Annotated in this window: 52 protein-coding genes and 1 other annotated feature (1 of these 53 running past the window's edge); of the genes, 49 read left to right on the top strand and 3 right to left on the bottom strand. The window is 48.5% G+C overall.

From position 1 onward, the window contains the following. A protein-coding gene (locus AB1L17_RS06920) for a GerMN domain-containing protein (protein ID WP_412843646.1) crosses the window boundary here: on the top strand, window positions 1-768 show its 3' portion. The gene continues 285 nt to the left of window position 1, outside the view; 768 of the gene's 1,053 nt are visible here — the last part of the coding sequence; its start codon lies beyond the left edge, outside the window; it ends in the stop codon at window positions 766-768. A 19-nt stretch (window positions 769-787) separates the two neighbouring features. Here the strand turns inward: AB1L17_RS06920 and AB1L17_RS06915 are convergent, their stop codons facing one another. Further along, window positions 788-1,438 (bottom strand): MFS transporter, encoded by a 651-nt coding sequence (locus AB1L17_RS06915; protein WP_412843647.1) that lies wholly within the window; start codon window positions 1,436-1,438, stop codon window positions 788-790. A gap of 319 nt (window positions 1,439-1,757) precedes the next feature. Here AB1L17_RS06915 and rph point away from each other — a divergent pair, with 319 nt between their 5' ends. From rph to AB1L17_RS06865, 10 genes are all read left to right on the top strand, one after another. Next, the gene (gene rph / locus AB1L17_RS06910) at window positions 1,758-2,519 is read left to right on the top strand and encodes a ribonuclease PH (RefSeq protein WP_412843648.1); all 762 of its coding nucleotides are present in this window, start codon (window positions 1,758-1,760) and stop codon (window positions 2,517-2,519) included. Further along, window positions 2,512-3,105 carry an XTP/dITP diphosphatase gene (locus tag AB1L17_RS06905; RefSeq protein ID WP_412843649.1) on the top strand — a complete coding sequence of 198 codons (594 nt, stop codon included), beginning with the start codon at window positions 2,512-2,514 and terminating at the stop codon, window positions 3,103-3,105. Before rph ends, AB1L17_RS06905 begins: the two co-directional genes overlap by 8 nt. Window positions 3,106-3,135: 30 nt before the next feature. Further along, a complete protein-coding gene (locus AB1L17_RS06900; protein ID WP_412843895.1) occupies window positions 3,136-3,675 on the top strand; it encodes a metallophosphoesterase family protein in 540 nt (179 codons plus the stop codon). 125 nt (window positions 3,676-3,800) lie between these two features. Then, window positions 3,801-5,093 (top strand): trigger factor, encoded by a 1,293-nt coding sequence (gene tig / locus AB1L17_RS06895; protein ID WP_412843650.1) that lies wholly within the window; start codon window positions 3,801-3,803, stop codon window positions 5,091-5,093. A 132-nt stretch (window positions 5,094-5,225) separates the two neighbouring features. After that, window positions 5,226-5,807 carry an ATP-dependent Clp endopeptidase proteolytic subunit ClpP gene (gene clpP / locus AB1L17_RS06890; protein ID WP_412843651.1) on the top strand — a complete coding sequence of 194 codons (582 nt, stop codon included), beginning with the start codon at window positions 5,226-5,228 and terminating at the stop codon, window positions 5,805-5,807. A gap of 20 nt (window positions 5,808-5,827) precedes the next feature. Then, the gene (clpX, locus tag AB1L17_RS06885) at window positions 5,828-7,093 is read left to right on the top strand and encodes an ATP-dependent protease ATP-binding subunit ClpX (protein WP_412843652.1); all 1,266 of its coding nucleotides are present in this window, start codon (window positions 5,828-5,830) and stop codon (window positions 7,091-7,093) included. A gap of 154 nt (window positions 7,094-7,247) precedes the next feature. Further along, on the top strand, window positions 7,248-8,945 hold the full coding sequence (gene lonB, locus AB1L17_RS06880) for an ATP-dependent protease LonB (protein WP_412843653.1): 1,698 nt from the start codon (window positions 7,248-7,250) through the stop codon (window positions 8,943-8,945). A gap of 248 nt (window positions 8,946-9,193) precedes the next feature. Continuing rightward, a complete protein-coding gene (gene lon / locus AB1L17_RS06875) occupies window positions 9,194-11,533 on the top strand; it encodes an endopeptidase La (RefSeq protein WP_412843654.1) in 2,340 nt (779 codons plus the stop codon). Then, on the top strand, window positions 11,530-12,177 hold the full coding sequence (gene yihA, locus AB1L17_RS06870; protein ID WP_412843655.1) for a ribosome biogenesis GTP-binding protein YihA/YsxC: 648 nt from the start codon (window positions 11,530-11,532) through the stop codon (window positions 12,175-12,177). The genes lon and yihA overlap by 4 nt, the downstream gene beginning before the upstream one ends. Before the next feature lie 38 nt (window positions 12,178-12,215). Beyond that, entirely contained in the window at window positions 12,216-13,568 is a 1,353-nt protein-coding gene (locus AB1L17_RS06865) for a protein O-GlcNAcase (protein WP_412843656.1), read from the top strand. A 48-nt stretch (window positions 13,569-13,616) separates the two neighbouring features. Here the strand turns inward: AB1L17_RS06865 and AB1L17_RS06860 are convergent, their stop codons facing one another. Continuing rightward, window positions 13,617-14,558: a DMT family transporter gene (locus AB1L17_RS06860; protein ID WP_412843657.1), complete on the bottom strand. Its 942-nt coding sequence runs from the start codon at window positions 14,556-14,558 to the stop codon at window positions 13,617-13,619. Window positions 14,559-14,791: 233 nt separating this feature from the next. Between AB1L17_RS06860 and hemA the strand changes: the two genes are divergently transcribed. The 19 genes from hemA (at window position 14,792) to AB1L17_RS06765 (ending at window position 34,905) form a co-directional block, all read left to right on the top strand. Then, window positions 14,792-16,153: a glutamyl-tRNA reductase gene (gene hemA, locus AB1L17_RS06855; protein WP_412843658.1), complete on the top strand. Its 1,362-nt coding sequence runs from the start codon at window positions 14,792-14,794 to the stop codon at window positions 16,151-16,153. A 61-nt stretch (window positions 16,154-16,214) separates the two neighbouring features. Continuing rightward, on the top strand, window positions 16,215-17,033 hold the full coding sequence (locus AB1L17_RS06850; RefSeq protein WP_048032076.1) for a cytochrome C assembly family protein: 819 nt from the start codon (window positions 16,215-16,217) through the stop codon (window positions 17,031-17,033). A gap of 24 nt (window positions 17,034-17,057) precedes the next feature. Continuing rightward, complete coding sequence (gene hemC, locus AB1L17_RS06845; RefSeq protein ID WP_412843659.1) at window positions 17,058-17,987, top strand: hydroxymethylbilane synthase; 930 nt, start codon at window positions 17,058-17,060, stop codon at window positions 17,985-17,987. Then, a complete protein-coding gene (locus AB1L17_RS06840; protein ID WP_412843660.1) occupies window positions 17,984-18,796 on the top strand; it encodes a uroporphyrinogen-III synthase in 813 nt (270 codons plus the stop codon). Before hemC ends, AB1L17_RS06840 begins: the two co-directional genes overlap by 4 nt. After that, window positions 18,780-19,754 (top strand): porphobilinogen synthase, encoded by a 975-nt coding sequence (gene hemB / locus AB1L17_RS06835; protein ID WP_412843661.1) that lies wholly within the window; start codon window positions 18,780-18,782, stop codon window positions 19,752-19,754. The genes AB1L17_RS06840 and hemB overlap by 17 nt, the downstream gene beginning before the upstream one ends. A gap of 7 nt (window positions 19,755-19,761) precedes the next feature. Further along, a complete protein-coding gene (gene hemL / locus AB1L17_RS06830) occupies window positions 19,762-21,051 on the top strand; it encodes a glutamate-1-semialdehyde 2,1-aminomutase (RefSeq protein WP_412843662.1) in 1,290 nt (429 codons plus the stop codon). Between the two features lie 122 nt (window positions 21,052-21,173). Further along, window positions 21,174-21,650 carry a GyrI-like domain-containing protein gene (locus tag AB1L17_RS06825; RefSeq protein WP_412843663.1) on the top strand — a complete coding sequence of 159 codons (477 nt, stop codon included), beginning with the start codon at window positions 21,174-21,176 and terminating at the stop codon, window positions 21,648-21,650. 134 nt (window positions 21,651-21,784) lie between these two features. Continuing rightward, window positions 21,785-22,594, top strand: a complete 810-nt coding sequence (locus AB1L17_RS06820; protein ID WP_412848862.1) for a hypothetical protein — start codon at window positions 21,785-21,787, stop codon at window positions 22,592-22,594. 530 nt (window positions 22,595-23,124) lie between these two features. Beyond that, window positions 23,125-23,916 (top strand): alpha/beta fold hydrolase, encoded by a 792-nt coding sequence (locus AB1L17_RS06815; RefSeq protein ID WP_412843665.1) that lies wholly within the window; start codon window positions 23,125-23,127, stop codon window positions 23,914-23,916. An 88-nt stretch (window positions 23,917-24,004) separates the two neighbouring features. Next, a complete protein-coding gene (locus AB1L17_RS06810; protein ID WP_412843666.1) occupies window positions 24,005-25,879 on the top strand; it encodes a bifunctional metallophosphatase/5'-nucleotidase in 1,875 nt (624 codons plus the stop codon). Between the two features lie 184 nt (window positions 25,880-26,063). Further along, window positions 26,064-26,393 carry a PadR family transcriptional regulator gene (locus tag AB1L17_RS06805; RefSeq protein WP_412843667.1) on the top strand — a complete coding sequence of 110 codons (330 nt, stop codon included), beginning with the start codon at window positions 26,064-26,066 and terminating at the stop codon, window positions 26,391-26,393. After that, a complete protein-coding gene (locus tag AB1L17_RS06800) occupies window positions 26,380-26,931 on the top strand; it encodes an HAAS signaling domain-containing protein (RefSeq protein ID WP_412843668.1) in 552 nt (183 codons plus the stop codon). The genes AB1L17_RS06805 and AB1L17_RS06800 overlap by 14 nt, the downstream gene beginning before the upstream one ends. 1 nt (window position 26,932) lies before the next feature. Then, window positions 26,933-27,781, top strand: a complete 849-nt coding sequence (locus tag AB1L17_RS06795; protein ID WP_412843669.1) for a DUF4097 family beta strand repeat-containing protein — start codon at window positions 26,933-26,935, stop codon at window positions 27,779-27,781. A gap of 138 nt (window positions 27,782-27,919) precedes the next feature. Beyond that, window positions 27,920-28,957 (top strand): uroporphyrinogen decarboxylase, encoded by a 1,038-nt coding sequence (gene hemE, locus AB1L17_RS06790; RefSeq protein WP_412843670.1) that lies wholly within the window; start codon window positions 27,920-27,922, stop codon window positions 28,955-28,957. Window positions 28,958-28,973: 16 nt separating this feature from the next. Beyond that, the gene (hemH, locus tag AB1L17_RS06785; protein ID WP_412843671.1) at window positions 28,974-29,906 is read left to right on the top strand and encodes a ferrochelatase; all 933 of its coding nucleotides are present in this window, start codon (window positions 28,974-28,976) and stop codon (window positions 29,904-29,906) included. A 12-nt stretch (window positions 29,907-29,918) separates the two neighbouring features. Beyond that, complete coding sequence (gene hemY / locus AB1L17_RS06780; RefSeq protein WP_412843672.1) at window positions 29,919-31,328, top strand: protoporphyrinogen oxidase; 1,410 nt, start codon at window positions 29,919-29,921, stop codon at window positions 31,326-31,328. A gap of 94 nt (window positions 31,329-31,422) precedes the next feature. Then, complete coding sequence (locus AB1L17_RS06775) at window positions 31,423-32,910, top strand: LysM peptidoglycan-binding domain-containing protein (RefSeq protein WP_412843673.1); 1,488 nt, start codon at window positions 31,423-31,425, stop codon at window positions 32,908-32,910. A gap of 14 nt (window positions 32,911-32,924) precedes the next feature. After that, on the top strand, window positions 32,925-33,923 hold the full coding sequence (locus AB1L17_RS06770) for a YutH/CotS family kinase-like spore coat protein (RefSeq protein ID WP_412843674.1): 999 nt from the start codon (window positions 32,925-32,927) through the stop codon (window positions 33,921-33,923). Continuing rightward, complete coding sequence (locus AB1L17_RS06765) at window positions 33,910-34,905, top strand: YutH/CotS family kinase-like spore coat protein (RefSeq protein ID WP_412843675.1); 996 nt, start codon at window positions 33,910-33,912, stop codon at window positions 34,903-34,905. The genes AB1L17_RS06770 and AB1L17_RS06765 overlap by 14 nt, the downstream gene beginning before the upstream one ends. 42 nt (window positions 34,906-34,947) lie before the next feature. Here AB1L17_RS06765 and AB1L17_RS06760 read toward each other — a convergent pair whose 3' ends face one another. After that, entirely contained in the window at window positions 34,948-35,130 is a 183-nt protein-coding gene (locus AB1L17_RS06760) for a YszA family small membrane protein (protein WP_412843676.1), read from the bottom strand. 249 nt (window positions 35,131-35,379) lie between these two features. Here AB1L17_RS06760 and AB1L17_RS06755 point away from each other — a divergent pair, with 249 nt between their 5' ends. The 19 genes from AB1L17_RS06755 to AB1L17_RS06665 all read left to right on the top strand — a co-directional run bounded on the left by AB1L17_RS06755 (window position 35,380) and on the right by AB1L17_RS06665 (window position 57,380). After that, on the top strand, window positions 35,380-36,582 hold the full coding sequence (locus AB1L17_RS06755; protein WP_412843677.1) for a PP2C family protein-serine/threonine phosphatase: 1,203 nt from the start codon (window positions 35,380-35,382) through the stop codon (window positions 36,580-36,582). A gap of 27 nt (window positions 36,583-36,609) precedes the next feature. Then, a complete protein-coding gene (locus AB1L17_RS06750) occupies window positions 36,610-37,848 on the top strand; it encodes an ATP-binding protein (RefSeq protein ID WP_412843678.1) in 1,239 nt (412 codons plus the stop codon). Window positions 37,849-37,955: 107 nt separating this feature from the next. Then, the gene (locus AB1L17_RS06745; protein WP_007726674.1) at window positions 37,956-38,282 is read left to right on the top strand and encodes an STAS domain-containing protein; all 327 of its coding nucleotides are present in this window, start codon (window positions 37,956-37,958) and stop codon (window positions 38,280-38,282) included. A gap of 58 nt (window positions 38,283-38,340) precedes the next feature. Further along, window positions 38,341-38,583: a binding site (T-box leader), on the top strand. 56 nt (window positions 38,584-38,639) lie between these two features. Next, on the top strand, window positions 38,640-41,312 hold the full coding sequence (locus AB1L17_RS06740; protein ID WP_412843679.1) for a valine--tRNA ligase: 2,673 nt from the start codon (window positions 38,640-38,642) through the stop codon (window positions 41,310-41,312). Between the two features lie 43 nt (window positions 41,313-41,355). Next, on the top strand, window positions 41,356-42,729 hold the full coding sequence (locus AB1L17_RS06735) for a bifunctional folylpolyglutamate synthase/dihydrofolate synthase (protein ID WP_412843680.1): 1,374 nt from the start codon (window positions 41,356-41,358) through the stop codon (window positions 42,727-42,729). Window position 42,730: 1 nt separating this feature from the next. Further along, entirely contained in the window at window positions 42,731-44,113 is a 1,383-nt protein-coding gene (gene murC / locus AB1L17_RS06730; RefSeq protein WP_412843681.1) for a UDP-N-acetylmuramate--L-alanine ligase, read from the top strand. Window positions 44,114-44,565: 452 nt separating this feature from the next. Then, window positions 44,566-45,561, top strand: a complete 996-nt coding sequence (locus tag AB1L17_RS06725; RefSeq protein ID WP_412843682.1) for a ketoacyl-ACP synthase III — start codon at window positions 44,566-44,568, stop codon at window positions 45,559-45,561. 115 nt (window positions 45,562-45,676) lie between these two features. Then, complete coding sequence (locus AB1L17_RS06720; RefSeq protein WP_412843683.1) at window positions 45,677-46,111, top strand: prepilin peptidase; 435 nt, start codon at window positions 45,677-45,679, stop codon at window positions 46,109-46,111. 118 nt (window positions 46,112-46,229) lie between these two features. Beyond that, window positions 46,230-47,522, top strand: coding sequence for a hypothetical protein (locus tag AB1L17_RS06715; protein ID WP_412843684.1), 1,293 nt, complete (start codon window positions 46,230-46,232; stop codon window positions 47,520-47,522). 160 nt (window positions 47,523-47,682) lie between these two features. Beyond that, on the top strand, window positions 47,683-47,922 hold the full coding sequence (locus AB1L17_RS06710) for a DUF4321 domain-containing protein (protein WP_026042971.1): 240 nt from the start codon (window positions 47,683-47,685) through the stop codon (window positions 47,920-47,922). Between the two features lie 8 nt (window positions 47,923-47,930). Further along, window positions 47,931-48,518, top strand: a complete 588-nt coding sequence (locus AB1L17_RS06705; protein ID WP_412843685.1) for a Maf family protein — start codon at window positions 47,931-47,933, stop codon at window positions 48,516-48,518. 102 nt (window positions 48,519-48,620) lie between these two features. Beyond that, window positions 48,621-49,319 (top strand): RadC family protein, encoded by a 699-nt coding sequence (gene radC, locus AB1L17_RS06700; protein WP_412843686.1) that lies wholly within the window; start codon window positions 48,621-48,623, stop codon window positions 49,317-49,319. A 232-nt stretch (window positions 49,320-49,551) separates the two neighbouring features. Beyond that, window positions 49,552-50,595 (top strand): rod shape-determining protein, encoded by a 1,044-nt coding sequence (locus AB1L17_RS06695; protein WP_412843687.1) that lies wholly within the window; start codon window positions 49,552-49,554, stop codon window positions 50,593-50,595. 14 nt (window positions 50,596-50,609) lie between these two features. Further along, complete coding sequence (mreC, locus tag AB1L17_RS06690) at window positions 50,610-51,563, top strand: rod shape-determining protein MreC (protein ID WP_412843688.1); 954 nt, start codon at window positions 50,610-50,612, stop codon at window positions 51,561-51,563. Further along, window positions 51,563-52,087, top strand: coding sequence for a rod shape-determining protein MreD (gene mreD / locus AB1L17_RS06685; RefSeq protein WP_412843689.1), 525 nt, complete (start codon window positions 51,563-51,565; stop codon window positions 52,085-52,087). Before mreC ends, mreD begins: the two co-directional genes overlap by 1 nt. 21 nt (window positions 52,088-52,108) lie before the next feature. After that, entirely contained in the window at window positions 52,109-54,544 is a 2,436-nt protein-coding gene (locus AB1L17_RS06680; RefSeq protein WP_412843690.1) for a peptidoglycan D,D-transpeptidase FtsI family protein, read from the top strand. Between the two features lie 150 nt (window positions 54,545-54,694). Beyond that, window positions 54,695-55,372 carry a septum site-determining protein MinC gene (gene minC / locus AB1L17_RS06675; protein ID WP_412843691.1) on the top strand — a complete coding sequence of 226 codons (678 nt, stop codon included), beginning with the start codon at window positions 54,695-54,697 and terminating at the stop codon, window positions 55,370-55,372. Between the two features lie 20 nt (window positions 55,373-55,392). Then, window positions 55,393-56,187 (top strand): septum site-determining protein MinD, encoded by a 795-nt coding sequence (minD, locus tag AB1L17_RS06670; protein WP_412843692.1) that lies wholly within the window; start codon window positions 55,393-55,395, stop codon window positions 56,185-56,187. Window positions 56,188-56,249: 62 nt separating this feature from the next. Then, window positions 56,250-57,380 (top strand): FtsW/RodA/SpoVE family cell cycle protein, encoded by a 1,131-nt coding sequence (locus AB1L17_RS06665; protein ID WP_412843693.1) that lies wholly within the window; start codon window positions 56,250-56,252, stop codon window positions 57,378-57,380. The last annotated feature ends 291 nt before the right edge of the window (window positions 57,381-57,671 follow it).

Here is a 57,671-nt window from a genome sequence, read left to right as displayed (position 1 = left end):
GCCAAACAAGTTTTGAACTACATGGTAAAAGGCGGTCCGGTGGAGAGCATGCTTCAGGGAGGCTTCACCGCTGTTCTGCCAAAAGGAACAGAAGTAAAAGGGCTTGTCATCAAAAATGGCGTAGCCACCGTCGATTTTTCCAAAGACTTCAAAACGTATGAAGAGAAAGACGAGAAGAAAATTGTCGATGCAGTCACGCGGGCGTTAACCGAATTTAGCAACGTCAAGACTGTGCAAATTTGGGTGAATGGAACGCCGTTGACAGAAATGCCAGCAGCCAAAACACCGATCACGCTATTAGACCGGAATCAAGGAGTCAATCTGGAACTGGGCGATGGCGCAGTACCAGGAGATACCTCCACTGTGACGGTCTATTTCCAGGGGCAGCTGGATGATACACGTACGTACTACGTCCCTGTCACTCGATTAGTTCCTGAAACAGCTGACGTAGCCAAGGCAACCGTCGAAGAGCTGATCAAAGGACCGAAACAAGGTTCACAGCTGTTCAGTTCTTTGCTCCGTACGACCCGTGTCCTGGATGTGAAGCAGGAAAAAGATTTGGTGACGGTCGATTTGAGCAGCGACATCCTCAAATATGACGATGGCAAGGAAGCGAGCCCAGAGGCACTGCAATCGCTCGTCTTGTCTTTGACTGAAAGCACAGGAGCCAAGCAAGTGCAATTGCTGGTGGAAGGAAAACCACTAGCCAGTGGCGAGTTCACCAAGCCAGTGAGCCGTCCGGTTCAACTCAATTCCATACAGATGTAAGGAACGAGCCACGCCCGTATTAACGAGCGTGGTTTTTGTTCGCCAATTGTTCGTTGTCACTAGCGCGTACGGTCCTCCAAATAACAAGACCGAGCACAAGTGATGGGATCGTGACAAAAAGACCTGCCACAAAGCCAACTATGCGTGGGTCTGCCATCGTCAAAATCCATCCGCCGAGGAGCATGGACAGACCGATCAGAATGTTTGAGATCGTCGCATCCAAGGCAAATACTCTGCCATGGTAGCTGGGGGTGACATGCCGCATGATCAACGTATTCAGGCTGGCGTTCCCCATTCCTCCCGCCACGGTGCATAGCGCAAAGAACAGTGCCGTTACATAAATCGTAGGTGAAAAGCTGGTCAAAAGCAGTGCAAAGCCCTCAAAAGCGAAGCTGCTGGCAGCCACTTCGTTAAAGTGACGTTGAAAGCGCTGAGCGAGCATTCCCCCGATGATGAAGCCGATTCCGATCGCACCGTACAACAGACCAATTCCCCATTCACCAGCAGTAAACACTTGATAGGCATAGACACTGATCAGGACATTGATAATTCCCCCGCCGATTGGCCACACGGCTTTCAGCAACAGGATGGCGTACACAATCGGTGTGGCTGTGATGGTGCGGATCACCTCTCCGTAGGAAGAGACTTTTGCAGCCTGCTGCAGCTGCACGTTATGAACGCAGTCGTCTGGGGAGGCGGGTACCCTTCCCACTTAGAAAATTGGCGGTCAAAAGACGCCGCAAATTCGGTTTTTTCAAAAGAAACAGGAAGCTCATAATCAGATTCACCTACCATCAAATTAATCAAACATTTAATTAGATAATATTTAAATTAGTTGGTGTCCGCAAGTAATTTTTTGTAAGGACGTAAGTGACAAGAATATTTGCAATTAATGCAAATAGGGAAGAGGCGTTTGTGCAGTGGCAGATCGTTTCCTGCCTCTGGTATAATGAGCGGAGTGTAACAAAGCGACTTAGGAGGAACTTGGAATGAGAGTGGATGGCCGTGCCCATGATCAATTGCGCCCAGTAACGATTACGCGCAATTACATTAAACACGCAGAAGGATCGTGCCTGATTGAAGTCGGAGACACAAAGGTAATTTGTACGGCGACTTTGGAGGACCGGGTACCGCCTTTTATGCGTGGTGGCGGGAAGGGCTGGATCACAGCCGAGTATTCCATGCTTCCCCGAGCAACAGCGACCCGCAACGCGCGGGAGTCGTCCAAAGGAAAAGTCGGTGGACGGACAATGGAGATTCAGCGTCTGATCGGACGTGCTCTGCGCTCCGTTGTAAACCTTGAAGCAATGGGTGAACGAACCATTTGGCTGGATTGCGATGTCATCCAGGCTGACGGGGGTACACGGACAGCTTCGATTACCGGAGCCTTCGTTGCAATGGTAGACGCGATGCAAAAGCTGGTGGACAGTGGCACCTGGAAACAGCTGCCGCTCAACGACTTCCTGGCAGCAACCTCAGTAGGGGTGGTTGGCGAGGAAGCAGTGCTCGATCTTAACTACAAAGAGGATTCTACAGCAATTGTCGACATGAATGTCGTCATGACGGGAAAAGGAAAGTTTGTCGAGCTGCAAGGAACAGGGGAGGATGCTCCGTTTTCTCCTGAACAACTGCAAGAAATGATTGCCCTTGCAAAAGTCGGCATTGACAACTTGATTAACAGTCAAAAAGAGGCGCTCGCTGATGTTACACTCTCTTTTGCACAATCGGTAGTGGAGGAAAGTCATGCCTAATCGAAAAAAAGTCGTTCTCGCAACACGTAACCAGGGAAAAGTGAAAGAATTCAACAGGCTGTTCGCAGATGCAGGCTGGGAAGGAATTAGCCTCGCTGAATTTGACGGTGTGCCTGAGGTAGTAGAAGACAAAGACACCTTCGAAGGAAATGCACTGAAAAAAGCAATCGAAATCTCTACATACTTGAAAATGCCAGCACTCGGTGACGATTCTGGCCTGGAAGTGGATGCGCTGGATGGTCGGCCTGGTGTCTACTCTGCACGGTTCGCCGGGGAGGATGCAACAGACGAGCAGAATTGGCGTAAATTGTTGAAAGAGCTGGAAGAGGTGTCGACAGAAGAGCGCACAGCTCGCTTCCGTTGCACACTGGCGCTGGTGATCCCAGGAGAAGAGCCGATCATTGCGACAGGTGCTTGTGAGGGTGTGATCGCCCGCGAGCCAAAAGGGACAAACGGCTTCGGGTACGATCCGGTTTTCTACATTCCAGCCATGGATAAAATGATGGCGGAACTCATGCCGGAAGAAAAGAACCAGATCAGCCACCGTGCTCGTGCCATGCGGCAGCTGCTTGAGGTCATCAAGTAGACTAGATAGAAAACAGGAGAGTGAGGCGTGATGGGAATTCTCATCATGAGCGATAGCCACGGCTTGGTCTGGGAAGTAAGCCAGGTCGTCAACCGACATCATGTCGATAAAATTTTGCATTGCGGCGATTTTTGTGTAGACCATCTGCGCGAGCCGTTCTCCAAAATGACGCTTGTCCGAGGCAATTGCGATTCGACAAAAGAGGTGCCGACCGAGCAAGAGACCGATTGGCGCGACCTTCACATCCTGCAAACGCACGGGCATCTTTTCGGGGTAAAAGGTTCTCTTTTGCGCCTTCATTACCGTGCAGAAGAAGTCGGGGCGAATGTGGTCGTATTCGGTCACTCTCATGTACCTGCCTGTGGTGTAGAGAGAGGCATATTGTTTCTGAATCCGGGCAGCTTGCAAATGCCACGCGGGTTTCACGTACCGACATATGCTGTTTTGGAAGAGACTGGCACGTCTCCGACAGAGGTTTACATAACCGTAACGTTTTATGACCACCAAGGCAACCCGGTTCCGCAATTGGGAGGAAACTATTCTATCCGTGGCCCGGCGAGGTCTTCTTGAAAACTGAAAGATTTGTGCTATACTAGAATGGTTATAATGGCTAGAATATTATCATCCGAGCCTGCGAAGATATCATGGCGCGGCTGGCGATGTTCTGTTGATTCGATTTAGGAGGGGAAGTTTACGTGGCAGCAAATTGGGAAAAGGTAGAGAATAACCAGGGAGTCCTGACGGTTGAAGTAGATGCTACGCAAGTAGACGCAGCATTGGATCAAGCGTTTAAAAAAGTGGTTCAAAAAGTTCAAGTTCCAGGATTCCGTAAAGGAAAAGTACCACGCAAAATGTTCGAATCCCGTTTTGGTGTAGAATCTCTGTACCAAGACGCTCTTGACATTCTGCTTCCAACTGCATATGGACAAGCTGTTCGTGAAGCTGGTATCGAGCCAGTAGATCGTCCAGAAGTTGACGTAACGCAAATGGAACAAGGGAAAAACCTGATCTTCAAAGCGACTGTAACTGTGAAGCCTGAAGTGAAGCTGGGCGACTACAAAGGTCTGTCCATCGAAGAGAAAGACTTCTCTGTAACAGAAGAGAGCGTTGACGCTGAACTGAAGCGTATGCAAGAGCGTCATGCTGAGCTCGTAGCAGTAGAAGAGGGTGCCGCACAAACAGGCGACATCGCTGTAATCGATTTCGAAGGCTTCCAGGACGGAGTAGCTTTTGAAGGCGGTAAAGCGGAAGATTACTCTCTGGAACTGGGTTCCGGTACTTTCATCGCAGGGTTCGAAGAGCAATTGGCTGGCATGAACATCGGCGAAGAAAAAGAAATTACCGTAACTTTCCCTGAAGAATACCACTCTCCTAACCTCGCTGGTAAAGAAGCGGTATTCCAAGTGAAGCTGAACAGCCTGAAGCGCAAAAACCTGCCTGCTTTGGATGATGAGTTTGCCAAAGATGTGAGCGAGTTCGACACGCTGGAAGAGCTGAAAGCAGACACCAAGAAAAAACTCGAAGAAAAAACAGCGCAAGAAAAAGATCAATATGTTCGTGAGCAGCTCGTTCTGAAAGCAGCTGAAAACGCTGAGATCGAATTGCCAGCAGTAATGGTTGAGCATGAATTGGATCAAATGGTAAATGAATTTGGTCAACGTCTGCAATACCAAGGCATGACTCTGGAACTGTACTACCAGTTCTCCGGCATGGATGAGAGCCAACTGCGTGATCAATTGCGTGCAGACGCAACATCCCGCGTACGCACTTCCTTGACTTTGGAAGCAATCGGCAAAGCAGAAAACATCGAAGCTACTGAAGAAGATGTAAATGCAGAGCTGGACAAACTGGCTGGCGTATATGGCCGCCCAGCAGATGAGCTGCGCAAAATCTTCTCCGCACAAGATGGCATGGTTGCTTTGTACCGCGACGTGCAAACTCGCAAAACAGTAGATTTGCTGGTTGCAGAAAGCAAAGTAACTGCATAAGCTTAGAAGAACGCATGATTGGGCAGTGGTCAGGCTTACCCTGGACACTGGCTGTCAAGACCACAAGGCACGAGTGTATCGTGCCTTGTTTTTCCACCATTGACTTTTTTCGGCAAAGGAGGAAAATACATAATGCTGATCCCTATGGTCATCGAGCAAACAAGCAGGGGCGAGCGCTCCTATGATATTTACTCGCGCCTCTTGAAAGACCGGATTATTTTGTTGGGCACCGAGATTGATGATGAGATCGCCAATCTGGTTGTTGCTCAGCTGCTATTCTTGCAGGCAGAAGATCCGGACAAAGACATATCGCTATACATAAACTCTCCAGGTGGTTCTGTTACAGCAGGAATGGCCATCTACGACACCATGCAGTACATCAAACCAGATGTGTCCACGATTTGTGTGGGCATGGCTGCCAGCATGGGTGCATTCCTATTGGCTGCTGGTGCCAAAGGCAAGCGTTTTGCCCTGCCGAATGCTGAAGTGATGATTCATCAGCCACTCGGCGGTGTTCGCGGGCAAGCAGAAGACATCCGTATTCATGCGGAATGGATTCTGAAAACGAAGCGTCAACTGAATCAGATTTTGTCTGAGCGGACAGGTCAGCCTTACGAACGTGTAGAGCAGGATACAGACCGCGACAATTTCATGAGCGCAGAAGAAGCAAAGGCCTACGGATTGATTGACTCTATTATTGAACGCAAAAACTGACCCGTTGTGAGGTGAAGCGCATGTTTAAGTTTAACGACGACAAAGGCCAATTGAAGTGTTCCTTCTGCGGCAAGTCCCAGGAACAGGTGCGCAAGCTGGTAGCTGGTCCTGGTGTTTACATTTGTGACGAATGTATCGAACTGTGCAATGAAATTGTACAGGAAGAACTGGGTACTGAAGAAGAAATTGATATGAAAGAAATTCCAAAGCCAGTGGAAATCCGCAAAATCTTGGACGACTATGTTATCGGTCAAGATATGGCGAAGAAGTCCTTGTCTGTAGCGGTGTACAACCACTACAAACGGATTAATTCCGGGGCGAAGATCGAGGATGTGGAGCTGCAAAAATCCAACATCATGCTGATCGGTCCAACTGGTAGCGGTAAAACGTTGCTCGCGCAAACATTGGCGCGCATTCTGAATGTACCTTTCGCGATTGCTGACGCAACTTCTTTGACAGAAGCAGGCTATGTGGGCGAAGACGTAGAAAATATTTTGCTCAAGCTCATTCAAGCTGCTGACTATGATGTCGAGAAGGCGGAAAAAGGAATCATTTACATTGACGAGATTGATAAGGTAGCCCGCAAGTCGGAAAACCCATCCATCACTCGCGATGTATCTGGTGAAGGCGTACAGCAAGCGCTTTTGAAAATTTTGGAGGGGACAGTGGCGAGTGTTCCACCACAAGGCGGACGCAAGCATCCTCATCAAGAGTTTATCCAAATCGACACCTCGAACATTTTGTTCATCTGCGGCGGTGCATTTGATGGCGTCGAGCAGATTATCAAGCGTCGTTTGGGTAAAAAAGTAATTGGTTTCGGTGCAGACTTCGGCGATGGCGTAAAAGGCGATCTGAAAGCCGGAGAATACCTGAAATACATCTTGCCGGAAGACCTGCTCAAGTTTGGTCTGATTCCGGAGTTCGTAGGTCGTCTGCCGGTTCTGGCTACATTGGAGCCGTTGGATGAGGAGACGCTCGTGCGCATCCTGACAGAGCCGAAAAACTCTCTGGTGAAGCAGTACCAAAAATTGCTGAGTCTCGACGGTGTTGAGCTGGAGTTTGATGCCGGAGCACTGTTGCAAATCGCCAAAGAAGCGATTAAACGTAACACTGGTGCACGTGGTCTGCGTGCGATCATCGAACAAATCATGCTCGATATGATGTATGAGCTGCCTTCTAGAGAAGACGTCAACAAGTGCGTGATTACCGAGGAAACGGTACGCGACAAAGTGAAGCCTCAGCTCTTGACCAAAGAAGGCCAAGAATTGCACGAAGAAACAGCATAAGCATCACCTACACAAAACCATCTCGTTTTAGGCGAGGTGGTTTTTTTCTTTTGGTTTACGTCTACGCTTGCGGGGCAATACTACTTGATATCGTTCAAGAGAAGCTGGTACATATGCTCAAAAAAGCTGCGAAGACGCATGGGAGGGACCGTATATGGACTATACCACATTGGTCATTGCTGTCATTGAAGTGGTTGTTGGTATCGTGATCGGCACCTACTTTTGGAACTTACTGCGAGCGCAAAGAAACACGAAAACCTCAACCGAAAAGGAATCGCGCAAGGATCTTGATTCCATTCGCAAAATGAGAATGGTCGCGTTGACTGAGCCTTTGTCTGAAAAAACAAGGCCAGCCACTTTGGAAGAAATCGTAGGGCAAGAAGATGGACTGAGAGCGTTGCGTGCGGCTTTATGTGGTCCCAACCCGCAGCATGTCATCATTTATGGACCGCCGGGTGTAGGGAAGACGGCAGCAGCCAGGGTCGTGCTGGAAGAAGCTAAGAAGAATCAGCTATCACCGTTTTCCGCCGATGCCAAATTTATTGAAATCGATGCGACGATTGCTCGTTTTGATGAGCGCGGGATTGCGGACCCGTTAATCGGCTCTGTTCATGACCCCATTTATCAGGGAGCGGGATCACTTGGGCAGGCAGGTGTTCCACAGCCAAAACCGGGAGCTGTGACGAAAGCTCACGGGGGTATGCTTTTTCTAGATGAAATAGGGGAACTTCATCCTGTTCAGATGAATAAGTTACTAAAAGTTCTCGAAGACCGCAAAGTTATGTTGGAGAGTGCTTATTACAGCGAGGAAAATAACCAGATTCCTTCGCATATTCATGACGTGTTTAAATACGGTTTGCCAGCCGACTTCCGTCTGGTTGGAGCAACGACGAGGCTGCCAGATGAATTGCCTGCAGCGCTTCGTTCACGCTGCCTGGAAATCTTTTTCCGTCCATTGAAGGCAGCTGAAATTGGGAGTATTGTACGTACGGCTGTGCCTAAAATGAACATGAATATAGAAGATGGCGCAGTTACAGTGATCGAGCGCTACGCGACGAATGGACGCGAAGCGATCAATACACTCCAGATCGCTGCGGGAATTGCCCTGACAGAAGAACGCAACGACATTCAGGCAGCCGATGTGGAATGGGTAATGCACAGTAGCCAAAAATCGCCCCGCCCGGAAAAGCAGGTGCATGATACACCGCAAGTTGGATTAGTCAACGGTCTTGCAGTGTACGGTCCGAACATGGGAAGTGTGATGGAGCTTGAGGTAACTGCTTCACCCGCGGCAGTTCCTGGCCAAGGGCGAATGGCGATGACAGGAATGGCTGAGGAAGAGGAAATGGGAACCCGCAGCAGAACGATTCGCAGAAAGTCGATGGCAAAAGGCTCGATCGAAAACGTTTTGACTGTACTGAACAGAATGGGTGTCCGCCCGTATGATTACGATTTGCATATTAATTTTCCGGGAGGCATACCGGTTGATGGGCCTTCTGCGGGAATTTCCATAGCAACGGCTATTTACTCGGCGATTATGAATCAGCCTGTCGATAATTTGCTGGCGATGACTGGAGAAGTGAGCATTCATGGAAAGGTAAAACCGGTTGGTGGGGTCGTGGCGAAGGTGGAGGCAGCCAAACAAGCGGGAGCCACCAGAGTACTCATTCCACAAGAAAACTGGCAAAGCATTTTCACCGACATGAAAGGGATCGAGATCATCCCGGTGTCCACTGTCTCCGAAGTCATTGAGCTTGCTGTACCGCAAGCTGCCATGCAAGAAGAAGAGGCAACAGGCTTTACTTTGCAAATCCCTGCGGAAGATCTCGCTTCGTCTCCGCTATCGCTGTAACAGTCGGGTATGCTCGTGGATTAGACATCGGATTGTGTTTGCGCTACAATGGTAAAAAGCTTCTGCTTGCAAAGAGCCTGAGGCCTTGCCCGGCCTGAAAACGGGCCCCAAAAAAGTGATTGTGTAGGATCTTTTTTGTCTCGTTATTTGGGGCCGGGCAGGCGTTTGAGAAACGGCTTTGAGGGCCGTTTTTGTCTGTTAAGAGGCTCTTGGTAAGAGGGTAGATCAACAAGGAGAGGTGCATCCGCTTGGGCGAACGTTCCGGTAAACGAGAATTACCGCTTCTCCCGTTGCGAGGATTGCTTGTTTATCCGACAATGGTACTCCATTTGGACGTTGGACGAGAAAAGTCCATCCGCGCATTGGAGCAAGCCATGGTAGACGATAACAAGATTTTGCTTGCGACACAGGAAGAGGTCCATATAGAAGAGCCAGATGCTGAGCAAATCTACAGTATTGGTACTGTTGCGCGTGTGAAACAAATGCTGAAGCTGCCAAATGGTACAATCCGTGTTTTGGTAGAAGGCTTGCAACGCGCGAAGATCGAGGAATATCTTCAACAGGAAGAGTATTTCGTCGTGTCGATTACATATTTGCAAGATGAAAAAGCAGAACAAAACGAAGTGGAAGCATTGATGCGTTCCTTGCTGGGCCACTTTGAGCAGTACATCAAGCTGTCCAAAAAGGTTTCCCCAGAGACGTTAACGTCCGTGACGGATATTGAGGAACCGGGACGATTGGCGGATGTGATTGCGTCGCATTTGCCGCTCAAGATGAAGGACAAACAAGAGATTTTGGAGACGACCAACATCAAGGAACGTCTCGAGATTCTTTTGACCATTTTGAACAACGAGCGCGAGGTACTGGAGCTAGAGCGCAAGATCGGCAATCGCGTGAAGAAACAGATGGAGCGCACGCAAAAGGAATACTACCTGCGTGAGCAAATGAAAGCCATCCAAAAAGAGCTGGGCGACAAAGATGGACGCCAAGGCGAAGTGGATGAGCTGCGTGCCGAGCTCGAAAAATCGGATGCTCCTGAGCGTATCAAAGCAAAGATCGAGAAGGAGCTCGAACGTCTGGAAAAGATGCCGTCGACTTCTGCGGAAGGCTCGGTCATCCGCACGTACATTGATACCTTGTTCGCGCTGCCGTGGACGAAAACGACAGAAGACAATCTGGATATTCATCATGCACAGAAGGTTCTCGATGAAGATCATTACGGATTGGATAAGCCAAAAGAACGCGTATTGGAGTATTTGGCAGTACAAAAGCTGGTAAACTCCATGCGTGGACCGATCCTTTGTCTGGTAGGGCCTCCAGGTGTCGGTAAAACATCCCTCGCTCGTTCGGTAGCGCGTGCAATCGGGCGCAATTTCGTACGGATTTCATTGGGTGGGGTGCGCGACGAAGCAGAAATTCGCGGACATCGACGCACGTATGTAGGTGCTCTCCCAGGACGAATCATTCAAGGAATGAAGCAAGCAGGCACGATTAATCCTGTCTTTTTGCTGGATGAGATCGACAAGCTCGCATCCGATTTCCGTGGTGACCCTGCGTCTGCCTTACTCGAAGTGCTCGATCCGAACCAAAATGATAAATTCAGTGACCACTATATCGAAGAGACCTATGATTTGACGAACGTCATGTTTATCACGACGGCAAACAGTCTCGATACGATTCCGCGGCCGCTCTTAGACCGGATGGAGGTCATCTCTATCTCGAGCTATACAGAGCTGGAAAAGCTGAACATTTTGCGTGACTACCTCTTGCCAAAGCAAATGCAGGATCACGGTTTGGGCAAAGATAAGCTGAAAATGAACGATGATGCGATGCTGAAGCTCGTTCGTCTGTATACCCGTGAAGCAGGTGTGCGCAACCTTAATCGCGAAGCAGCCAATGTATGTCGCAAAGCTGCCAAGCTGATCGTGAGCGGTGAGAAGAAGCGAGTGGTGGTAACTGTCAAGACGTTGGAGACGCTGCTCGGCAAACCGCGCTTCCGATATGGCTTGGCTGAGAAAAAAGATCAAGTGGGCTCCGTAACGGGTCTGGCTTGGACACAAGCAGGCGGAGACACATTGAACGTAGAAGTCAGCATTTTGCCTGGAAAAGGCAAGCTCACGCTGACAGGGAAATTGGGCGATGTCATGAAAGAATCTGCGCAGGCTGCGTTTAGCTATATTCGCTCCCGTGCAGAACAGTGGGGAATTGATCCGTCCTTCCACGAGATGAACGACATTCACATCCACGTTCCAGAAGGGGCAATTCCAAAAGACGGTCCGTCTGCCGGGATTACCATGGCAACTGCACTCGTATCAGCCCTCACGAAAATCCCTGTGAAAAAAGAAGTCGGGATGACCGGAGAGATTACGTTACGCGGTCTGGTATTGCCAATTGGCGGGCTGAAAGAAAAATGCATGTCTGCTCACCGTGCAGGTTTAACCACGATCATTTTGCCAAAAGACAACGAGAAGGATATCGAGGATATCCCTGAGAGCGTACGCGGTGAACTCACTTTCTATCCAGTTGATCATTTAGATGAAGTGCTGCGTCACGCGCTAACTAAACAGCCAGTAGGTGACAAAGCATGAAAGTAACATCATCAGAGTTTATTATCAGCGCAGTTGGACCGAAGCAGTATCCAACCGATGGTCTCCATGAGATTGCGCTGGTAGGACGCTCTAACGTAGGAAAATCATCACTGCTTAACAAAATGATGAACCGCAAAGGGCTTGCCCGGATCAGTTCTCGTCCGGGGAAAACCCAGACGCTAAACTACTTTCGTGTCAATCAAATGCTCTACTTCGTTGATTTTCCGGGTTATGGGTATGCGAAGGTAGCGAAGACGATCAAGGAACAATGGGGAAAAATGATCGAGGGCTATTTGAAAAACAGGGAAGAGCTTCGCTTCATTATTCAACTGGTGGATATCCGCCATGCTCCGAGTAAAGACGATGTTGCGATGTACGATTGGTGCAAGCAAATTGGTATTCCTACGGTAGTCGTAGCGACGAAGGGGGATAAAATCGCTCGTGGGCGCTGGCTGCAGCATACCAAGGTCATCCGCCAAAGCTTGAATCTGCGCGGGGACGATACGATCATTGTATTTTCCTCAGAGACTGGTCAAGGCAAGGATGAGCTGTGGGCCGAAATCATGCGTCGTATCCGTGCTGGGGAAGAAGTGGCCAAGGAGACAGCTGCCAAGGTTGAGGAAGCTGCTCCGGCCAACGAGTAGTCTTAGACCCAATCTGTCGTGGGGAAGGGAGCATCTGAGTGAGTGAGATTGCTTGCTTTGCTGTGCGTGGTGTGATCGAAGGCTTCTATGGAACACCTTGGACGCATGAAGAGCGGCTGGATATGATCGACTTTTTGCACCGCCATGATTACAATGCCTATTTTTACGCTCCCAAAGATGACGAGTATTTGCGGGAACGATGGATGGAGCCGCTTCCTGCGAAAGCCAATCAACAACTAAACGAGTTGATTCAGCGGACAAAAGACCGTAGCATGCAGTTTATTTATTGCATGGGTCCTGGACTCAGCATGGAATATACGAATCGTCAGCATGTGGAACTGTTGGGCAGGAAGTATCGGGATTTGTATGATCGCGGTGTGCGTTACTTTGCGCTATTGTTCGATGATATCCCTATGCACCTTTTGCATGACAAGGATGTAGCCGAGTTTGATCATTTGGCTTGCGCGCATGTTCAAACGACGCTTTACGTGTGGGATTTGATACGCAGCTGGGGCGAGCCAGTCAAGCTGGTTGTCTGTCCTACCCAGTACAACGGTATTGGAAAAGAAGCGTACATCATGTACCTCGGCCAGCATTTGCCGCCAGAAATCGAATTGTTTTGGACGGGTAGATTCGTCTGCTCGCCTTATCTGACAGATGGGGATGCGATTCGATTTCAGGAGTATACGGGCCATCAGCCATTTTATTGGGACAACTACCCGGTGAATGATTTGGCCATGGCGAATGAACTACATATCGGTCCATTGCGTCACCGTGATCCTGACCTGTGGCAGCACTCAGCAGGCTATGTGGCCAATGCAATGTCTAGGCCAGAATGCTCGAAGATTCCTTTGATTACGACTGCAGCCTATTTGCGAGATCCGATCGGTTACGATCCTGATACTGCGTGGAAGCAAGCCGTAGAGGAAGTAGCGGGCCAGGAGGATGCAGATGCTTTCTTCACGTTTGCGGACAACGTGCAGAGCTCGTTTTTATGCGAAATAGAATCACCGCGCTTGCTAGAAGCGATTTTGACCTTTCGCTTTCATTTCTTGCAAGGAGATCGGCAAAAAGCTGTTGCTGACTTGACGACTCTTTTTCAGAGGATGGAGAAGGCGGCTGACAAGCTGTTGGCAGGGATGAGGAATCAGAAGCTTGCAGAAGAAACGAGACCGTGGGTGGAGAAGTTCCACCTGTGGACCAAGGTCGGTCTGTCGGCAGTCGCACTCATTGATCATGGGACAAGAGGGCGACTGCCACAAGCGGCGTATCATCTGCTCCGGCTCAAGCGGTGGCTTAAACGAACGGAGCGTTACCCGCAAGAAGTGTGCGGACCGGTCATGCAGCTTTTTGTGGATGCCGTAATGCTAGAGGTCAAGAAGAGCTCATAAAAAAAGTTCCTTTTCCGCAGGGGAGAAGGAACTTTTTTGCTTTTCGCATCAGGCAGATTCACGACCGTCATTTGGTTTTCTTTGACGGAGATTCCGTACCCATTCTTGAATCGGCAGCTCAGCAAGAATCATGCCGGTGAAAATCAGGAGACATCCGGTTAGCTGTCTTCCACTCAATATTTCATGAATAAAGACGTAAGAGGTGACTGCAGCGAATACGGGCTCCAAAGCGAAAATGAGAGCGACCCGCGTCGAACTGGTTTGCTTTTGCAAGGCCGTCTGTGCGAGAAAGGCCAGTGCCGTGGCAAAAATAGAAGTGACGATCAAACCAAAGGCCACCTCGGGTATAAACAAAATCGCCGGATCAAAAGCACGACTCCAATCCTCAAAGAAAAAGGCGTACAGCCAACTCATCACACCTACTGTACCTAATTGCGTGATGGCAAGGGGCAATGCTGCAAAACGAGGTGCGTATTTACCGGTAAAGACGATTTGCATAGCGAAGCAGATGGCAGCGACGAAGATTAGGGCATCACCGAGATTAAAGGAGAATGACTGGTTCTGCGTCAGTAAATACAAGCCGAATGCTGCCAGAATCACACCGAAGATAGCGAAAGGCTTGACGCGCTCACGCAAGAGCAAAAACGAGAAGAGCGGCACCAATACGACTGCTAATCCAGTGATAAAGCCAGCTTTGGACGGCGAAGTATACAGTAGTCCCACGGTCTGTAAGGCGTATCCCAGACAGAGCCAAAAGCCGAGGATGACGCCTGCACGAAGCAGTGGCCCTCTCCATTCAGAGGTTTGCCCACGATGACGATTGCGGATGAAATAGATGATCAATAAAAATAACGCAGCAATGGTAAAACGAACAGCGTTAAACGTATTGGGAGGCAGCGATGCGATTGCCTGCTGTACGATCAAAAACGTAGTTCCCCAGATAACTGCGACGAGGAGTAGCGTTATGTCTGCCATCCAAGGTTTTCTCAAAGCTTCTTTCCTCTCCTTTCTGGCATTTTCACAATTTTTCTTCGGTTTTCATGTATAGGCGACATCATAAGGGATTCCCGGGAGGAACGCAAGCGGATTATATAGGATATACGCAAAGTACACTCCGTTAATAAATTTTTCACAATTACTCCTATCCGATTCGGGACATAATGATATAATAATAGTGCATTTTACATATGCCGCTAACAGGTTTGTTATTCTGGGAGGACATTATGGATATTCTTTTGCTGGGTTTAAACTACAAAACAGCCCCTGTCGAAATTCGCGAAAAGTTTACATTCAGCGACGATGGGACAGCACGCGCTCTTCATCTTCTCTCCCAGACGAAGAGTATCGCAGAATGTATCATCCTGGGAACGTGCAATCGGACGGAAATTTACGTTGTTTGCGACCAGGCGAATATTGGCCGAGATTATACTCGCCGCTTTTTGGCAGAATGGTTCGGCGTGGAGAAAGAACAATTTAAGGATCATCTCTATATAAAAGAGAACGAACAGGCAATCGAGCACTTGTTCCGAGTCTCTTCCGGTCTTGATTCGATGGTAATGGGAGAAACACAAATCCTCGGACAAGTCCGGGATGCGTTCCTGTTGGCGCAGGAGCGTCAAACGACAGGGACTGTCTTTAACACCTTGTTCAAGCAAGCGATTACGTTCGCCAAGCGTGCCCATACAGAGACAGCGATTGGACAAAACGCGGTTTCTGTCAGTTACGCTGCTGTCGAACTGGGGAAAAAGATCTTCGGTTCCTTCGCAGGGAAGTCTGTCCTGATCGTCGGAGCGGGAAAAATGAGCGAGCTGACAGCCAAGCACCTGCACGCAAATGGTTCGGAACACGTTATGGTAGCGAATCGTACAATGGAGCGAGCACAGCTTTTGGCAGAAAAGTTCAAGGGTGACTCCTGTACGATGGAGCAGCTGCCTGAGGCACTGCTCACAGCAGACATCGTCATCAGCTCGACCGGAGCGACAGGTTATGTTCTCGGCAAAAAAGAACTGGCTCCCATCATGAAGCAACGGAAGCATCGTCCATTGTTCATGGTGGATATCGCGGTTCCTCGTGATCTGAACCCTGACTTGCATGATCTTGATAACGTATTTTTATATGACATTGACGATCTGGAAGGAATCGTTGCGAGTAACGTTGCGGAGCGTTCTCGTGAAGCGGAGCGTTTGGATGTTATGATTCAAGAAGAGATCGTGGCATTCACTACCTGGTACCAGACTCTTGGTGTAGCGCCACTCATCGCTGCACTGCGTGATAAGGCACACACGATCCAAAGTGAAGCCATGCGAAAAATCGAAAACAAGCTGCCGAACTTGTCTGAGCGGGAGATGCACATCATCCGCAAGACGACGAAGGGCATTGTCAATCAACTGCTGCACGATCCGGTCGTGCGTTTAAAAGAAATGGCAGCTACCAAAGATGGAGAAGAAGTACTGGATATTTTCGAGAAAATGTTTGCGTTAGAAGAAATCCTGGAGCGAAAAGAGCAGGAAGCAATCTGGGCGGACGATAAAAATAAACAGACATCTTCTCGGGAGCAGGTCTTGGCTTCCCGGTTCCCTGAGTAAGCTGACCTGACAATCTATCTGCTACTGTTAGAAACCGATTGGGAAAGAGGGGAGAGAGTGCATGGCCGAGGTGAGATGGATCTACGACTTGACGATCTTTCTCTACGCTGCAAGTGTTCTCTTCTATTTTAACGACTTCTTGCAAAGCAACCGGAAAGTCAATCGTCTGGCTTTCGGGTTGCTTGTTGTCGTTTGGGCCTTGCAAACCGCATTTTTTGTCTCGCAAGCAGTCATGAAGGGGTATTTTCCAGTCATTACGCTGTTTGAGACGCTCTTTTTTTATTCATGGGTGCTGGTAGGCTTGTCGCTTATCATTCACTATTTTTTTCGGATTGATTTGCTGGTTTTTTTTACTAATATTATCGGATTCGTCGTGCTCGTCATGTCGATGTTTTTGCCGGAAACGCCGATTGAGGCTGTATCGAGTATCTTGACCTCTGAGCTATTGCTGACACATGTGACACTGGCCATGTTCAGCTACGGGGCGTTCTCGCTCTCCATGATCTTCTCGGCCATGTACTTGCTTCAGCACAAAATGCTCAAGGAAAGACGCTGGTCGCCGTTGCTCAGGCGTTTGCCCAGCCTTGATCAACTGGAAGGCTACGCGTACCGAATGAACATGCTGGGTGTACCGATGCTCTTGCTCTCGATTGTATTAGGGATCATTTGGGGTAAAATGGTTTTGCCGGAGAAATTTCTGCTAGATTCAAAAGTAGTGCTCTCCATGTTGGTTCTTGCGATTTATTCGCTATGGCTGTACCAACGCTATCGGGATACGGTGCAGATGCGCAGACTCGCGCAGTGGAACGTCCTGGCGTTTTTGTTACTACTTATCAATTTTTTAGGCTTCACTACTTCTACATTTCACGACTGGTGGTAGGGGCTGCTCATCAAGGAGGCTGTCATGGGAAAATGGAAAGTGGGAACGCGTCGCAGCAAATTGGCGCTCACTCAAACGAATTGGGTCGTAGATCAACTGAAGGGGTTCGTACCTGAAGCTGATTTTGAATTGCATGAAATCGTGACAAAAGGCGATCGAATCCTCGATGTGACCTTATCCAAAGTAGGCGGAAAAGGGCTGTTTGTCAAAGAAATCGAGCAATCCTTGTTCGATAAGGAAACCGATTTTGCGGTACACAGCTTGAAGGATATGCCGGCTGAATTGCCAGAGGGCTTGGTAATCGGTGCGATCCCGAAGCGTGTTGATCCTCGGGATGTTCTGCTTTCCAAGGATGGCAAGACGTTGGATGAACTGCCACAAGGAGCTTTGGTAGGGACTAGCAGCTTGCGCCGTTCTGCACAAATTCTCGCACATCGCCCTGACATTCAGATTGAATCTCTGCGTGGAAATATTGATACGCGCATGCGCAAACTGGAGGAGGGCAATTTTGATGCGATCATCCTCGCTGCGGCTGGACTTGAGCGCGTGAATTTTGAAGGGGAAATCTCGCAGTTCCTGCCTGTTGAAATCAGCTTGCCAGCAGTCGGTCAAGGTGCACTTGCCATCGAATGCCGTGCAGACGATGAGGAGACACTCGCTCTCTTGAAGCAGTTTGATGACGCACCGACGCGTTTGGCGGTAACAGCAGAGCGCAGCTTCCTGCACAAACTCCAAGGCGGCTGTCAGGTGCCGATTGGCGCATATGCGACAGTTGGTGAGAACAATGAAATTACTTTGACAGGAATGGTTGGCTCCCCAGATGGGAAGCAAATGTTCAAAAACACGGCGACTGGCCAAGATCCGTTAGCGCTGGGCATTCAAGTGGCGGAAGCCCTCTTGGCACAGGGAGCGGGAGAGGTGCTTGCGCAAGTCTTGCGGGAGAATGAGCAATGATTGTCCACGGATCGCACAAGCCGCTGACTGGCAAGTGCATCATGGTCACGCGGGCGAGAAGTCAAGTTCGCGAGCTCGTTGAACATATCGAGCGGTTAGGTGGAGAAGCATACGCATTTCCTCTGTTAAAAATGATGCCGCCGACGGACACTGCCAAGCTCGACGAAGCCATCACCCAGTTGCCAACATACGACTGGGTAGTCTTCACGAGTGTGAATGGCGTACGCTTCTTCTTGGAGCGCATGCGCGAGGTCGGGGTAGGACTCGATGCGTTCACTGGCAAAATTGCTGCGGTCGGCCCGAAGACGGCTCAGGCGCTTGAGCATCACGGGCTCGAAGTAGCTGTCATCCCGTCTGATTACGTGGCGGAAGGCTTGCTGTCGAGCTTGTATGATCAACTGCTTCCTGGTCAGCGCGTTCTGCTGCCTCGTGCAGATATTGCCCGCAAGGCACTGCCAAAGGAGTTGGCTCGCTTGGGACTTGCTGTGACTGAAGTAGACGTGTATCACACTGTCATTGATGCAGAGCAGGCACCAGACGCAGCGGAAAAGCTCCAGCAAGGTCTCATCGATATCATCTTGTTTACCAGCTCTTCAACGGTGACTCATTTTATGGCAGCGATGGAGCCCTATACATCGCTTGACTGGCTCAAGCATGTTCAGATAGCCTGTATCGGACCAATAACGGCAGATACAGCAAAACAAAACGGGCTTTCTGTTCATGTGGTAGCGAGTGAGTACACCGTGGAAGGTTTACTAGCAGCTATCATAGAGAATCTGGGAGGGAATCGACATGGCACAAACATTTGACCGTCATCGCCGTCTTCGCAAAAGCGCGGCTATGCGCAATCTGGTGCGGGAGAACCACGTACGGGTGGAAGATTTGATTTATCCGTTGTTCGTAGTGGAAGGAACCGGTATTAAGAATGAGATTCCGTCCATGCCAGGCGTGTATCAGCTCTCGTTGGACACACTAGCCGAAGAGATGAAGGAAATCGTAGCTCTGGGAATTCAAGCTGTTTTGATGTTTGGGGTTCCAACGCATAAAGACGCCTGCGGAACAGAGGCGTACAATGATGATGCGATTACCCAACAGGCAATGCGTCTGATCAAGGAAGCCCATCCAGAAATGATCGTGATTGCAGATACGTGCCTGTGTGAATACACCGATCATGGTCACTGTGGTGTGATTCACGAAGGCGAAGTCGTGAATGACGAAACATTGAAGCTTTTGGGTCAGACCGCGGTTTCTCAAGCAAAAGCTGGAGCAGATATTATTGCACCTTCCAACATGATGGATGGTTTCGTGGTTGCAATCCGTGAAGCTTTGGACGAGGCTGGCTTTGAGCACATTCCGATCATGTCCTATGCGGTGAAATACGCTTCTGCCTTCTACGGGCCGTTCCGCGATGCGGCAGGCTCGACTCCACAATTCGGCGATCGCAAAAGCTATCAAATGGACGCGGCCAATGCACGTGAAGGTCTGCGCGAGGCAGCTTCCGATGTAAAAGAAGGCGCGGACTTCTTGATCGTGAAGCCAGGTCTTGCTTTCATGGACATGGTTCTTCGTCTCCGTGAGAACTTCAACCTGCCGATCGTGGCTTACAATGTGAGTGCAGAGTATTCTATGGTAAAAGCGGCGGCTCTGAATGGCTGGATCGATGAAGAGCGTATCGTTATGGAAACGTTGGTTGGTTTCAAGCGCGCAGGTGCAGATTTGATCATTACGTACCATGCAAAAGATGTTGCAAAATGGCTGGCGAGGTGAGCACGAGATGAATAGAGAAAAATCTACTCAGTTATTTGCAGAAGCACAGCATTACATACCAGGCGGAGTAAACAGTCCAGTTCGTGCCTTTAAGAGCGTAGGAGGCAATCCTGTTTACATCGCAAAAGGAGAAGGCTCCCGTATTTTTGATGTGGATGGGAACAGCTATATTGACTACATCGGCTCGTGGGGGCCATTGATCTTGGGTCATGCGCATCCGCGTGTCCTTGCAGCGATTACGGAAGTAGCTGCGCTTGGAACCAGCTTTGGCGCACCGACTGAGCGGGAAACAGAAATGGCAAAGCTCGTTTGTGAGATCGTGCCATCTGTAGAAGTCGTGCGTATGGTGAACTCCGGTACAGAGGCGACGATGAGCGCTTTGCGCCTCGCGCGTGGCTATACCAAACGCAACAAAATCATGAAGTTCGAAGGCTGCTACCATGGTCATGCCGATAGCTTGTTGATCAAGGCTGGTTCCGGTGTGGCTACACTAGGACTTCCAGACAGCCCAGGCGTACCTGAAGGAACAGCACACAACACGATTACGGTCCCTTACAATGATCTGGAAAGCGTCAAACTGGCATTTGAAACGTTTGGCGATGATCTGGCAGCAGTTATTGTGGAGCCAATCGGCGGCAACATGGGGGTCGTTCCTCCACAGCCAGGCTTCCTTGAAGGACTGCGTGAAATAACAGAGAAACATGGGACACTGCTCATTTTCGATGAAGTCATGACTGGCTTCCGTGTAGCATTGGGTGGTGCACAAGAGCTGTACGGCATTACCCCTGATTTGACGACGATGGGGAAAGTCATCGGCGGTGGCTTGCCAGTAGGTGCATACGGCGGCAAACGGGAGATCATGCAGCAAGTGGCTCCAGCAGGACCAATCTATCAGGCAGGGACGCTGTCGGGTAATCCTTTGGCGATGGCAGCAGGCTTGACTACCTTGCAGGAGCTCAGCAAACCAGGCGCTTACGAGCGTTTGGAGAAGATGTCCGCTCGTTTGGCTGAAGGCTTGGCTGACAATGCCAAGAAGCTGGGCATTCCGCATACGCTCAATCGCGTAGGCTCCATGGTTTGCCTGTTCTTCACAGAGACACCAGTTATCAACTACGAAACAGCGAAAACATCCGATCTGGAGCGTTTCTCGGCATACTTTAGCTATCTGCTGGAGGAAGGCATCATGATCCCGCCGTCCCAGTTTGAGGGTATGTTCGTTTCCTTGGCACATACTGATGAAGATATCGAACGGACGATTGAAGCAAGCTACAAAGCGATGAAAAAAGCGTTTGAATAAAGAAGGAAAAGAAGGGAGCACTTCCTAGCTGATGCAGGAGGTGCTTTTTTTGATTTTTTTTTGCAGGATTTTTCCACCCCCTGTCAAAATACGAAGGAAAATGCAGATGATGAGGTGGAGACATGGAAGGGACGATTGTTCACGTACCGCAAAAGCATCTGGTTGGACTTAGCTTCTCTGGTTCGTTTCCGATGCTTGTGGAATACATGCCAAAGCTGTGGGAGACTTTTTTGAAGCGCCAGGATGAGATTCCTCTCGTGATTTCTCCGGATGTTCGTTACGACATCAGCGACGAGAATCGGACGTACCAAATATATACCGAGTACATTGTAGTGGAAGTAGAGCGTTTCGAACATATCCCTGAGGGCATGATCGGGTTTACGATTCCAGCGAAGACATACGCCCGCTTTACCCACACAGGACCGATGGAACAGGTCCAAAACACGTACCACAGTTTGTTTGGCTGGCTCAAAGCAAGTGACCATCTCGTAGATGAGTATGCTCTTCGAATGGAGCGCTACGATCAACGGTACGTTCCTTCTGTGCATGAGTCTGCTCGGGTCGAGAACACGTACGAAATTTTTATCCCGCTTCGGTAAAAGAACAGCGAAGCAGCACCTTTAAACAGCCAACACCTCTTATACCCAAAAACGGGAGGTGTTGGCTGTTTGGTTTCACCAATTGGAATCCAGACTCGTATACTGTAAGAAACAGGACAGGGGTGACAAGTGTGGTGAAATTAAAATGGCATTTTCGAAAGCACTTGCGCAAGCGTTACGGTCGGTTGATTTGGAGTGTTCGCAAACGGAAAAATCGGAAAGGATACTTTAAATCAAATGTCTGGGCACATCATCGTAAGAGTTATCGTATTCTTGTCGCAAACGAATACATTGCTGCATACTTGGCCAAAAAACTCGGGTTACCCGTTGCAAAAGTTTTACAGGCTCGTGTAAGAGGACCACGAGGGTATGTGAGACGCGGGCTTGTCTCTATCGAAGCCAATGCCAGGAAGGTTATTCCTTGGAAAAAGGCGAAGTCTTACGTAAGGAAAAAACCGCACAAGTATATCAAAAATGCCAAAAAATTAGCGCGTTTGGTGGCTTTCGATACATGGATTCTTAACCCGGACCGTTCGAATCGCAACTTGATTCTCTACCGAAGAAAATCATGGAAGAAATACAAATGGTATGGCATCGATCATGGCATGTCGTTGTTTGGTAATCCTAATAAATGGAATTTTCGCAGAGCAAAGAATAAGTTCTCCTGTAAAAAAGCATACAAATTCTGCTTGCATACCGGAGACAAAAAGAAGCAACGAATTCCCTACGGATTGAAACGTTTCACACAGGAAAATCGAAAGCAGCTTGCCAAGATGGTGAAAAAAATCCAATCTTTGCCTACCTCAGAAATCAAAAAAGCGATCAAAAGGGTACCGAAAGGATTATTGAAAAGGTCCGAAAAAAAATTCATCCTAAAAGTGTTGCAATGCAGACGCAAGCAAATGAAAAAAGCACTGAAGCGGGTATCGAAGCGTTTTGCTTAAACATTTTCCCGTTTGTTCGTGTCAATTACGAGAGCAAATGTTCAGCGACTTGTCCAAAAAACAACCAAGTTCATCCATAATAGACTGCATGCTGATAGTAGTGGGGATCGGCAGTACCTGAGACGAGAAAGACGAGAAAGACATTTTGCTCCAGCGCAAGCAAGTTTGCCACGACCAAATCCTCCCTCAGCAACGGAGTCAACAGGATCGCTGACGAACGGGAAAAACGAGGTTCCTTGTGCGTGTACATGGACGAGATCGAACTGTTTGCTCAAAAAAAGCATGGTAGAATAATACAGATAAGGTCTGTCGAACGAGTAACTGGCTCCGGGAAAGAAAAAACAGACGGAGCGAGATGGCGTCTGATTTGCCTGAATGTGCGTGTACGTCATTTCTCTCCCATGCCTGACGATCACAGAACCTGTTTTTGGGTATACCATCTACTAGCTGCACCTCTTTCATGTTCTTCGGATAAGGGTCAGTAGCACTTTTTGACAAAAAGTAAACAAACAGTAAAGGAGTAGGATTCGATGAAAAAGGAAGTCCAACTGAGTAACGGCATCAAAATAGCCTATGTAGAAGAAGGAACGGGGGAATCGCTTGTTTTGATCCACGGTTTTTGCGGGAGCGCATCTTACTGGCATAAGCTAGTTCCGCTCTTGTCTAAAACGCATCGTGTCATTGCGATCGATTTGCGTGGTCATGGAAACAGCTCGGCCCCTGATGAACCGTATTCAATGGAGCACTTTGCAGACGATCTGGCTTTGTTTGTAGATGAGCTGGGTTTAGCGAAGATTCATCTGTTTGGACATTCGCTCGGTGGCTATGTGACCTTGGCATTTGCAAATCAATACGCGGACAAGCTGGCGAGCTTTGGCTTGATCCATTCGACGCCATATCCGGATGACGATGCAGCCAAAGCCAATCGGGATAAAGGAGCAGACAACATCCGCCAAAATGGAATGGAGCCGTTTATCAAAGCCCTTGTACCGAAGCTGTTCGCACCTTCCCATATCGACACAATGAGGGAAGAAGTCCAGCTAGCAAAAGAAATTGGCTTTGCGACGAGCCCGGTTGGAGCCATCCAAACCTTAATCGCCATGCGTGATCGAGTAGAACGCAATCATGTGCTGCAAGAAACGACTTTACCTGTGCTATTAGTCGCAGGATCAGAGGATCAGATCATTCCCGCTGAAAAAACTTTTACAGTTGATAAAAATAACGTCGAGCAAGTGTTGCTGCCTGATGCAGGGCATATGGGTATGGTAGAGGCACCAGAGAAAATGGCAGAAGCCTTCAAGAGCTTTCTAAACAGAAAGTAAACAAATATCACACCATAGTCCTAGCAAATTTTGCTATAATGAAAACGTTATCCTATTTATTTATACATAGACGAGAGGGGAAATTATCATGAAAAAGGCACGTCGGATTACGATGACGGCGTTTGCATCAATCGTATTTGCATCGCTGATGTCTTCCTCAGCATTTGCAGCACCATTGCATCCCGTACAACACACTGACTGGATGGTGAAAAAGGCAATTGTATCAGCGGGTCAAAATGGCGATCTTGCTTTGGATCGTGCCGTGACTCTCGCGGAAGCTACTGTTGTTTTCTCCAAATTGAAAGAGGCAAAAGTGGGAGCTGCGGCTAAAGGTGCTCATTGGTCTACTCCTTATTTCGACTGGGCAAAGAGCCAAGGTGCTCTCACACAAGACGACTATAAAAACCCTGCGCAAACCGTAACGTCTGCCAAGCTGACACAAATGGCTGACAAACTGGGCTATAAAATGAAGCTCGACAACAAAGCGACTGTAACGCGCGGTGAATTTTTCCAGGCGTTGGGTGATGCGGCTACCACGCATGTAACGATTGCCCACACCAACGATACACATGGTCATATTCAAGAAGACAAGAACCAAAAAGAATTCGGCTTTGCCAAAATCGCAACCTTGCTCAAGGAATGGCGTGCAGAGAACGAAAACTTCTTGCTCTTGGACGCTGGTGATACCTTCCAAGGTACCGTTTTCGTGAACCAATTCAAAGGCGAATCTGTTGTTCCCATCCTCAACAGCCTCGACTACAACGTAATGGCTGCGGGTAACCACGAGTTTGACTTCGGTTATGAGCAACTGCTCAAGCTGCGTGACATGCTCGAGCATCCAGTCATCTCTGCTAACGTGTTTAAGGCAGATGGAAAAGAATTGCTGCCACCTGTTTTCAAAGCGGAGATTGGCGGGAAAAAATTCGCCTTTGTTGGTTTCGTAGCGGAAGACACACCTGTATTGACTCACCCTGACAACGTAAAAGGGCTGACATTCAAAAACCCGGTAGAAGTGGCGAAAGTACTTGTACCTGAGCTGAAAAAAGAAGTAGATCACGTCATTGTTGTTTCCCACATCGGAGTGAACGTAGACCGTGAAATCGCGAAAAACGTTCCTGGCATTGACCTGATTGTTGGTGGTCACTCCCATACTCCACTGAAAGCACCTGAACTCGTAAACGGCACGTACATCGTACAAGACTGGGAGTACGGCAAGTCTCTCGGCCGTGCTGACCTCTACTACCTCGGCAAAGAACTGGTAGCATTCAGCGGCGGTTTGAAAGAGTACGATGAAGCAGTTGTAGCTGATCCAGACGTAGATAAGATGGTAAAAGAAATCGTAGGCAAGATCGATACCGTGATGAACGTAGTAATCGCGAAATCCGAAGTGCCACTCGATGGAGACCGTGCACTGGTTCGTACGAAAGAAACGAACGTAGGTAACCTGATCACAGATATCATGCTGGAGCGTACACAGTCTATCAAAGGCTATGAGGCAGATGTCGCACTTGCTAACGGCGGTGGAATCCGTACGCAGCTGCCAGCAGGCGACATCACGAAAAAAGGTCTGTACACGCTGTTGCCATTCGAGAACAATACGCTGGCAATCGTAGAGGTAACCGGTGAAGAGCTGAAGAAAGCCCTCGAAAACGGCGTGAGTAAAGTAGAAGAGGGAGCAGGACGCTTCCCGCAAGTGAGCGGCATGAGCTTCACCTACAATCCAACGAAGCCAGCAGGTGAGCGTGTGGTGGAAGTGAAAGTAGGCGACAAGCCACTTGATCTGACCAAAACGTATAAATTGGCGACCATCGACTTCCTCGCAGCGGGTGGAGACGGTTATGAATCTTTGAAAAAGCCATTCTTCAACACAGGTCTGTCCATGTACAGCATCGTGGAAGAAGGCTTGATCAAGCGCAAAACGGTTAATCCAAAAGTAGAAGGCCGCATTGTCGAAGTAAAATAAGGTTTGCGCGGACAGGGACGGAGAAATACCTCCCTGTCCATTTTTTTACTGAATCGGGAAGAATCCAATGCCTCTCAAACGCAGTCGCACCTCTTTGACAAGCTGCGAAAAAGAGGTTTTGTTATTATAAAGTACCTTGCAATATATAATAGTTATTTGGTAAGCTTTGACATGGGTGATATTGATGAACGTTCAGTTTAAAAAAGGGGTACTGGAGCTGTGTGTTCTTGTTTTGACAGCCAAACAGGACAGATACGGCTACGAACTGGTTGCGAGCATCTCAGAAAAATTCCATATCTCTGAAGGAACAGTGTACCCCTTGTTGCGCCGTTTGACGCAGGAAGGCTTTTTCACGACCTATCTGGCGGAATCACAAGAGGGCCCCCCGCGCAAATATTATCAGCTGACGGATCGAGGACGACAATACATGAACGACCTTGTCTTGGAGTGGCGAATATTTAATCGTGGAGTAAATGAGATCATAGAGGAGGGACTCGGTTATGACAAGGCGTGAGTTTATGGATGAGTTAAATGCTTTGCTTAGCGCTTTGCCTGATAAGGAACGCTTAGACATCCTTGCCGATTACACGGAGCATTTTCTCATGGGAATGAAGCAAGGGAAGAACGAGAATGAAATCGCCGAAGGGTTGGGGAACCCGAAAGCAGTGGCACGAGAACTGTTGGCTGGCTACCGGATTGATCAGGCTCAGTCCAATGCGTCAGTCGGGAATATGACAAGAGCGATCATCGCGACGATCAGCTTGGGATTTTTTAATCTCGTGTTTGTTTTGGGACCATTTCTTGGTTTAATTGGCGTGCTGCTTGGTTTATATGGAGCCTCAGCTGCCCTGTTGGTCGCACCAGTCGGAATATTCTTGGATTACGGAATTCCCGCACCATCGCAAGAGAGACTCTTCCTGCTGTTCTCGAGCATGGTGTCAGTAGGCTTGGGCGGCATGCTCGCGATTGGCTTGCTTCGTTTGACCAAATGGCTGTACAAGCAATTTTTGCGTTATCTCCAGTTCAACGTAAAGATGATCAGGGGGAAATGAAATGAGAAACCTGAGTAAAAAATTGTTTGGGTTCAGTTTGATTTTGTTTATTGTGGGTGTGTGTGGGATGGTTTGGCTATTCTTGAGGCAAGAAAATTTTGCCTATTCGTTAAAGCCGATAAAAGAAGAACGCGTCATGGAGCAAGAAATCAAAGCAATTGATCTCAAATCCGATACGGCAGATATTGCGATTATCCCGTCTAAACTGCCAAAGGCAACTGTACGCATGGTCGGTGAAGTATCCGAACAGCAGTACGAGATTCTGGAATTTAAGAGCGAGATCGCACCGGATGGCACATTAGTCGTGGTATTGCGAGAGCGTCTGCATGTCAATATGTTTTATCAGCGGAATGGTGAGATAAAGCTGGAGGTCGAGTTGCCAGAAAAGGTGTATGAGAATCTCCAGATCGAAACGATGTCGGGTGATATTAGAAGTGGCAAGCTTAGCGCGAAGTATGCAAAAGTAATTAGCAGCACAGGCGATGTAGAAGTTGCCGGATATGAGGGACAGGAGCTCGATGTCCGTACAGATACAGGCGATATCAATTTGACGGACATTCGTTCAGCCGTCTTGATTGATAGCTCCACTGGTGCAATTGATAAACTGACCATGCCTGAGTTGACTGATCATGTGTCGATTCGCACGGATACGGGTGATATTCGGGTGGACATAGGCAAACAGCCTACAGCTGCGACGCTTGAGGTACAGACAGATACGGGAGGCATCGAAACTACCTGGCAGAACCTATCTTATGAAAGAAAAGAGGATACTCTGGTGAATGCCTCGATTGGTACTGGCGGACCAACGATGTCAGTGCGAAGTTCTACCGGAGATGTTCGCATTCAATAGGAGAAGTTTGGAAACACTGTTGGATAGGATTGGAAACGGAAGAAACGAAAAGATTTTGACACAAAAGAGACATTACTTGTCGAATGACGAATGGTATCATATTGAAGGAAACATAATTGTGCAAAGCGAGGTTTATTCATGACCGCAAAAACTTTTAACGATACGTTTTTGAAAGCATGTCGCGGCGAAGCGACAGAGCATGTCCCGGTCTGGTACATGCGTCAGGCGGGGCGTTATCAGCCAGAATACCGCGCCATCCGCGCGAAGCATAGCTTTTTTGAAATGAACTACATACCGGAAGTTTGCGCGGAAGTGACACGTCTGCCCGTTGAGCAGCTGGGCGTGGACGCTGCCATCTTGTTTGCAGACATCATGACGCCACTGAAGCCGATTGGTGTGGATGTGAATATCGAATCTGGCATTGGGCCTGTGATCGCGAACCCGATCGAATCCTTGAAAGATGTTGAGCGTCTGCTTGAACTCGATCCGGATACGCATGTGCCTTACATTCTTGAGTCCATCAAGATTTTGCGTCAGCAATTATCTGTACCATTGATCGGTTTTGCAGGTGCACCATTTACACTGGCCAGCTATATGATCGAAGGCGGCCCTTCCAAGCACTATCATAAGACAAAAGCATTCATGTATACCGAGCCGGCTGCTTGGCAGGCCCTGATGGAAAAGCTGGGCGATCTGACAATCACCTACCTTAAAGCACAAATCAAAGCAGGAGCACAAGCTGTCCAAGTTTTTGATTCGTGGGTCGGTGCATTGAATGACGAGGATTATCGCGAGTACATTACACCAGTCATGACGCGTATCTTCAATGCGCTAAAAGATACTGGTGTACCAACGATCTATTTCGGGATCGGTGCTGGTCATCTATTGATGGATTGGAACCGCTTGCCTGTTGATGTGGTTGGTTTGGACTGGCGTACTTCGATTACGACAGCTCGTCAAATGGGAGTTACGAAGACACTGCAAGGTAATCTAGACCCAACGCTCTTGCTGGCTCCATGGGAGAAGCTCGAAGCTAAGGCAAAGGAAATTCTTGATGAAGGAACCAAGCAGCCAGGCTTCATTTTCAATCTGGGACACGGCGTATTCCCTGACGCCAAAGTAGAAACCCTGCAAAAACTGACAGGGTTCATCCATAGTTACAAAAGGGACGTGTAACCAGGAGGTGCGTGAAATGTCAAAGCAGAAGACCGGACTCTTGTTAATGGCGTATGGAACGCCTCGCAGTCCTGAAGAGATTGAACCATACTATACTCACATTCGCCGCGGTCGTAAGCCACCTCAAGAACTGCTTGATGATTTGAAGGCGCGCTACGAGGCAGTAGATGGATTGAATCGATTTGCAGACATTACAGATGAACAGGTTCGCGCTTTGGAGCAGGAAATGAACAAGCGTTTTCCAGACCGTGAATTTGTCGGTTATCTTGGTTTGAAGCATATCGCTCCTTTTATCGAGGATGCGGTCGAGCAGATGAAGCGCGATGGGATTAAGGAAGCGATCAGTCTCGTTCTTGCGCCTCATTATTCTAGCTACAGCGTCAAAGAATACAACGGACGAGCACAAGAGCATTCCGCTGCTATCGAAGGACCTGCGATCCACAGCATTGAGAGCTGGTATCTGGAACCAGGCTTCATCGGATACTGGGTAAATGCCATTCAAGAGACGTTTGCCAAGATGACGGTTGAAGAGCGCGGACAAGCAGTCGTGATTTTCTCGGCTCACAGCCTCCCGGAAAAAATCTTGAAGTCAGGCGATCCGTACCCGATCCAGCTGGAAGAGACAGCGAAGCTTATTGCTGAGCAAGCAGGAATCACTTCCTATGAAATCGGTTGGCAAAGTGCAGGAAATACACCTGATCCGTGGTTGGGACCAGATGTACAGGACTTGACTAGAGAGCTGTACGAATCAAAAGGCTACCAAGCATTTGTTTACTGTCCAGTCGGATTTGTCGCGGAGCATTTGGAAGTTCTGTATGATAATGATTTTGAATGCAAAGCTGTTACGGATGAACTGGGCGTACATTACTATCGTCCACCGATGCCTAACGCCAGACCTGCATTCATTTCCTGTCTGGCTGACGCTGTCGAGGGTAAGCTGGCGAATTAGGGGATCGATCACATGAGCGATAATACCTATCATATTACAATTGTAGGAAGCGGCATCACAGGGTTGACCGCTGCTTTTTACTTACAGAAGGAAATCGAAGCAAAAGGCTTGCCAATCCGTTTTCAACTGATTGAGGAGCAAGGACGACTCGGTGGAAAAATCAAGACGTGGCGTCACGAAGGCTTTGTCATTGAGCAGGGTCCCGATTCGTTTCTCGAGCGCAAAACAAGTGCGGCAGAGCTAGCAGTGGACTTGGGACTGCAAGATGATCTCGTTCGTAACAGTACAGGACAAGCTTACATCTGGCACCAGGACCGTTTGAAGGCAATACCAGAAGGCGCGGTTATGGGTGTACCGACGAAGGTCATGCCTTTTGTCACAACAGATCTCATTTCATGGCCTGGAAAGCTTCGGGCTGCTATGGATCTCGTTCTTCCAGCATCAAAAGGTGACGGCGATATCTCTGTTGGTGATTTCTTTCGGCGTAGGCTCGGTAATGAAGTTATTGATAATCTTATAGCGCCCTTATTGTCCGGCGTCTACTCCGGGGATCTCGACAATCTCAGTTTGCTTGCGAGTTTTCCTCATTTCGCCAAAATGGAGAGCCAGCATCGCAGCTTGATTTTAGCGATGAAGCATTCTCGCCCACCAGTGAAAACGCAGGGTAAGCCAAAAGGCATTTTCTTGACGCTGAAGAACGGCTTGCAGTCCTTCGTAGAGGCGATCGAGAAGAGCCTGCCTGACGAAGTCGTCTCGAAGAATACCGGTGTAAAAGAACTGGTGAAGCGACCTGACGGAAAGTACACCTTAGTATTAAAAAATGGTGGGACGATCGAGACTGATACCGTGCTGTTTACCGTCCCACATGCTGTCGCAGAGCCGCTTTTCCGTCCGTATGTACAGGTTCCTACTCTGCCACAGGCGAAGCCACATATGGTTGCAACGATTGCCATGGCTTTCCCCGAGTCAGCCATTGACTTAGGCATGGAAGGTACAGGATTTATTGTACCGCGGCATTCGGGGGCAAAAATCACAGCGTGTACGTGGGCGCATCGCAAATGGCCGCATACGACGCCAAAAGAGAAGGCGTTGCTGCGCAGTTTTGTGGGGAGAGCAGGGGAGCAATCCTTCATGGAGCAAACGGACGAGGAAATTTTGGAGGTTGTTCTCCGTGACTTGCGCAAGATCATGACGATTCGCGCAGAGCCGGATTTTTATAATGTATCACGCTTGCAAAATGCAATTCCGTATGTAGTCGGACACCAGGCTTGGGTGCAGGATGTACAGAAGAAATTAAAAGAAGAACTCCCTGGAGTAATCGTGGCAGGTGCATCATACAGTGGTGTCGGTGTACCTGATTGTATCGATCAGGGAAAAAAAGCAATAGCGGAATGGATCGCGTCTGTAGAACCGGGGAGATAGATAACCCCGGTTTTTCCTTTTTTTATGGTGCTAAACGACTTGTCCTGTCCATATAGTATAGGGAAATGTCCTGCACTTGAAAGGAGGAGCACGAATGGCATTACAGGATGGGCAACTCTCATTTGCCATCAAGGAGACCATTTTCCTCTCATCCGATAGAGCTGGAATAGGTGAATTGCAAGAGCTGGAATTGGTTCCGGATGTGGAAGTGTTGGAGAACGATTCCTACATCTCGATTACGGGCTGCTTGCAATTAGTAGGGAAGTACGAGCCAATCAGGGAAGCCGCAGAAGCGACAGGCGGCGAAGGTGAATCGCTGGTTGAAGCCATGACTTTTACTCCCTTTCGCCAGGAAGCATCGGATCAGGCCTTTTATGGCTGGGAGGAACAAATTGGTCATCGCATTCCACTAAACATCACCATCCCGCTGGATCGGATTACCGAGATCGGAGACATCTACGCAATCGTGGACAGTTTTGACTACAAGCTGGAATCCCCCCATCAAATGTTGATTGATGCGGATCTGAAGATTTTAGGAATTGTCCTGGGGGAAAAAGCTGAACAAGTGGAGCAGATCGAAACGCAGGCTGCCGCCCCGACAGAAGGGACATGGGAATATGCCTTCGCTGCTGGAGATGACGCTGAAGCGTACACCGAACAGACATCCCTCGATGAAATTGATCAGAAGCTGAGTGTGCTGGAAGAGGAGCTGGAGCGTCAGGCAATGCCTGCATCCTTTGAGTCTGCAGAGTCACCTTCCATGTTCGATACCCCGGCAATCGCTCATTCAGATGAGGATGGGTACCACGGGCAATTTGGCGAAGTGATGGAAGTGATAGAACCGGATTCCCATGATACTTGGGAGACAAATACCATTTCGTATGACTTTGATTCGCAACAATCTGGATCATACGACTCCTCTGGCTCCTATGAATCCGCTGGCTCGTCTGACTCCTCTGGCGATCAAGCAGTACTTGCAGATGAGCAAGAGCAGCTGAGAGAAGTAGCAGAAAATGATCAAGAACAAGAGGAGCTCATTCTTGCCATACATGATCAGCAGACAATTGATTACACGCAAGTCTCCAATGAACCCTCTGAAGTGTCTATTGAAGAGGAGTCGCCGGAAGAAGTGGAAGTTAGCATTGAATCCGAGCCAGAGGCCGAGCCTGTCATGGCACAACCGGAAACTGAAGCGGACGAGGTGGAAGTACGAGTAGCGATTTCTGGTAAACCCTCACAGGAAGACAAAAGTCGTGTGAACATCACATCCATATTCTCTCAAGCGAGTCGTGCGAAACAGGAAGCGATGGCGTTGGAGGCGGAATCTTCATCTAGCACTTCTCGTTATGGCTCATCAGGGCAAGTCAACACATCCACAGTAGAGGCCATGCAAAATCTCACATCTTTTGTCCGGAAAAAAGAAGAGCGCTCCAGTCAGCTGAAAATGTGCATTATTCAGAAAGACGAGACATTAGAGCATATTTCGCAGCGGTATTCCTTACCGGTCTCCAAAATCGTGGAAGTGAACAGATTGGCATCGGAGCAGCTTGTAGCAGGGCAGATTCTGTACATCCCACAATAAAGGAGTGGGGGACCGTGGATAAGATTGATCTCTCCGAGGTTTGCCAGCAATATCGTGCGCGCGTAATCCGTATTACGCCCCTCGATGATTGCTATTTACTGGAGACAAACCGGGGCCCCAAAGAACTCCACGTTTGGCCGCGTGTAGATGTGATGCGCTGGTCGTTTGCTTGGCGCGAACGACTGGCTCGTCAGGGGTTTCGAGAGGTGGAACGGTTTATTCGGACGCGAGACACCAAACCTTTTTTGATAATGGGCAAACGCGGCGTCACCATGACCGACCACCACCGACAATTCGAACAATATCAGCCTGACAATGACATTGCGAGGCAATGTGGGCGCGTTATAGCGATGATGCATCAGTCTCAGCAGGAAAGTCCGTTACTGTCTGGGAGCGATCTGCTCAAGCAAGAGAAACAGAACGCAGTGGAAAAAGGAAGTCGCGCCAAATCGATGGTCGAATCGTTTCGAGCGAAACATGGGCGGGGTTCGAAGGAGAATCGTTGGGTGTCGGAGCTCATGACGCCCATGCTGCAAAGGATGGACCGTTCGGCTGCAATGCTTACCAATGAGCGGATTACGAATGAGGCGGTCAGTGTCTCGCATCGTGACCTTTTGCATGATAACTGGGGGATGGTCAATGGGAAGCTGTATTTGAGAGGTTTCTTCCGGCCGGTGATTTCCGTTCAGCAACGCGACGTCGCGACCTTTTTGCGCGATCACTACTTAACGCATAAGGATCTCAATCAGATTGATGCTTTTTTGGACGGCTATGAAGAAATCAAGCCACTCACGTATGGAAACTATTCGTTGATACTCGCTTTTATGGCTCGTCCACGCGAAGTGTACAGGAGTATCGAATCCTACGTGAAGCGAGTATCGTTAGATCAAGAAGCATCCATTACTGGTATCGAACACGCCTTGCAGAGCCAGCAATCCGTTGATTCATTGCTTCGACATATTGCTGAGCGAGCCGAGCGTTCGAGGAGGGAGGGAGTCTATGAGTCGTTATGATGACATTGCTCCGCTGTTTAAAGAGTACGACATGTATGCGCAAAGCATTGATGTTTTAAAGGAGCCAAATGTATTTAAGGCGACGACTCCCTACGGCTCCTTCGTATGCAAACGGGCGCAAATACCCGGTCAACGTCTTGTCTTTGTCAGCGATATGCTGCGTCAATTGCAGCACCGCGGGTGGGATGGAGCAGTTCCTTTCACCTACACGAAGTACGATGATCCTTTTGTCCAACAGGGCAATACCGCTTTTTACGTTACCCCCTGGCAGCCAGGAAGCGAAGAGTGGGCCGAACAGCCCTTGGCTTGGGCGCCTCCTACTTTGGAGCGTTTGGCGGAGCTTCATCATTTAACGCAAAACTATCGCTACGATGATCCGAGGCAGGTAGAACCACTGATCGACTCCTTACTAAATCGTTGGCAATATTGGCAAGATCAGATTAATAAAGCGGCAGCCATCGCACAGCAACGTCAATATCCTTCCCCATTTGATCTGGTGTTTTTGGCAAACAAGGATTTTATAGAAGAAATGGCTCAACAAGCGACAGATTTGTTGACGGATTGGCGAGAGCGACATGAGACGCACGCACATTTTCGCTTATCTCTGATCCATGGCAACCCAACTCCTGAGCATGTTGTACCCGATCGATTGGGTAAGGGAAGACTGCTGAATTTCGATCGCGCCAGCTTCGATACACCGATACGCGACTTAACGCTGTTTTATCGCACCTATTTTCAAATGGCGGGGGATGAGGTGGGGGCTTCTCAATTATTCCATCGCTATGCCGCGATATTTCCTCTACGTCCAGAAGAAATTGAGCTGATGGCTTCGTTTCTGTCATACCCGGAGAGGATCATGAGGGACATCGATATTTATTACCATCATCCCCGCGATTGGAGCGAGCTCTACGCGGTACAACGCCTTGAAAAAGATATGGACCGCCTGATGCGCCTGCATCGCTGGGTCCAGCAAGCCTTTTAATGAGCGACGTCTCACCGCGTGGGGCGTTGTTTTTCTTTTTTTTTACAGCCATTCAAGTGAAATGGCTACATAGAGCATGGCTAGCAAACCGAGCAGGATGACATCAAAAGAGGTGGGAAACAAGACCGTCCGGATAAACTGAAATACGAGCAATGGAAAGAGGATCTGCTTGAAACCGTATTTGATACGCAAATACGTGGGGTTATACTTCCAACGAGTATTCATCAAAATCACCTCATTCCAGCATATGCGCAGCAACATTGGACAGTGTCTACAACCTTCATCAGATGCCCAAACAATTCAAATCAGGACAGATAGTGGTTTGAACGTTGTCTGAAAAGGGAAGGTGAAGGGCAGGAAGGCTAGGACGAAACGAATAAAGGTGATCACAATGTTTTTGAAAATTGCCATAACCCTTTTCGCAATTCCCGAAAGAAAGAATTATGCTAAAGTGAGTATGGGAGTGGCTCGGGGATGAATCATCAATTGGCCAGACTTATGGAATTGAAACAGAAATACGAGTATCTGGTAATGACCAGTAATGAACAAAGCAAGCGCCAAGTCAATTACGAGCGTCTCATGCCATTTATAGAAGAGTTGGTCGATACATGGTTTGTGAAAATGGACAAGCCTTGTTTCTTGTCGATCACGTTTGAATCCGCTCAAGGTGATGTCTACTTTCGGATCGAGCGTGGCAACAGGGAGAGTGCAATAGTGAAGCCTGAAGTAGAAGAGCGTATCGTTGTTTCGGAACAATGTGATACAGCTCAAACGCCTCGCTATGTCCGTTTGTTCGCCCAGAGTAACGTCAATGACCGTGATCTAAAGGAACTGGAGAAATTTTTTTATGGGTTGTTGCTCGTGAACATTCGGGCGTTGATCCTGAGGTGTCAACAGGACCAGTCATCAGGGCAGCTAGAAATTGAGATGGAGATGAAGCTGGCTAGACGCATGCAGTCGATGCTGATCCCTACAGAAGAATTACATTTAACCAGCTTGCGAACGAGAACGGTCTACGTCCCTGTCGACTATGTGGGCGGGGATTACATCGATTATATACAAATCAACGATCGTTACACCTGTTTCATGATTGCAGATGTGTCCGGGCATGGTTTTTTGGCCAGTATTTGGGCGACAGGGATCAGAATTGCCGTTCGAGAAGTATTGCAGACCAGCTATTCTCCAGACGAGATTTTGGAGAGACTGAATCAGTTGCTCTATGCAGATTTGGTCAAAACCCGTTCTTACATTACGATGCTAGTCGTTGTCTATGATGAGGTGGAGCATAAAGTTCGATTAGGCAGAGCTGGGCATCCTCAACCCATTTATTTGTCCAAAACGAGTCAAACTGTTTTAAACTGCAAGGGTGGTGTCGGCCTAGGGCTTTTGCCCGATAGCACGTATCAGTTGGAGGAGGTACCCTTAGAAGAAGAGGGTATGCTATTACTCTATACAGATGGATTGCTGGATACAGGTAGAAAAGAAGTGTCTCGAGGCATCAGGTTTTGGCTAGAAGAACTATCCTCCTTATTAAAGATGCCTGGTGATAGTAAGCAGGAGTCGATGAATCGAGTAGAGGCCTACTTAATGGAGATGACACAGCAGGGCCAACAAACCGATGATATTTCTGTGTTGATTCTTCAATTTGAGCCTGAAGGGAGTTTATCTCTCGTGTAGTTGCGTCAGTGAATAGGAGGATGAACTGTGATTTTGTGTGAGCGTTGTCCGGACAATCCCACTTGTGATAATTGCCTTGTCGCGCTACGTTCTGGCGGTGCAGCTAACAAAGTGGTTCCGCCCCGCATTGTAAAGGTGACGAATCTAGCAACGATGGAAACGTTCCAAGCGAAGCTGGTAGCAGTTAGCCGGACGACCATTGGCTTAAGCAGTTCTGATCACGATTTGCACGGACGCATAGAAATAGAGCTCGCTTACGATTTCCGAATAATCGGTAGCGGGTTGCGTGGAATAACAGGTGATCCTTACTACATTATCGATATAGAAAAAGTTTTGCGTCGGAATGATGTTCTGGAGCGATTGCTTCTGGAAGAATTTCACACCTGGCACATGAGTGGCGAATTGGACCCGGCAGACGTCTTGTTACAATGTAAGGATCGAGACGACGAGCGGGGGCGATTAATTAAACAAGAGATTCAAAAGCTATCCATTCTGCGCCAGATAGAGACGATTTTCCTCTATCTTTTCGATGACGGGAAGGTGCGGCCGCTTGGTGACGCACGTGCTGATTTGGAAGTAGAGCACGAAATGCAACGACTGGTAGAGGATGCAGCAGGATCGGGCAGACCAGTGAGGGAGCAGCTTGTCACGACTGATGGCAAAAAGGTGTTTGAATTATACACGTCTGTCCTGCCAGATCGGACCTGCGGGATTGCATTGATAGATGTCACAGCCGTCATTGCAGAAGAACGAAAGCGCAAAAGACGGGAATGGGAGATTTACAGGGATATACTGGGTGTTGTCACAGAAGGAAAGCTGTTGTTGCTGAGTGATGAAGAATTGTTTTTCTTGCTGCGGGAAGGAAATAAGCTGTTGGCAATCGATATTCGTTTACCGGAGCAGCTTGCCGAGCTGCGCAAATTGTTCAAGCGATCCTTGGAACCACTCGGCATTTCTGATAAACGATTGCTGCAGTTTCTCGTTGCAGTCAACGAGGCTGCTTCGAACACGTTGAAGCATGGAAATGGCGGAATGGTTACTTTATACCTATCGAATGACAAGCAGATGTGCCGGGCAGTGATCCATGATGAGGGAGAAGGAATTATGCTCGAGGATATACCGCGAGCTACACTGCAACAAGGCTTTTCTACACGCCACTCGCTTGGGGCCGGTTTTCACGTAATCCTGCAATACTGTGATCGTGTCTATTTAAGTAGCTCGGTGGCAGGTACCAAGCTTATTTTAGAATGCACCATTTCTCGTTAAACAACGATTTCCAATACATCAAATGTTTGCAAGTGAGTGAAAATGGGTAATATAGTTAAAGGACGAGCAGATTGGGTGTACCGATATCTATTGAGAGGAGTTTGAGCATGGACTACCGCGCAACAGAAGCGAACGGACAGGCTACTTTGTTCTTCGTCGGAGAGTTGGACATGGCTGTGGGAGATCGAGTAGGTGAATTGCTCCAGCAGTATGGAGGGCGAAATCAATCCGTTACCGTCGATTTTCAAGGTGTCTCCTTTGTAGATTCTTCCGGTATTGGAAGTCTGTTTTTTACTACGAAAGAACTGCTGGCCATGGGCAAGCAGGTGGAAATCGTCAATGTCCGGGAAGAAATTCTCGATATTTTAGGCGTGCTCGGTTTTACCGAGGCATTGGGCATTGCGGTTGGAAAAGTGGGCGAAACCCGGGTTTGACGCCAAACAGCGTGATTGTATATAATAGTGAAAGCTAACGATACTACAACTACATACGATATGAACGATGAGTGGGAAGAGTAAGTCAGGATACCTTAGCAGAGAGGAGAATCAATTGCTGCGAGATTCTCTAGGGTAACGAATGGCTGAAGGTCGCCCAGGAGTTTTTTCGGTGAAAGCATCCGCCCTAGCCGAGACCGGTTCGCAACCGTTATCTTGTCAGAGTGAACACACCTTAAGCATGGAGTTTATCGTGTGTTAACAAAGGTGGTACCGCGAAAATAATCCTTTCGTCCTTTGCGATGAAGGGTTTTTTTATTTTTTGCAAAGCAAAATTTCTAATAGGAGGAGTCGCACATGTCTACACAGCCAACAACTGACATCGACCAATTGCTGCCGAAGAACTACGATCCGAAGGCAGCAGAGAACAAATGGTATCCGTATTGGATCGAAAAACAATTTTTCAAGGCAGAACGTGACCCGAATAAGCGTCCGTTTACCATTGTGATTCCACCGCCGAACGTAACAGGTAAATTGCACTTGGGTCATGCGCTGGATACGACCCTGCAAGATATCATTACGCGTACGAAGCGTATGCAAGGCTACAGCGCCTTGTTCTTGCCAGGTATGGACCACGCTGGTATCGCAACCCAGGCTCGCGTAGAATCCACTTTGCGTGAAGAAGGCATTTCCCGTCATGACCTCGGTCGCGAAAAATTCGTGGAAAAGGTATGGGAGTGGAAGCACATTTACGCTTCTCATATTCGTGAGCAGTGGGAAAAGCTGGGTCTTGCCCTCGATTATTCCCGTGAGCGTTTTACGATGGATGAAGGCTTGTCCCAAGCTGTACGCGAAGTATTCGTTCGCCTGTATGAAAAAGGCTTGATCTATCGCGGGAACCGCATCATTAACTGGGACCCTGCTGCTCGTACAGCTCTGTCCGATATTGAAGTAATCTACAAGGAAGTAAAAGGTGCACTGCATCACATGCGTTACCCATTGGCGGATGGCACGGGATATATCGAGGTAGCTACTACCCGTCCTGAAACCATGCTCGGTGATACAGCTGTAGCGGTTCATCCGGAGGATGAGCGCTACAAGCATATGATCGGCAAAACCGTTATTTTGCCAATCGTAGGACGCGAAATTCCAATCGTAGCAGATGACTACGTTGATCCGGAGTTTGGTTCTGGTGCGGTAAAAATTACACCAGCACACGACCCGAATGACTTTGAATTGGGACTTCGTCATCAGCTCCCACAAATCGTTGTCATGGATGAGACTGGCACGATGAACGAGCAGGCTGGTATATACAAGGGCTTGGATCGCTTTGTATGCCGCAAGCAAATTATTAAAGACTTGTCCGAGCAAGGCGTTATGTTCAAGGTTGAAGAGCATATTCACCAGGTTGGACATAGTGAGCGCAGTGATGCGGTAGTAGAACCATATCTTTCTACCCAATGGTTCGTAAAAATGCAGCCTTTGGCTGACGAGGCACTCGCTAATGCAAACAGCGAAGAGAGTGTGAAATTTGTCCCAGAGCGTTTCAAGACGAACTACCTGCGCTGGATCGAAAATATCCGTGACTGGTGCATTTCCCGTCAGCTTTGGTGGGGTCATAGAATTCCTGCATGGTATTGCGGCGATTGTAACGAAACGATCGTATCCCGTCATGATGTGACCGAATGCCCAAGCTGCCATAGCCACAAGCTGGAGCAGGACAACGACGTTCTTGATACATGGTTCTCCTCTGGACTGTGGCCGTTCTCGACGCTGGGCTGGCCGGAAGAATCCGAGGACATGAAGTACTTCTACCCGACGAATGTCCTGGTAACAGGCTACGATATCATCTTCTTCTGGGTTGCTCGCATGATGTTCGCAGGTCTGGAATTTACCGGGAAAAGTCCGTTTGAATCCGTATTGATTCACGGAATTATTCGGGACTCCGAGGGACGCAAAATGTCCAAGTCGCTCGGCAACGGCGTTGATCCGATGGAAGTAATCGAGAAATATGGAGCAGATGCGCTGCGATACACATTGGCGACAGGGAACTCCCCAGGGAACGACCAGCGCTTCTATTGGGAAAAGGTAGAGGCAAACCGCAACTTCGCGAACAAGATTTGGAATGCGTCCCGTTTTGCCTTGATGAACCTTACTGACTTCAAATACGAAGAAATCGATTTGAGTGGTGAGCTGTCTACGCCAGACAAATGGATTCTCTCCCGTCTCCAAGCGACGATCACGGATGTAACTCGTCTATCTGATTCCTTCGAATTCGGAGAAGTAGGCCGTGTGCTCTACAACTTCATCTGGGATGACCTGTGTGACTGGTATATCGAGATGGCGAAGCTGCCGCTTTACGGTACAGATGAAACAGCGAAGAAAACAACCCAATCCGTCCTGGTGACCGTTCTGGATCAAACGCTCAAGCTGCTGCATCCGTTCATGCCGTTCATCACGGAAGAAATCTGGCAGGCATTGCCGCACCAAGGCGAGAGCATTACAGTAGCACCTTGGCCAACCGTCAACGAGCAATGGATTTTTGCTGACGCAGAGGGCGAAATGAACCAGCTGATGGATATCATCCGCAGCGTACGCAATATCCGTGCTGAAGTAAATGTGCCAATGTCCAAGAAAATTGAGCTCTTGATCAAGCCAAGTGATGCATTGTCCGCTGAGCGTCTGACACGCGGTGAACAATACATCTCCCGTTTCTGCAACCCAGAGCGTCTCGAGATCAGTCAAGGACTGACGACACCTGATAAAGCTATGTCTGCTGTGATCACGGGTGCAGAATTGTTCCTCCCACTTGCAGGCTTGATTGATATTGATCAAGAGCTGAAGCGCCTGGAAAAAGAAGTAGCGACACTGGGCGGCGAAGTAGAGCGCATTGAGAAAAAGCTCAACAATGCCGGATTCATGGCCAAGGCACCTGAAAAAGTAGTCGCTGAGGAAAAAGCGAAGATGGCTGACTACATGGAAAAGCGGGATAAAGTGATTGCACGACTTGCCGAATTGAAGGGCGAATGATCCGCCATACCATCGCATATTTTTGAGAATGGAGCATTGTGGTATGCATGCAGAAGAAGGGTTTGTAGAATACACGCAAGCGCTCGACTGGCTGCATGGGCTGCTTAGGTTCGGTCAACGGCCGGGGCTAGAGAGAATGCAGTGGGTTTTGGAGCAAGTAGGGCATCCTGAGCGGAGAATCCCTTTTATTCATGTAGCTGGTACGAATGGGAAAGGTTCAACCTGCGCTTTCCTGACGCACATGCTGATGGAAGCCGGATATAGTGTAGGTACATTTACCTCCCCATATTTAGTTGATTTCCGTGAGCGCATTCGATTCAACGGCAGTATGATCGAGGAAGAAGATCTTCTGCAGTTGGTGAATGAAGTCAAGGTATTGGTACATCGCTGCGAACAAGAAACAGAGTTCGGTTCTCCAACAGAATTTGAAGTGATTACGCTGATCGCCATTCTCTATTTTTCGAGAGTGGCGAGACCAGCGGTAGTTGTATGGGAAACAGGGCTAGGCGGGCGATTGGATTCGACAAACGTCGTTCTACCGCTTGTTTCAGTCATCACGAATATTGGAATGGACCATACGCAAGTGTTGGGAGAGAGCTTGGAGGACATTGCCCGAGAAAAAGCAGGAATTATCAAGCCTGGGGTTCCTGTGGTGACAGGTGAGGTCAGGCCAGAGCTTCTCGCAGTATTTGAGGAGCGCGCCAGACAAACGAAGAGTACGCTATACCATATAGGTGAGCATTTCCATGGAGAACAGGTAGAGGAGCGCCTAGGAGAACAACAGCTTCGTTACAGAAGCATTCACCGGCGAGAGGAAGCCTCCTACCGTCTCACCATGAATGGCATTCATCAAACAACCAATGCAGCTGTTGCCTTAATGACAATCGATGTCCTGCGAAATTACTTCTCTTTCTTGCTGGAGGAAGAAGAAATATCTCGCGGTTTGCAACAAACGCGTTGGCCTGGTCGTCTAGAAGTAGTCTCGCCAAGACCGATGGTTATCTTGGATGGGGCACACAATCAGGAAGGAATGGAGGCGCTTGTAAGCAGTCTGGATCGGTTGTTGCCGGACGGAGCGCAGTTGCATCTGCTCTTTTCTGGATTGGCAGATAAGCCGCTTGCCAAAATGGCAGAGTCGCTCGCTCCGCTAAAGTCAAAAATGAAGAAGCTGCATGTGACAACTTTTGAATTCCCGCGTGCAGCCGAAGCCAATAGCTTGCAAGAGTCGTTTTTAGCCGGGGGATGGGAGAAGGATCTCCTTGATGCAGTCCCTGACTGGCGGGCGTTTCTCCTTTCTTGGATGCGGGAGAAGCAATCAGCGAAGGCGGATGACTGGTTGGTCGTCTGCGGTTCGCTCTACTTCATCGCCCAAGTACGCGCATTCTTTCCCACTATAGTAGAAGAGGCAGGTGAATAGGGTGGATCAGGCCCAACACGTCCACTTTGTGGGCATCGGCGGTTATGGCATGAGTGCCATTGCCCGCGTCTTGATCGACCTTGGATACAAGGTAACCGGCTCCGATGTCGCCATGAACGATTTGGCGAAAAAGCTGGAAGCAAGAGGGGCGGTCATTCATATCGGCCATAATGCTGCCCACGTGGAGGGAGCAGACAGCATCGTATACTCCACCAGTATTTCCAAAGACAATCCTGAGGTGATCGCAGGCGAAGCATTGGGTATTCCGGTCATGCACCGTTCCCAAATGCTTGCTCGCATATTGAATGAGCGCACAGGTGTAGCAGTTGCCGGTGCACACGGCAAGACTACTACGACATCGATGATTTCTCACGTGCTAGAAGAGTGCGGGGTAGACCCGACGTTCATTATTGGCGGCGAGTTGATGAGCGCGGGTACCAATGCCAAGGCAGGTACTAGCGATTTTGTCATTGCCGAAGCAGATGAGAGTGACGGATCCTTTTTAGAATACAGACCGATGTATGAAATTGTGACGAGCATCGAACCAGATCATTTGGAGCATTTCGATGGCGACTTTAACAATTTGAAACAGGCGTATGTTCAGTTTTTGAGTCATTTGAAACCGGGCGGTAAAGCGATCCTGTGCATTGATGATCCAACCGTGCGTGAAGTCATGCCATCTGTTGAGAAAACGGTCGTGACGTATGCAATCGATCCGAATTTTACGGCGCAAGCGGAGTTCTCTGCCGTTTCAATCGAATGCGGTGATCGTTGCAGCAAGTGTCAAATTTATCGTCAAGATGAGCTCTTGGGTGAATTGTGCCTCTCAGTTCCAGGCAAGCATAATATTGCGAATGCACTGGCTGCGATCATTGTTTGCCTGGATGCTGGCCTTTCTTTTGATAAAATTGCGGCCGCGCTGTCTACCTTTAGCGGTGCCAAGCGCAGATTTCAAATTATTGGGGATGCACGAGGTGTCTTGGTAGTTGACGACTACGCACATCATCCAACAGAAATTATTGCTACGCTGAGTGGTGCAAGGGCATCGGGCCGACGCGTGATCGCTGTGTTTCAGCCACAACGCTACACGCGCACGTACTTCCTCATGGATGAATTCAGCCGTGCTTTTGCAGAAGCCGACGAAGTGATCATCACGGATATTTACTCTCCTGCGGGAGAAGCCAAAATCGAAGGAGTTACCTCCGAGGTGCTCGTTCAAAAAATCCGCACAAACAGTCACCCGGGTGCACAATACATTCCTACAAAGGAACAAATGCAGGAGCATGTCTTCAAAGGCTTGCAAGAAGGTGACCTAGTGTTAACAATGGGAGCAGGCGATATTTGGAAATCTGCTCATTGGCTGGCTGAAAAGCTCGAAAAATAACAGATGGAATCATACGAAGACTTGAAGCCTACGGGTTTCAAGTCTTTTTATCTTTTTATATACGATCGGCAAGTTTTTAAGAGAACCAATGCTTGGCGTAGTCAAGTTTTCAAAAGGTTTAAAAGATATCGATGAACCAACAACGCTGGTGAGAAGAAAAAGCACAGGGCTCGCAGACCTTGACAACGCCTACCCAGTCGGAACTTCCGAAAGGGGACCACGGTTGTCGAACACTTCTTCCCTGAGAAACTTCCGCCCGTAGGGTGGCTTTGGCTCGACGGTCCCCTTTTGGAAGTGGAGATGGGCAGTCAATCACCCCCGCTGGCGTGTCATAGTCGAAGAGAACTGTGCTTTTTCTTCTCCTCCCCCATGTTGACTCAAACAAAAATCAGTACCAGATATTAATACTTAGTGTTATAATCAGATCATAAAAAACGGAAGGTGATGATCGGATGATGAGCAATGCAAGCCCCTTCAAGTCCCGTATTACCGCCATTGGTACGTATGTGCCAAGTCGTGTCCTTACCAATGCAGATATGGAAAAGCTCGTTGAGACCTCGGATGAGTGGATTTTGCAACGAACAGGCATTCACGAGCGACGTATGGCAAGGGAAGATGAATTCACAAGCGATCTTGCCATCGCGGCCATCCACGATTTGATCAAAAACTATGAGAAGGAAGTACGGGACGTCGATATGATTTTGGTGGCGACAAGCACGCCTGACTATCCTTTTCCCAGTGTAGCTAGTCAAATTCAGGCGCATTTTCAAATCGAACAGGCAGGTGCTATGGATCTCACGGCAACATGTGCAGGATTCGCCTATAGTCTCCATATGGCAAATGCCCTGATCAGCTCTGGATTGCATCGCAAGGTGTTGGTTGTAGGAGCAGAGACACTTACAAAAGTGACGGATTATACAGATCGTACGACGTGCATCTTGTTCGGTGATGGAGCAGGCGCGGTCCTTATTGAACAGGATTCGGCAGCTCCCGGATTTTTGTCCGCCTATTTAGGCTCAAAGGGGGACGGTGGGATTCATGTATACCGTTCAGGCTTGTCTACGAATATGGGAGGTCGGGAATTGACCGGTAATGGATGTATGGTTCAAAACGGTCGAGAGGTGTACAAGTGGGCAGTCACGACCGTCCCAAAAGGGATGCAGGAAGTAGTTAGCCGGGCGGGGAAAACGCTGGAGGATGTGGATTGGTTCATCCCGCATAGTGCCAACTTGCGGATGATTGAATCCATTTGCGAGAAAAGTCAATTTCCTCTCGATAAGACATTGTACAGTCTGACACACTACGGCAACACATCGGCGGCTACCATTCCATTGGCGCTCGCGTTGGGGATCAAGGATGGCAAAGTAAAAGCAGGGGATACGATCCTGATGTATGGCTTTGGGGGCGGTCTTGTCCATGCTGGTCTTTTGTTCACTTGGAATCCGTAAAAAAGTGGATGCTCATAAATCGAGAATCTGTCCAGAATTGTTCTGGGCAGTTTTTTTGTCCCAGGAAAATACGTATGCTTATGGACAGCTTTCGACTGGAGAGGAGGGGGAAGAAATGGCAAACGCTGTGGTGTTGCTCGGACTATGTTTGTACCTGTCATGGGTAGATTACCGGCATAGACGTATTCCAAATCGCGCATTAAGTGCGGGTTTTTTGCTGATTTCACTCATGCAGCTTGCTTTTTCCTCGCCGCTGGAATGGCTGAATGCCGGGCTCTTTGCGATTCTCTGTTTATTCGTCTTCGGATTGATCAGCTGGCATTGGCCGCTTGCATTTGGCATGGGGGATGTGAAGCTGCTCGCACTCATCTGCTATGGACTCGGTGTGCGCGATTTTGTACTCGTACTTACGACTGCGAGCTTGAGCGCGTTATTCGTCTCGGTTGTTTTGCTGCTGATCCGAAAAGTGAGCTTGACAAGCTCACTACCTTTCGCGCCTTTTATGACGATTGGGTTAGGTGCATTTTTGTATATGTGTGAAATCTCTTGAAACACAATGGCCGAAAAGTAGTAGAAGCAAATTCGCTAGAATCACTAGAGGGTAGTCATAACCCGTCCGAGACGAACGTAAGCTAGTACAAAGAGCCTGTGGCCAGGAGGGCATGCGTATGAGCGGACAAAATAAAAATCGTGTGACAGTCAAAATGAACGGAAAGTTCTGGGATGAAAAGCGTGATGAAACCACTAAGGTAACAAGTAGAAAGCGCACCCCAAAGGATGATACACCTCGGGTTCGCATTCAAGCTCCGCCCTTGCCGTTTGCAGACCCGTTTAAGGAAAAGGGCAATGATGCATGGGAACGGATGATGCAACTTCGTGGAACCGCCACAAGAGAAACGAAGCCGAGCTTCGAAGCCGAGCAGTCGACGAACGACTCAATTGAATCGGATTATTCTTTCGACAACACAGAAGAGACCTCATACAGAAGTAGTCCGCGGAGTCGGCTCGCAGCGTTATGGCCAAAGGGACCCTTTTGGCGGACGACTTTAACGACAGGTGGCGCTGTAGCAATTGGCCTTTTATTCGGGTTTCTTGTTTTGACGGTCTTCTCCCAAAAGGAGTTCTCTCGGTCTTACGGAGATGTATTGAGTGAAACTGTTCAGACATTGACCGCCCCAAGTGCTGGCTTCGAGCAGACGGATGGTAAAAAGGGAGTGGCAGGCCCCATTCTGCCTGATTTGAGCCAACCAGCACAAAACGGGCTGACGAATGGAACTACAATGAATCAAAAAGAGGTCGCGCTACAACTGCCGGCGGTAAACATGTACGTTGCACAGGCGGGCGTATTCCAGCCAGATGCATCGCCGCAAACGGCTGTAGAGCCACTGGAAAAAGCGGGAATACCACATTTGCTTTATAAGGATACGAGCAAGCAGTATATGTTTGCCGCTGCTGCTCCAACGAGAGATGCTGTCCTGGGCTTTGCCGCCAGCCTGAAAAACAAAGGAATGGATATATACGTTAAAGAATTTTCGTTTCCTGCTTTTGAAGGGCCTATCCCTGTCGGAAAATCTGCCAACGCATCTGGTGACCCTAACGTAAATGCCTTTTTCGCTCATGGCGTCAAGCTCGTCCAGACCCTTTCCGCACAATCTGGGTTGATCATTACGACAGGTCAACTGTCACCGCCGCCAAAAGAAACGGCCGATTTAAAAGAAATTCACCGGCAATTTCTGGAGGAAAGCCGCAAGATAGACGTACAGGAAGCCTGGAAGCCATTACTAGACGGCATGGTAAATGGCGTGAATCAAGCACTGGCAGCGAGAGATAAAATGGCAGAAGCTAGCGCTGGCAAAAAGGTGGAAAGCGCCGAATCCTATGCGTGGCAAGTGCAGGCGGGTGTCCTCGCCTTTTTCGAGAGCTACGCGAGCTGGATCCAAAATGCACGTCCATCCACATAAGTGCATGATTATAGGGTCTTCCGCAAGGTTTTCTTGCAGGAGGCCTTTTCTTTCTATACAGTAACTACCAAGAGCAATCAGGGATTGTTTCGCCTCTCCCCATTTGCTAAACTTATGTTTGGCAAAAAGAGAAATCCCTTATAAAAAGGGAGTTGGGAAAATGGGGAAAGAAACGCTTATACTCGTGTTTCTGTTGGTGAGTGGACTTTTGTTTGGCAGTATTATCGGGGAGATTTTAAGTCCCTGGCTACCTTTTTTGACCAAGAGTAAGGTTATTACTTGGTCACCTGCGGCAGATTTAGAAATTTTGAAGTACGAACTGAACTTTCAGGTAAAACTAAATCTAGCCAGTATCGGAGGCTTAGCCCTCGCATTTTGGATACATCGACGAATAAAGTAGGTTGAAAAATGACGAAAAAAAATGTTCCTCTCATTCTTGCTTCATCTTCGCCGCGTCGAAGGGAGCTTCTGCAAACTTTGGGTTTATCATTTACAGTCTTGACCAGTGATGTAGATGAGACGACAGCAGAGCATTTATCTGCGAAGGAAGTAGTAGAAGAATTGTCTTTGCGCAAGGCCAAGGAAGTGGCTTCTCGCTTGACGGAAGGCGTCGTTTTGGGATCTGATACGGTAGTTGTTCTTGATGGCCAAATTCTGGGTAAGCCTGTGGACGAGGATGACGCATTTCGCATGCTGTCCATGCTCCAGGGGAAAGAGCATACCGTTTATAGTGGAGTCGCCTTGATTGATGTCGAGACAGGCCGTACAGAAGTCTCGCATAGTCACACACAGGTAAGAATTCGCGCTTTAACCGAACGAGAAATCAAGTCGTATATTGCGACTGGAGAGCCAATGGACAAAGCGGGCTCTTACGCCATTCAGGGCATTGGAGCGACGATTGTGGAAGGTATAACTGGAGACTACTTCACGGTTGTTGGTCTTCCGTTAGGCCTGACTTCTAACCTTTTGACACGTTTTGGGATGCCTATATTGTAAAGTTGTCATGCTTGAATGCAAGCGGCAACGGCCATTCGCCTCATGATCATCTCCTTGTCAGCCGTTCCGATAATGTGAATATGGCTGGAGGCGGTAAATAAAATGGCAACAAATACCTGTAACAAAATGCTGTTGAAAAACGTCCCTTACTATGACCGTCCACGTGAACGACTGCTTCGCGAAGGAGCGGTCCATCTGTCTGATACAGAGCTTCTTGCCATTTTACTGCGGACAGGCAGGGAACAAGAGACGGCTTATCAGCTGGCTCAGCGCTTGTTAGCCAGGTTTGGAGACCTGCGTGGTTTAGCCCAAGCCTCTCATGCTGAGTTAACGGAGCTAAAAGGAATTGGTCCAGTCAAAGCGATTGAATTGCATGCTGCGTTTGAGCTTGGGCGTAGATTGATGGGAGTACCACGTGAATTCAGGGCTTCTATCCGTTTACCACGGGACGTAGCTGATTTGATGTCGCCGGAGCTCGCTCATTTGACACAGGAGCATTTTGTCTGTCTCTTTCTGAATACCAAAAACCACGTGATTGGCAAGCAGACGATTTTCGTAGGCAGTCTGGACGCTTCCATCGTACACCCGAGAGAAGTCTTTAAAGAAGCGATCCGTCGTAGCAGCGCATCGGTGATATGCCTACATAACCATCCGAGCGGCGATCCGACACCTAGCAGAGAAGACATCGCCATTACGCATACGTTGCGTGATGCTGGTGAACTGGTGGGGATTTCATTGTTGGATCATGTTATTATCGGGGAAGGCAAGTACGTAAGCCTCAAAGAGCAAGGGTACTTGTAACATGTTTTTATGAGGTAGTTCAAAAAGTCGTCTTTTGATCACGAAGTAGTTCAGAAAGCTAATTCGACATCGAAAATGGCGTTCACCTCCGAAGTCCGGTGCTCATGTAGATTACCTACACTCCGCTCCTCCTTCGTTCGGTTCTCGCCATTTTCTCGGTGCTGAAAAGCCAACTTTTTGAACACGCACCTTATGCTTTTCATCTGGATTAATATTTGGAAGGAGTTTTTTTATGTTTGGTGGATTTACACGTGACTTGGGGATTGACCTCGGCACTGCCAATACACTCGTTTTTGTGAAAGGAAAAGGAATTGTGGTGCGTGAGCCGTCTGTTGTAGCGATTCGTACGAATAACAATTCCATTGAAGCGGTAGGGAACGCAGCGAAAAGCATGATTGGCCGTACGCCAGGTAACATCGTAGCTGTTCGCCCGATGAAAGACGGGGTTATCGCTGATTTTGATACGACTGCGACAATGATGCGCTATTTCATCAATCAAGCACAAAAAAACCAAGGTCTGTTTAGCCGTCGTCCAAACGTAATGGTTTGTGTACCGTCGGGAATTACTGCGGTAGAAAAACGCGCAGTTGAGGATGCTACGAAGCAGGCTGGTGCGAAGGAAGCACATACGATTGAAGAGCCGTTTGCAGCAGCGATTGGTGCAGACCTGCCGGTATGGGAACCAACAGGAAGTATGGTCGTAGACATTGGCGGTGGTACGACAGAAGTTGCCATCATTTCTCTGGGGGGGATTGTTACATCCCGCTCCATTCGTGTGGCCGGAGATGAAATGGACGAGGCGATCATCCAGTACATCAAACGCCGTTACAATTTAATGATCGGTGAGCGGACAGCAGAAACACTGAAGCTCGAGATCGGCTCTGCAATTGCTCCTGAAGAGGTCGAGAACGTAGACATTCGCGGTCGTGACCTGGTAACGGGATTGCCAAAAACTCTCTCGGTAAGCAGCAACGAGATTGCTGAAGCGTTGGCTGAAACCATTTCTGCTATCGTGGAATCGGTGAAAGTAACACTCGAAAAAAGCCCGCCTGAGCTTGCGGCGGACATTATGGATCGTGGAATTGTACTCACAGGTGGCGGTGCGCTCTTGCGTAACATGGATCGCTTGCTAAGCAAGGAAACGGGTATGCCCGTGCATGTCGCGGAAAACGCATTGGATTGCGTAGCGATTGGAACAGGTCGTGCATTGGAAAACATTCACCTGTTTAAATCCAAGCAAGGTATCACCTCTTCCCGACTAAAACGGGGTAAATAAACGGAGGGTAGGGCATGTCGTTTTTCGGGAATAAGCGGCTTATCATTGTACTTGTGGGCTTGGTCCTGCTTATCTCCGTCGTGGGCTTCACTTCTCGTGAACGGGTTAGCCTGACCTGGCCAGAAATGTTCTTTAAAGATACCTTCAGCGTGGTGCAGGGCTTTTTCTATCGCCCTGCCCAGGCTGTTTCTGGCTTTTTTCAGGAAATTGAAGATGCATACGGCGTATATGAAGAAAACAAGGCTTTAAAGGCAAGTTTGGATCAATATGCTCGTTTAAGTGCCGAAGTGCACACTCTCAAGGGAGATAATGATCGTCTCCGAGAGATGCTGGGGGCAAAAAAATCACTCCAATCTTATCGCCTTCACTTTGCGGAAGTTGTAGCGAGAAACCCTGATACATGGAACAACGTCGTTACCATCGATCAAGGATTGAAAAGTGGCATCAAGAAGGACATGGCGGTCATTACAGCCAAAGGCATGATCGGGCGCGTACAGAGTGTTGCCAACTTTTCAGCCACAGTGGAATTGTTGACGAGTTACGAAAGGCGCGACCATATCTCGGCAGTTATTTTGACGACGCAAATGGTCGAAGGTAAGCCCGTATACCTTCCAATCAGTGGTGTTATCGAGGAATACGATCCGGAAGAAAGATTGCTCGTTATGCGCAAAATTCCTTGGGGACAGAAAATTGAAGCAAAACAGCAAGTGATTACCTCTGGTTTGGGAGGCGTGGTCCCTCGTAATTTACCGATTGGCTATATTGTACGGGTAGAGCCAGATGATTATGGTTTGACGCAGACCGCATACATCCAGCCAAGCGCCGACTTCTCTCAATTGAATGAAGTCATGGTAGTGGAACGGGACTTTACGATTGGTCCCAATGGAGAATTAATCCCGCAACAGCCAGCCGGGCAAACACAGCCACCTGTGACTACGGCTCCACCTGCTAGCGGGGGTGGTCAGTAATGGCGCGGTTTTTATTAACGCTGGGCGTCGTGATCATGTTTGTTTTGGAAGGAACAGTCATGCAGGTTTTTGCGCCTGGCACATGGGGTCTGTCTTGGATGACAGTACCCCGGTTTGCGCTTGTCTGCTGCATCTTTATCTCGATGTATCTCGGCAGGCGTGAAGGGTTGTATTACGGGATCGCATTCGGATTTTTACAAGACGTCCTGTTTGGGCAATTAATTGGAATCTATACCATGTCCATGATGGTGGCCAGCTACTTTGCAGGGATGATCGTTCTTTTGTTCCAGAGAGGATTCGGGATGGTTTTCATTACGAGCTTCCTGATTTTGTTCGGACATGAGTGGCTTTTGTATTCCTTGTTCCGCTTGTTTTCCGCTGCACCCTTCGATGTTCAATGGATTTTGACACATCAAATTTTGCCTAGTGTGCTGTTTAATCTCGCTTTTGGCTTACTGGTATACTTTCCGATCAAGAATGTATGCAACAAGATTCTGGCGAAAAAGGAAATGCACATGCAGTAAGGGCAAAGGAGAGGAGAGTTCGTGGAAGAAGTCAAAGAACCGAAATCAGACATACCTGTTCGGCTCAATATATTGTTTGTGATCGTATTTTTGTTCTTTGCCGCCATTATTTTACGGCTAGCCTTTGTGCAGCTGGTTGAAGGCGAGCAGTACATGCACGAATTGGAAAAGTTCAGTATTCGCGAACTGCCTATATCCGCTCCTCGTGGCCGTATCTTGGATAAAAATGGCGAGGTACTCGTTTCGAATAAACCTGTGTACACGGTTCAGTACGTTGAAGAACAAGGACAGGACATTGATGAAGAGAAAGTCGCAGATCGCCTGGCAAAAATCCTCACTCCTGACGGCGGAAAAATCGGTACGGACAAGGAGCTATTAAAAAAGACGATCGAACTGAGATCGACATTGCCAATCGCTTTTAATGCCCAAGAAACAAACGATCTGAAGGCAAAGGTTGCTGCGAAGCTAAAAGCCGTTCCAAAAGTGGAAACCGTCGATCAAATGTCAGACTTTGAGCTCGTCAAAACAGCAGTGTATGTGGGGATGCGCGTGCGTTCTCCCTTTGACGACAAAGGGAGAGCAGACCTTATTAAGAAACTGAATGCTGCTGCCAAGCCGGGTGCACCCGTCATATCGGAGGCCAATACTTCAGATTTCGAGCTGTTAAAAATGGCGATTAACGCCAACATGAAGCTCACACTGAACTTGGATAAGGAAGACCGCAATGACCTTGCCAAAAAGGTGAAAGAGCAGATTCGTGTGTTGCCAACGCCAGAAGGTCTAGCAGAAAAGTCAGATATGGATTTGCTTCGCTATGCCTCTTTGTTCGACATGGATATCAAGCTGCCGTTGACAGAAGAGCAACGCCAATTCCAGTGGCACAAGCTGTCGTTACTGCAGGAGATGCGCTCACCGCAAATGGCCAGCTATATTCCGAGACGCGTGAAGGTCAACATCACGGAGCAGGAAATGTTTCAAATCGAAGAGCGACGGACCGAGCTGCCGGGAATTAGTGTGGAGCTGGAGCCTGTTCGCCAAATTTTTGAAGATCCGGATGGTTCCGCGTTTGGTACGCACTTCCTCGGGTACATCAATGCGATTCGTCCTGAGAGCTTGAAAGAATATCAGGCACAAGGCTACAACGCGATCGACCGTGTCGGCGTAACCGGACTGGAGAGCTCCTATGAACGTTATTTGCGCGGCAAAAACGGCATCATGGAAGTCCACGTAAACAAAAATTCAGAGACGGTAGAGAAGGAGATGCGCCAAGACCCGGAGCCAGGAAACGATCTCGTTTTGGCCATGGACTGGCGCTATCAAAGCAAAGTAGAAGCTATCCTGAAAGAAGAGGTAGAGGCTTTCAAGAAGCGTCCTACTACGCCAAAAGAATTTAAAGACGCACACGTATTGGTAATGAATCCGAATACGGGTGAAATATTGGCGATGGCCAGTTATCCAGATTACAACCTGAATCTGTATTACGATCGGAAAAAATTCAACGAGAATTACACCTCCTTGATTTTGCCGAACGAGTCAAACCGCTTCATTTATACACCGTATCCACCGGCCTCTACTTATAAGCCGTTATCTGTCATGATTGCGCTTCAGGAGGGGCTGACCACTCCGAATGAAATTGTCTATGACCGAGGTGGTTTGGATGTCGGTAATACGTATAAACGTAACTGGAAGTCAGGTGGTCATGGTCCAGTAAATGCTCGCCGTGCCTTGCAGGTATCGAACAATACGTACATGTACGAAATGGCCATTCGCTTGGCGAGAAAAGGAAAAAATGGCTGGGAAGAGCAGTTTTCTGTTTATGATTACTACAATGCCCAGTTCGGTCTCGGTGTGAAAACAGGCGTAGACCTGCCCAATGAGCATACAGGCTGGGAAAACCAGAACCTTTACTACGGTAACTTGGCAGACGTTATGATTGGTCAATACGATCTGTTTACGCCTATGCAGCTTGGTCAATACGTATCGACCATTGCCAACGGGGGATATCGTGTTCGGCCACACCTAGTGAAAGAAATTCGCAAAGGAACCACGGATCCGAAAAAGCCGGGACAAACGCTCACCTTGATTGAACCACAAGTACTCAATCGGGTTGATATCGATCCGAAACACATACAGGTGGTAAAAGAAGGGATGCGGTTGGCTGCTTTACCAGGTGGTACCGTTAACCGTTTCAACGGATTGCCGTTTACGGTTGCAGCCAAGTCTGGTACGGCACAAACATCGCAACCAGCGGAGAATGCTCTCGTTATCGGCTTTGCGCCTTATGAAGACCCTCAGGTTGCTTTTGTGATCATCGCGCCGAACAGTTTGCGAGATGGTGCATCCAGTTCTGACGCTACTGGGCCGATCACTCGCCGATTGCTGGAAGCTTACAATGAACTGAATCCAGGTGTACTTACTGGAGGAGTTCCGAAGCCCAATCCGCCGTCCTCGAAGTAACCGCAATGGTTGCCGTTGGCAAAGATGCCAAGAGAATAATAGAGTCGCGCTCTCGTAAAGTGCCAGTATTTGACCCGATTCGGCAATTTTTTCATGCAGAGCAGGAAAAATCTTTCTGCATGGCGAATGGTATCGGTCGAGGTGAAACCGGTGACGACTGTGAAAAGCAAGGTCACGATCAAAGGGACTAAAGACGGTCTCGTCTTCTTTATGGATGATACCTGTTCCTTCGACGAGCTGATGGCAGATATGCGTGAAAAAATAGAGCATAGCCACCAACAGATTTTGTCGGGGCCACTTATTCGGGTATCCATTAAATTAGGAAAACGATACTGCTCTCCCGAACAACAAGAGCAGTTGACTCAAATTATTCGAACAAAAGGCAACCTGGTGATCCATACAATCGAATCTGACTTGATCACGCGGGAAGAAGCTTTGGCTGAACGTCTGAAAACCCATTTTTCCATACAGGTAAATACGGTGCGCTCTGGGCAAGTACTGGAGTTTGACGGTGATTTGCTCTTATTGGGAGATGTCAATCCCGGGGGAACGGTTCGCAGTACAGGCAGCATCTACGTGCTGGGGCATCTCAGAGGGTACGCACACGCAGGTATTGCCGGTGACTCACAGGTGATTATTGCGGCTGCTGTCATGAGTCCTACTCAATTGCGGATTGCAGATGTAATCAGCAAGCCTGGTGAGGAATGGACGAATAATTCCGGAGGCACAGAATTTGCTTACCTGGAAAATGAGATCATGCTGGTAGCGAAGATGAACTACTTGTCGCGAATCCGCCCTGATCTGGGTGAGAAAAAGCGTGAGGGTTGAGGGAAAGAGGAGGAACGGATGTGGGGATAGGAATTGTCGTAACTTCGGGTAAAGGCGGCGTGGGTAAGACGACCACCTCCGCAAATTTAGGCACAGCGCTCGCATTGTTGGGGCAAAAAGTGTGCATGGTAGATACCGATATTGGTTTGCGCAATCTGGATGTAGTCATGGGACTTGAGAACCGAATTATTTACGATCTGGTAGACGTTGCAGAAGGCGCGTGCCGACTGCCGCAAGCTTTGATCAAAGACAAGCGGTTTGAGAATCTGGCACTGCTCCCGGCTGCACAAACCAAAGACAAATCGGCAGTAACTCCCGAGCAAATGGAGGAAATCGTCACTCAACTGAAGCGGGAATATGATTATGTCATTATTGACTGCCCTGCGGGTATTGAGCAAGGGTTTCGCAATGCAGTGGCAGGGGCTGATCAAGCAATCGTCGTGACGACTCCTGAAAAAGCAGCTGTGCGCGATGCTGACAGGATAATTGGCCTACTCGAGCGAGAAAAAATCGGAATGCCCAAGCTCGTGATCAATCGCGTACGCTCACATATGGTGAAAAATGGCGACATGCTGGATGTAGAAGACATTTTGGATTTGTTAGCCATTGACTTAATTGGTGTTGTACCGGATGATGATCACATCATTAAATCCGCGAACCAAGGTGAGCCGGCTGTGATGAACCACGAGTCGCGTGCTTCCATCGCATACCGGAATGTTGCCCGTCGCCTTTTGGGTGAATCTGTTCCGTTGCAACCATTGGAAGAAAAAGCGGGCGTGTTCCATAAAATGCGTAAATTCTTTGGTTTAAAATAGGTAATACATGGCTCCCTTCTTTTTAAGTTAAGAGGGGAGTCACGTTTTCTAGGAGGAAAAGGATGGACCTGGAAAAACGTCATTTAAAAACAATTGACTGGACCATCGTTCTGATTTTGGCAGGACTAGGCGTATTCAGTTATTTAGGAATTTCCGGTTCTGCTGCAGGTGTAGACAAGGCAGAGCAACAGGTTCTTTGGTATGTCATCGGCTTTATTGTCCTAGGGGTGACATTACTATTTGACTATCGGCTCTTTCACAACATGGCCTATGTTTTATATGTGCTCGGTATCATTCTTTTGATCGGGGTATTTCAGACGAAGCCCATTAACAATACGACGAGCTGGTATGACCTTGGTCCTGTTTTGTTTCAGCCTTCAGAACCGATGAAGCTGTTCACGATATTAACCGTTGCGCGCTTCTTGTCAAAGAGGGCAGATGATCCGGACCGCTTCTACTATTTTTACAAGCTGATTCCGGTAATGGCCTTGGTCGGTGTACCGTTGCTTTTGATCTTGGTTCAGCCCGATTTGGGTACGGCCATGGTATATACGGGTATGCTTGCGACTTTGCTCATCGTCGGCGGTATACGGATGAAGCATGTATTGTACATGGGTGGATTGGTCGGCAGCTTTTTTGCCGCTATGACGCTTTTGTACCAATACAAGCAGGATATTTTTTTCAAGATTATCAAGCCGTATCAATGGGATCGTATCGTCTTTTGGATGAACCCCGATCTTGAACCGATGGGGCGTGGATTCCAGCTCAAGCAAGCATTGATTGCCATCGGCTCTGGACAATTGTTCGGAAAAGGGATTGATACCCCGACACAAGCGAGCTTTGGATGGGTGCCGGTAGGGGAAAGTGATTTTATCTTTACCGTCATTGCAGAGAAGCTGGGCTTTGTCGGAGCGGGCTTGATGATGATTCTGTTTTTCGTATTGATTTACCGGATGATCCGCATTGCCATGGAGGCAAAAGATCCGTTTGGCGCCTACGTTGTCGCGGGTGTGGTAGGGATGCTTACCTTCCAGATTTTCGAGAACATCGGGATGACCATTCAGCTGATGCCGATTACGGGTATTCCTCTTCCGTTCATTAGCTATGGAGGGAGCTCGCTTGTTACCAACTTCCTGATCATTGGAGTGGTGCTCAATATCGGGATGCGCAAGGACAAGTTGCGTTTTGACTAAATGAGGTTGTTCAAAAAGTCGTCAGGTTCTCGGCACTTTCTCAGTGCTGAAAAGACGACTTTTTGAGCGATCACGAAATGCGTGACAAATGCAAAAACTTGTGCTAAAATCATCCTAAGTTAACCATTTTTACAAGTTATAGTGTTTGATTGATTGGTATGGAGTCGTACGGTTGTGAGTGACGTCACCAATTGTCAATCGCAATTCGTATGACTTTTTTTCCTTGACGCAAAAGGCTTATCTGTAAAAAAGAGGTTAACGCTACACTCTTTCGCCTCGTGGGGCGTAATG

Origin of the sequence: Brevibacillus jepli, assembly GCF_047229145.1 — a bacterium.
Taxonomy (GTDB): Bacteria; Bacillota; Bacilli; order Brevibacillales; family Brevibacillaceae; genus Brevibacillus.
This window is presented reverse-complemented; position numbering and strand designations above follow the sequence as displayed.

Coding starts and splice junctions, on each gene's coding strand:
- radC (WP_412843686.1), top strand. CDS start 48,621: ATGGCAACAAATACCTGTAACAAAATGCTGTTGAAAAACGTCCCTTAC.
- lonB (WP_412843653.1), top strand. CDS start 7,248: ATGGACTATACCACATTGGTCATTGCTGTCATTGAAGTGGTTGTTGGT.
- AB1L17_RS06800 (WP_412843668.1), top strand. CDS start 26,380: ATGACAAGGCGTGAGTTTATGGATGAGTTAAATGCTTTGCTTAGCGCT.
- AB1L17_RS06745 (WP_007726674.1), top strand. CDS start 37,956: ATGGACTACCGCGCAACAGAAGCGAACGGACAGGCTACTTTGTTCTTC.
- hemA (WP_412843658.1), top strand. CDS start 14,792: ATGGATATTCTTTTGCTGGGTTTAAACTACAAAACAGCCCCTGTCGAA.
- clpP (WP_412843651.1), top strand. CDS start 5,226: ATGCTGATCCCTATGGTCATCGAGCAAACAAGCAGGGGCGAGCGCTCC.
- AB1L17_RS06725 (WP_412843682.1), top strand. CDS start 44,566: ATGATGAGCAATGCAAGCCCCTTCAAGTCCCGTATTACCGCCATTGGT.
- mreD (WP_412843689.1), top strand. CDS start 51,563: ATGGCGCGGTTTTTATTAACGCTGGGCGTCGTGATCATGTTTGTTTTG.
- AB1L17_RS06740 (WP_412843679.1), top strand. CDS start 38,640: ATGTCTACACAGCCAACAACTGACATCGACCAATTGCTGCCGAAGAAC.
- hemB (WP_412843661.1), top strand. CDS start 18,780: ATGGCACAAACATTTGACCGTCATCGCCGTCTTCGCAAAAGCGCGGCT.
- AB1L17_RS06900 (WP_412843895.1), top strand. CDS start 3,136: ATGGGAATTCTCATCATGAGCGATAGCCACGGCTTGGTCTGGGAAGTA.
- clpX (WP_412843652.1), top strand. CDS start 5,828: ATGTTTAAGTTTAACGACGACAAAGGCCAATTGAAGTGTTCCTTCTGC.
- rph (WP_412843648.1), top strand. CDS start 1,758: ATGAGAGTGGATGGCCGTGCCCATGATCAATTGCGCCCAGTAACGATT.
- hemH (WP_412843671.1), top strand. CDS start 28,974: ATGTCAAAGCAGAAGACCGGACTCTTGTTAATGGCGTATGGAACGCCT.
- AB1L17_RS06765 (WP_412843675.1), top strand. CDS start 33,910: ATGAGTCGTTATGATGACATTGCTCCGCTGTTTAAAGAGTACGACATG.
- AB1L17_RS06810 (WP_412843666.1), top strand. CDS start 24,005: ATGAAAAAGGCACGTCGGATTACGATGACGGCGTTTGCATCAATCGTA.
- AB1L17_RS06795 (WP_412843669.1), top strand. CDS start 26,933: ATGAGAAACCTGAGTAAAAAATTGTTTGGGTTCAGTTTGATTTTGTTT.
- AB1L17_RS06775 (WP_412843673.1), top strand. CDS start 31,423: ATGGCATTACAGGATGGGCAACTCTCATTTGCCATCAAGGAGACCATT.
- AB1L17_RS06735 (WP_412843680.1), top strand. CDS start 41,356: ATGCATGCAGAAGAAGGGTTTGTAGAATACACGCAAGCGCTCGACTGG.
- AB1L17_RS06695 (WP_412843687.1), top strand. CDS start 49,552: ATGTTTGGTGGATTTACACGTGACTTGGGGATTGACCTCGGCACTGCC.
- AB1L17_RS06805 (WP_412843667.1), top strand. CDS start 26,064: ATGAACGTTCAGTTTAAAAAAGGGGTACTGGAGCTGTGTGTTCTTGTT.
- hemC (WP_412843659.1), top strand. CDS start 17,058: ATGGGAAAATGGAAAGTGGGAACGCGTCGCAGCAAATTGGCGCTCACT.
- yihA (WP_412843655.1), top strand. CDS start 11,530: ATGAAAGTAACATCATCAGAGTTTATTATCAGCGCAGTTGGACCGAAG.
- AB1L17_RS06705 (WP_412843685.1), top strand. CDS start 47,931: ATGACGAAAAAAAATGTTCCTCTCATTCTTGCTTCATCTTCGCCGCGT.
- mreC (WP_412843688.1), top strand. CDS start 50,610: ATGTCGTTTTTCGGGAATAAGCGGCTTATCATTGTACTTGTGGGCTTG.
- AB1L17_RS06665 (WP_412843693.1), top strand. CDS start 56,250: ATGGACCTGGAAAAACGTCATTTAAAAACAATTGACTGGACCATCGTT.
- AB1L17_RS06720 (WP_412843683.1), top strand. CDS start 45,677: ATGGCAAACGCTGTGGTGTTGCTCGGACTATGTTTGTACCTGTCATGG.
- AB1L17_RS06760 (WP_412843676.1), bottom strand. CDS start 35,130: ATGAATACTCGTTGGAAGTATAACCCCACGTATTTGCGTATCAAATAC.
- AB1L17_RS06905 (WP_412843649.1), top strand. CDS start 2,512: ATGCCTAATCGAAAAAAAGTCGTTCTCGCAACACGTAACCAGGGAAAA.
- AB1L17_RS06755 (WP_412843677.1), top strand. CDS start 35,380: ATGAATCATCAATTGGCCAGACTTATGGAATTGAAACAGAAATACGAG.
- AB1L17_RS06850 (WP_048032076.1), top strand. CDS start 16,215: ATGGCCGAGGTGAGATGGATCTACGACTTGACGATCTTTCTCTACGCT.
- hemE (WP_412843670.1), top strand. CDS start 27,920: ATGACCGCAAAAACTTTTAACGATACGTTTTTGAAAGCATGTCGCGGC.
- hemY (WP_412843672.1), top strand. CDS start 29,919: ATGAGCGATAATACCTATCATATTACAATTGTAGGAAGCGGCATCACA.
- AB1L17_RS06710 (WP_026042971.1), top strand. CDS start 47,683: ATGGGGAAAGAAACGCTTATACTCGTGTTTCTGTTGGTGAGTGGACTT.
- AB1L17_RS06815 (WP_412843665.1), top strand. CDS start 23,125: ATGAAAAAGGAAGTCCAACTGAGTAACGGCATCAAAATAGCCTATGTA.
- AB1L17_RS06825 (WP_412843663.1), top strand. CDS start 21,174: ATGGAAGGGACGATTGTTCACGTACCGCAAAAGCATCTGGTTGGACTT.
- hemL (WP_412843662.1), top strand. CDS start 19,762: ATGAATAGAGAAAAATCTACTCAGTTATTTGCAGAAGCACAGCATTAC.
- AB1L17_RS06840 (WP_412843660.1), top strand. CDS start 17,984: ATGATTGTCCACGGATCGCACAAGCCGCTGACTGGCAAGTGCATCATG.
- AB1L17_RS06715 (WP_412843684.1), top strand. CDS start 46,230: ATGAGCGGACAAAATAAAAATCGTGTGACAGTCAAAATGAACGGAAAG.